46 protein-coding genes (2 of these 46 cut by a window edge) are annotated in these 57,671 nt (G+C 42.6%); 18 read left to right on the plus strand and 28 right to left on the minus strand.

Annotated elements, in window-relative coordinates; all coding sequences use genetic code 11:
• Positions 1-1,373 carry the 5' portion of an LTA synthase family protein gene (locus AACS90_RS17780; RefSeq protein WP_099120976.1) on the minus strand. The gene continues 277 nt to the left of window position 1, outside the view, so 1,373 of the gene's 1,650 nt are visible here — the first part of the coding sequence; it begins with the start codon at positions 1,371-1,373; its stop codon lies beyond the left edge, outside the window.
• A 396-nt stretch (positions 1,374-1,769) separates the two neighbouring features.
• Here AACS90_RS17780 and AACS90_RS17785 point away from each other — a divergent pair, with 396 nt between their 5' ends.
• Positions 1,770-3,869: a plasmid pRiA4b ORF-3 family protein gene (locus AACS90_RS17785; RefSeq protein ID WP_099120978.1), complete on the plus strand. Its 2,100-nt coding sequence runs from the start codon at positions 1,770-1,772 to the stop codon at positions 3,867-3,869.
• Positions 3,870-3,918: 49 nt separating this feature from the next.
• Here AACS90_RS17785 and AACS90_RS17790 read toward each other — a convergent pair whose 3' ends face one another.
• From AACS90_RS17790 to AACS90_RS17805, 4 genes are all read right to left on the minus strand, one after another.
• Positions 3,919-4,827 carry an ATP-grasp domain-containing protein gene (locus tag AACS90_RS17790; RefSeq protein ID WP_099120980.1) on the minus strand — a complete coding sequence of 303 codons (909 nt, stop codon included), beginning with the start codon at positions 4,825-4,827 and terminating at the stop codon, positions 3,919-3,921.
• A 38-nt stretch (positions 4,828-4,865) separates the two neighbouring features.
• The gene (cysK, locus tag AACS90_RS17795) at positions 4,866-5,822 is read right to left on the minus strand and encodes a cysteine synthase A (protein ID WP_099120982.1); all 957 of its coding nucleotides are present in this window, start codon (positions 5,820-5,822) and stop codon (positions 4,866-4,868) included.
• Between the two features lie 17 nt (positions 5,823-5,839).
• The gene (locus AACS90_RS17800) at positions 5,840-6,661 is read right to left on the minus strand and encodes an arginase family protein (protein ID WP_099120984.1); all 822 of its coding nucleotides are present in this window, start codon (positions 6,659-6,661) and stop codon (positions 5,840-5,842) included.
• An 80-nt stretch (positions 6,662-6,741) separates the two neighbouring features.
• Positions 6,742-7,500, minus strand: coding sequence for a YqcI/YcgG family protein (locus AACS90_RS17805; RefSeq protein ID WP_206601833.1), 759 nt, complete (start codon positions 7,498-7,500; stop codon positions 6,742-6,744).
• Positions 7,501-8,003: 503 nt separating this feature from the next.
• Between AACS90_RS17805 and fdhD the strand changes: the two genes are divergently transcribed.
• From fdhD to AACS90_RS17830, 5 genes are all read left to right on the plus strand, one after another.
• The gene (gene fdhD, locus AACS90_RS17810; protein ID WP_099120985.1) at positions 8,004-8,825 is read left to right on the plus strand and encodes a formate dehydrogenase accessory sulfurtransferase FdhD; all 822 of its coding nucleotides are present in this window, start codon (positions 8,004-8,006) and stop codon (positions 8,823-8,825) included.
• Between the two features lie 396 nt (positions 8,826-9,221).
• Positions 9,222-9,965 carry a Slam-dependent surface lipoprotein gene (locus AACS90_RS17815; RefSeq protein ID WP_241538188.1) on the plus strand — a complete coding sequence of 248 codons (744 nt, stop codon included), beginning with the start codon at positions 9,222-9,224 and terminating at the stop codon, positions 9,963-9,965.
• 90 nt (positions 9,966-10,055) lie between these two features.
• Positions 10,056-11,528: a porin family protein gene (locus AACS90_RS17820; RefSeq protein WP_099120989.1), complete on the plus strand. Its 1,473-nt coding sequence runs from the start codon at positions 10,056-10,058 to the stop codon at positions 11,526-11,528.
• Between the two features lie 54 nt (positions 11,529-11,582).
• On the plus strand, positions 11,583-14,546 hold the full coding sequence (locus AACS90_RS17825) for a TonB-dependent receptor domain-containing protein (RefSeq protein ID WP_099120990.1): 2,964 nt from the start codon (positions 11,583-11,585) through the stop codon (positions 14,544-14,546).
• 8 nt (positions 14,547-14,554) lie between these two features.
• Positions 14,555-15,379 carry an energy transducer TonB gene (locus AACS90_RS17830; protein WP_099120992.1) on the plus strand — a complete coding sequence of 275 codons (825 nt, stop codon included), beginning with the start codon at positions 14,555-14,557 and terminating at the stop codon, positions 15,377-15,379.
• 182 nt (positions 15,380-15,561) lie between these two features.
• Here the strand turns inward: AACS90_RS17830 and mnmE are convergent, their stop codons facing one another.
• From mnmE to rpmH, 5 genes are all read right to left on the minus strand, one after another.
• On the minus strand, positions 15,562-16,926 hold the full coding sequence (mnmE, locus tag AACS90_RS17835) for a tRNA uridine-5-carboxymethylaminomethyl(34) synthesis GTPase MnmE (RefSeq protein ID WP_099110049.1): 1,365 nt from the start codon (positions 16,924-16,926) through the stop codon (positions 15,562-15,564).
• Positions 16,927-17,025: 99 nt separating this feature from the next.
• Positions 17,026-18,675: a membrane protein insertase YidC gene (yidC, locus tag AACS90_RS17840; RefSeq protein ID WP_099120993.1), complete on the minus strand. Its 1,650-nt coding sequence runs from the start codon at positions 18,673-18,675 to the stop codon at positions 17,026-17,028.
• Between the two features lie 2 nt (positions 18,676-18,677).
• Positions 18,678-18,938, minus strand: coding sequence for a membrane protein insertion efficiency factor YidD (gene yidD / locus AACS90_RS17845; RefSeq protein WP_086954857.1), 261 nt, complete (start codon positions 18,936-18,938; stop codon positions 18,678-18,680).
• Complete coding sequence (gene rnpA / locus AACS90_RS17850; protein ID WP_099110051.1) at positions 18,902-19,261, minus strand: ribonuclease P protein component; 360 nt, start codon at positions 19,259-19,261, stop codon at positions 18,902-18,904. Before rnpA ends, yidD begins: the two co-directional genes overlap by 37 nt.
• 18 nt (positions 19,262-19,279) lie before the next feature.
• Positions 19,280-19,420 (minus strand): 50S ribosomal protein L34, encoded by a 141-nt coding sequence (gene rpmH, locus AACS90_RS17855; protein WP_038267117.1) that lies wholly within the window; start codon positions 19,418-19,420, stop codon positions 19,280-19,282.
• Positions 19,421-20,180: 760 nt separating this feature from the next.
• Between rpmH and dnaA the strand changes: the two genes are divergently transcribed.
• Genes dnaA through gyrB form a run of 4 tightly spaced genes read left to right on the plus strand, consistent with a single transcriptional unit; the run spans position 20,181 to position 26,289 of the window.
• Entirely contained in the window at positions 20,181-21,569 is a 1,389-nt protein-coding gene (gene dnaA / locus AACS90_RS17860) for a chromosomal replication initiator protein DnaA (RefSeq protein ID WP_099110102.1), read from the plus strand.
• 4 nt (positions 21,570-21,573) lie between these two features.
• Positions 21,574-22,674, plus strand: coding sequence for a DNA polymerase III subunit beta (dnaN, locus tag AACS90_RS17865; RefSeq protein ID WP_099120995.1), 1,101 nt, complete (start codon positions 21,574-21,576; stop codon positions 22,672-22,674).
• Positions 22,675-22,704: 30 nt separating this feature from the next.
• Positions 22,705-23,835, plus strand: coding sequence for a DNA replication/repair protein RecF (recF, locus tag AACS90_RS17870; protein WP_099120996.1), 1,131 nt, complete (start codon positions 22,705-22,707; stop codon positions 23,833-23,835).
• A 39-nt stretch (positions 23,836-23,874) separates the two neighbouring features.
• Positions 23,875-26,289 (plus strand): DNA topoisomerase (ATP-hydrolyzing) subunit B, encoded by a 2,415-nt coding sequence (gene gyrB, locus AACS90_RS17875; protein ID WP_099120998.1) that lies wholly within the window; start codon positions 23,875-23,877, stop codon positions 26,287-26,289.
• A 467-nt stretch (positions 26,290-26,756) separates the two neighbouring features.
• On the opposite strand, the gene asd is transcribed toward gyrB, so the two are convergent.
• Positions 26,757-27,863 (minus strand): aspartate-semialdehyde dehydrogenase, encoded by a 1,107-nt coding sequence (asd, locus tag AACS90_RS17880; RefSeq protein WP_099120999.1) that lies wholly within the window; start codon positions 27,861-27,863, stop codon positions 26,757-26,759.
• Between the two features lie 531 nt (positions 27,864-28,394).
• Here asd and AACS90_RS17885 point away from each other — a divergent pair.
• The 4 genes from AACS90_RS17885 (at position 28,395) to AACS90_RS17900 (ending at position 37,318) form a co-directional block, all read left to right on the plus strand.
• The gene (locus AACS90_RS17885; protein WP_099121001.1) at positions 28,395-29,030 is read left to right on the plus strand and encodes an OB-fold-containig protein; all 636 of its coding nucleotides are present in this window, start codon (positions 28,395-28,397) and stop codon (positions 29,028-29,030) included.
• A gap of 186 nt (positions 29,031-29,216) precedes the next feature.
• Positions 29,217-31,439 carry a flotillin family protein gene (locus tag AACS90_RS17890; RefSeq protein WP_099121075.1) on the plus strand — a complete coding sequence of 741 codons (2,223 nt, stop codon included), beginning with the start codon at positions 29,217-29,219 and terminating at the stop codon, positions 31,437-31,439.
• A gap of 96 nt (positions 31,440-31,535) precedes the next feature.
• A complete protein-coding gene (locus AACS90_RS17895) occupies positions 31,536-36,506 on the plus strand; it encodes a DNA repair ATPase (protein ID WP_099121003.1) in 4,971 nt (1,656 codons plus the stop codon).
• 227 nt (positions 36,507-36,733) lie between these two features.
• Entirely contained in the window at positions 36,734-37,318 is a 585-nt protein-coding gene (locus tag AACS90_RS17900) for a rhomboid family intramembrane serine protease (protein WP_099121004.1), read from the plus strand.
• Between the two features lie 30 nt (positions 37,319-37,348).
• Here AACS90_RS17900 and AACS90_RS17905 read toward each other — a convergent pair whose 3' ends face one another.
• The 9 genes from AACS90_RS17905 to AACS90_RS17945 all read right to left on the minus strand — a co-directional run bounded on the left by AACS90_RS17905 (position 37,349) and on the right by AACS90_RS17945 (position 49,004).
• Positions 37,349-38,797, minus strand: coding sequence for a flavin-containing monooxygenase (locus AACS90_RS17905; protein ID WP_099121006.1), 1,449 nt, complete (start codon positions 38,795-38,797; stop codon positions 37,349-37,351).
• 236 nt (positions 38,798-39,033) lie between these two features.
• On the minus strand, positions 39,034-39,999 hold the full coding sequence (locus AACS90_RS17910) for a PDR/VanB family oxidoreductase (RefSeq protein ID WP_099121008.1): 966 nt from the start codon (positions 39,997-39,999) through the stop codon (positions 39,034-39,036).
• Positions 40,000-40,009: 10 nt separating this feature from the next.
• Entirely contained in the window at positions 40,010-41,131 is a 1,122-nt protein-coding gene (locus tag AACS90_RS17915) for an aromatic ring-hydroxylating oxygenase subunit alpha (protein WP_099121009.1), read from the minus strand.
• Positions 41,132-41,173: 42 nt separating this feature from the next.
• On the minus strand, positions 41,174-42,787 hold the full coding sequence (locus AACS90_RS17920) for a BCCT family transporter (protein WP_099121010.1): 1,614 nt from the start codon (positions 42,785-42,787) through the stop codon (positions 41,174-41,176).
• Between the two features lie 269 nt (positions 42,788-43,056).
• On the minus strand, positions 43,057-44,295 hold the full coding sequence (locus AACS90_RS17925) for an MFS transporter (protein WP_099121012.1): 1,239 nt from the start codon (positions 44,293-44,295) through the stop codon (positions 43,057-43,059).
• 86 nt (positions 44,296-44,381) lie between these two features.
• On the minus strand, positions 44,382-45,131 hold the full coding sequence (locus tag AACS90_RS17930; RefSeq protein WP_099121014.1) for a hypothetical protein: 750 nt from the start codon (positions 45,129-45,131) through the stop codon (positions 44,382-44,384).
• 161 nt (positions 45,132-45,292) lie between these two features.
• Positions 45,293-46,285 carry a hypothetical protein gene (locus AACS90_RS17935; RefSeq protein ID WP_099121016.1) on the minus strand — a complete coding sequence of 331 codons (993 nt, stop codon included), beginning with the start codon at positions 46,283-46,285 and terminating at the stop codon, positions 45,293-45,295.
• Between the two features lie 52 nt (positions 46,286-46,337).
• Positions 46,338-47,555, minus strand: coding sequence for a hypothetical protein (locus AACS90_RS17940; protein ID WP_099121018.1), 1,218 nt, complete (start codon positions 47,553-47,555; stop codon positions 46,338-46,340).
• Between the two features lie 363 nt (positions 47,556-47,918).
• On the minus strand, positions 47,919-49,004 hold the full coding sequence (locus AACS90_RS17945; protein ID WP_099121019.1) for a tartrate dehydrogenase: 1,086 nt from the start codon (positions 49,002-49,004) through the stop codon (positions 47,919-47,921).
• Positions 49,005-49,108: 104 nt separating this feature from the next.
• Between AACS90_RS17945 and AACS90_RS17950 the strand changes: the two genes are divergently transcribed.
• The gene (locus AACS90_RS17950; protein WP_099121021.1) at positions 49,109-50,014 is read left to right on the plus strand and encodes a LysR substrate-binding domain-containing protein; all 906 of its coding nucleotides are present in this window, start codon (positions 49,109-49,111) and stop codon (positions 50,012-50,014) included.
• A 29-nt stretch (positions 50,015-50,043) separates the two neighbouring features.
• Here AACS90_RS17950 and AACS90_RS17955 read toward each other — a convergent pair whose 3' ends face one another.
• Both AACS90_RS17955 and AACS90_RS17960 read right to left on the minus strand, forming a co-directional pair.
• Positions 50,044-50,586, minus strand: a complete 543-nt coding sequence (locus AACS90_RS17955; RefSeq protein ID WP_099121023.1) for a GNAT family N-acetyltransferase — start codon at positions 50,584-50,586, stop codon at positions 50,044-50,046.
• The gene (locus tag AACS90_RS17960) at positions 50,567-50,872 is read right to left on the minus strand and encodes a type II toxin-antitoxin system TacA family antitoxin (protein WP_099121024.1); all 306 of its coding nucleotides are present in this window, start codon (positions 50,870-50,872) and stop codon (positions 50,567-50,569) included. The genes AACS90_RS17955 and AACS90_RS17960 overlap by 20 nt, the downstream gene beginning before the upstream one ends.
• A gap of 218 nt (positions 50,873-51,090) precedes the next feature.
• Here AACS90_RS17960 and AACS90_RS17965 point away from each other — a divergent pair, with 218 nt between their 5' ends.
• Together AACS90_RS17965 and AACS90_RS17970 are read left to right on the plus strand one after the other, a co-directional pair.
• A complete protein-coding gene (locus AACS90_RS17965; RefSeq protein ID WP_099121026.1) occupies positions 51,091-52,026 on the plus strand; it encodes a LysR family transcriptional regulator in 936 nt (311 codons plus the stop codon).
• A 66-nt stretch (positions 52,027-52,092) separates the two neighbouring features.
• Positions 52,093-52,725, plus strand: coding sequence for a LysE family translocator (locus AACS90_RS17970; RefSeq protein WP_099121028.1), 633 nt, complete (start codon positions 52,093-52,095; stop codon positions 52,723-52,725).
• Between the two features lie 49 nt (positions 52,726-52,774).
• Here the strand turns inward: AACS90_RS17970 and AACS90_RS17975 are convergent, their stop codons facing one another.
• The 3 genes from AACS90_RS17975 to AACS90_RS17985 form a co-directional block, all read right to left on the minus strand.
• The gene (locus tag AACS90_RS17975) at positions 52,775-52,984 is read right to left on the minus strand and encodes a hypothetical protein (RefSeq protein ID WP_099121030.1); all 210 of its coding nucleotides are present in this window, start codon (positions 52,982-52,984) and stop codon (positions 52,775-52,777) included.
• A gap of 99 nt (positions 52,985-53,083) precedes the next feature.
• Positions 53,084-53,725, minus strand: a complete 642-nt coding sequence (locus tag AACS90_RS17980) for a CPBP family intramembrane glutamic endopeptidase (RefSeq protein ID WP_099121032.1) — start codon at positions 53,723-53,725, stop codon at positions 53,084-53,086.
• Positions 53,726-53,870: 145 nt separating this feature from the next.
• On the minus strand, positions 53,871-54,383 hold the full coding sequence (locus AACS90_RS17985) for a Fic family protein (protein WP_241538189.1): 513 nt from the start codon (positions 54,381-54,383) through the stop codon (positions 53,871-53,873).
• A 32-nt stretch (positions 54,384-54,415) separates the two neighbouring features.
• Between AACS90_RS17985 and AACS90_RS17990 the strand changes: the two genes are divergently transcribed.
• Positions 54,416-54,742, plus strand: coding sequence for a hypothetical protein (locus tag AACS90_RS17990; RefSeq protein ID WP_153043644.1), 327 nt, complete (start codon positions 54,416-54,418; stop codon positions 54,740-54,742).
• 61 nt (positions 54,743-54,803) lie between these two features.
• Here the strand turns inward: AACS90_RS17990 and AACS90_RS17995 are convergent, their stop codons facing one another.
• The 3 genes from AACS90_RS17995 to glmS form a co-directional block, all read right to left on the minus strand.
• Positions 54,804-55,370, minus strand: a complete 567-nt coding sequence (locus tag AACS90_RS17995) for a 3'-5' exonuclease (protein ID WP_099121035.1) — start codon at positions 55,368-55,370, stop codon at positions 54,804-54,806.
• A gap of 94 nt (positions 55,371-55,464) precedes the next feature.
• Positions 55,465-55,761 (minus strand): hypothetical protein, encoded by a 297-nt coding sequence (locus AACS90_RS18000; protein ID WP_099121036.1) that lies wholly within the window; start codon positions 55,759-55,761, stop codon positions 55,465-55,467.
• 432 nt (positions 55,762-56,193) lie between these two features.
• Positions 56,194-57,671, minus strand: the 3' portion of a protein-coding gene (gene glmS, locus AACS90_RS18005) for a glutamine--fructose-6-phosphate transaminase (isomerizing) (RefSeq protein ID WP_099121038.1). The gene runs 352 nt beyond the window's last position; only the last 1,478 of its 1,830 coding nucleotides appear in the window; the start codon falls outside the window, past its right edge — the gene reads right to left on this strand; it ends in the stop codon at positions 56,194-56,196.

The following is a 57,671-nucleotide window of genomic DNA, read 5'->3' on the forward strand; positions in this document are numbered from 1 at the left end:
GCGTAATCGTTAAAATGGATATTTGGCTGATGATCACCGAATGTGAGAAAAATGGTCGGTTTGTCACGTTTAGCCACAAACTCACTGAATTCTCTGATCGATGGGTCTGATGCTATGATTTTTTCCATATAATGACTGAATTTTCCGACAGCGGATGAATTATCCAATTTGCCTGCCAGCCCATAATCATCGCTATGGCTCTCTTCATAAGGCCCGTGTTCATACATGGTCAGAGAATAAATAAAGATGGGTTTATCCGTTTCCTTAGCCAGAATAGTTTTCACATAAGACAACATATCCTGTGTGCTGATTTTCCACAAATTCTCATCCATACTTGCCGGATAACCCAGCTCTTGTGGCTGAATAATGCGGTCAACACCCAGTGTCTGGTAAGCATGCCCGGCATGATAAGCCGATTTATTGAATGGAGTCAGTACAACGGTGTAATAACCATTATCTTTCATCGTACGGAACAGGCTGTTTTGCAAATGATCAACCACAAAATAAAACACGCCATTTTTACGTGAGCCAAAATCATCTGTATCCAGTCCCGTCAGAACAGAGAATTCTGATAACCACGTTCCACCCCCAAAAGTTTGCACCCGCAGCAAACCTTGCGCGCTCACATCGGCATCATGCCCGAACATAAAGAGATTAGGTAATCGGGTACCTGTTGGTAATTGATAAATATGTGGGTCGACCGTAGATTCCTGTAATAACACCACCACATCAGGTTTTATTTCTGACTGTGCTTCAAGCAGGGAGACATTTTTTGCCTGCTGCAAAAAATAATCAGCTGATACTCCAAATTGGGGAGGCTGATATTGTGCATCCCGGGCTGACATGACCATATTAGTCATCGTTCCGCGCCCTTTTGGCAACTCTGCCTGCCATTCATTATGGTAAGCACTGACGGTCATATTGACATCCCAGACCCCGACAGCAACCAGTACCACGCTTAATCCACGCCACTTGATACCCGGAACTGGCTTTGCACTTTTCCAGCTCAGGAACATATTGAAGATTAGCCAGACCAGCATAGCTGCAACAGCCAGACCTGCCAGCCAATAATGATGTAATGTTTCCTGATTTGAAGGATCAAGCATAATATTCAAATCAGAAAACATCAGTTGATCTTTGTAGTAATGAACTTTTATCTGGTTGAGGAATTTGATGATAATGAAAAGAGTTCCGGTAAACACCACGGAAAATAACCAGCGCGCTGAAAGCAGAAATGTCAGGCCAAAAAGAATGCTGAATACCCCAACAGAAATCAGTGCAGGATAGATATCACTGCTTTTTTCAAACACTAACAGCAAGGATGCAACCAACAATAGTCCAAAATAGCATCCTGAAATTATTTTTTTATTCATACTCTTGAGTTCCATGTATGAGTGTATAAGACCGGTTTAACATCAGTAGATGAAAGTAGCACAAGTTTTTCAACATACTACAAATAAAATGAAGCCACTCACTCCAGAGTGAATTTATCGTTCAGATGATAAGACTGAGTTTTGGTGAGAATTTACATCTGCCATTTTATCTTTAGTAAATTGATCAATAAGTTAATAATAATCAGCTACCAGCTTATCCATTCACTGAATAAATGCGCGATTAAGACAACAATAACAGGTATCATCAGCATGAAATCCCGCTAATTCTGAGTTTACAATCTAGATTATTCATGTTCATAAAAAACAGAAGGGTGGATTTGACAGTAATCATGATCACTCTTTTAGTTCACCCCTCAATAGTTAAAGAGCTTAGTGATGAAAATAACACCTGAAACATTATCCTCTGCAATAGAAGAATACGCCAAAAAGCCTGAGCAGAAACAGCAGCTAACCCCTCAGCAAACACGTTGGTTTTCCGAGCCAGAGAATGTCTTTATGTTGATCACTCTGGTGATAACACTCCCTGAAGAAACGATGGATGATATCAGGGGTGCCGTTAAAGACTGGCTTGATGTTGCCATCGCAGAACTAGAGTTAGTCGCGATTCATTCCCCGAAGGGAACCAAAGAACAATTTGAGCAGGCTGTTGGATTAGTTTTGGAGTATTGCAAAGAAAACTTCGAGCTTAATCACAAGAATGTCCTGTTATGTATCTCAATCCTGAAGCGATATCAGTTTCATATCAGGACGGATCTTGCACAGCTGATGGAAAAGTCTGAGTATCCTGATGAGACTAATGTTACCCCTTTCCCGCAAAAACCGCAGAAAATCAGGCAACTGATTAATGAGTTTAACCTGAAATCCAGTATCGAATTCATTGAGGTTTTTGAAAGTGGTTTTTCTGTCGCACCACCTGAAGTACTGCCTTATATTCTGACGGAAGTCGTTCAATATCCATGGGGTATTGATGCTTTGCTTCTGCTGACGCAATATTTTGAAGAATCTATTGCGCTTGCCAGTGCTGAAATGCTGGATCAATGCCCTTCTTCGGCCTGGAAAAATTTATCCTATTTGCAGCTTGTGAACCTGTGTGCCCATTTCAACCGACATCCTTCAGTGAAGTCTTATATGAAGCGATGGAAAAAACGCGCTATGGCACACCATAAAGCACGGGCAGCCGCTGAAATATATGAAATATACGCTTCTGAGGTGGATGGCAATGACTGTGCCAGTATGATGATGAAAGTCATGCTGAATAATCAGGAATATCAGCTAAGTATGATGCTCGATTTTAAATCAGGCATCAGAGAGAGCATGCTGAATATCGATCCTGACCAACCCATTCCTGAGTTGTTAGAACAGTTAAGCAGCGATATCAACTTCACTCCGGTTTCTCCGGACTGGCTAAAACAGATATTGCCCTGGATCCTTTCCGTTCAGCAAAATAAGAACACACCACTCGACCTCTATTCACTGTATTGGATAGCCCAACTTCCCATCGACTGGACGCAGCCAGAAGCGTTTGATCTTGAGCAATGGAGCCAGAAACTGAGTTATGAGGTCAATCCTAAGCGACAGGAAAATAGCCGTCTCGGTTACGCCAATTACGGTCACAATGTGCAATCATCGCTCATGATGACTTGGCTGCCACCTGAAGAGTATCTACTGAAAGCGAAAAAACCCAGAGATTTACTGAAACTCTACTATTATGCCAACAAAGACATCTTTGCCGGACGACTGACCTACTCGGCTGCTATCGAGAAATATAAGCTCTCATCAGAAGAGCGCTGCCTGACCAATGAATATCTGGATTTGGCTCACGCGCTTTACGACCCTGCCATCAATCGTAAAAGGTTTGGCTTATTCGACAACCTGTCAGAAGCCAGTTTCCAGCTCTTTGCTATGGGGCTGACTGATACCTCAGACTCAATACTTCCTCAGGGGCTGGTGGTTAAAATCAGCTTAGATGAAGCAAGCCCAGCAGTCTGGCGCCGGGTTCATCTCAGTAACCAGATGACGCTGAGTGAAGTGCATGATGTGATACAGGCTGCTATGGGATGGGAAGATGCACACCTGTTCTGTTTTGAGGTCGGCGGAATAATGATCCCGGAAGAAAATTATGATCAGGTCTGTCTCGGTCTATTTTTACGTGATGTCGGGAGTGAGCTTCACTACCAATATGACTTTGGTGACTGCTGGGATCATCAGATCACAGTAGAAAAAGTTCTGGAAAAAGACATCATTCAACCTAAAGTCACCGCAGGAAACGGGACATGCCCGATTGAAGACTCCGGCGGTATCTGGCAGTGGAACAATGTACTCAAGTTGAGAAAAAAGAAACTGCTGACGGAAGAAGAAGCAGAATACCTAGAATTACTGGGACTGGATCCGCATCAGCCACTAGAGCCTTTTGATAAACAAGAGGCCAACCATAAACTTGGAGCCTTATTCAGTTATCTGGATTATCAGGGCTAAATTTGTCCCCCTGAGAAGCAAACTTTTACTTCTCAGGGGTATTATTCCGTTAAGCAGAATATTTTATCAGTCGATCAGCCAGAGCCTGTGCAAATCGCATCGCCCCACCCTCAGCAAAGGGCAGGTTCAGCGAAGGCTCACATATTTCTATTTCCAGTACAATCGGCTTACCACCTTTATCCCGCACAAGATCCACACGTCCGTAAAGCAAAGCATGATCAAGCCCCATATGCCGAACAGCGGTATCAAGGGCAAGTGAAGCAACTGCACGTTCATCTTCATCTGCCACTCGCGCCTTGCGAAATTCCTGTAATGGGAAATTCACTGTGCCATCGGACATAAGCAAAGCACCTTTACGGATAGCATGGCTATAAACACCGTCGAAGTAGGTCAGGTCAGTCTCGCCCTCACTATCGATTGAAGCCAGATAGGGCTGCAATATTACGTGACAACCTTTTTCTATCAGATAAGTGATGTGCTCGACAGCCTTATCCTCCTGCTGTCGTGTATAGCGCTGAATATCCTTCGAATAAGCTCCTACAGTAGGCTTTATCACAATTTCGTCAGCTTCCGTATGCTCAGCAAGAAATGCCCGCAGGTTCCGTAAGATATTCATACCGGGGCTAATAAACCTGCTAGGTACAACCGGCACACCGTGCGCCGCGAGATCAGCCAGATAAAACTTATCAAGATTCCAGCGCACTACTGGCAAGGGATTCAGCAGTTCTGTTAAAACACTAATACGTTCACACCAGACCAGAAATTCAGGTAAATGATCGACGTAGCTCCACGGAGAACGCAAAAGCACCGCATCAAAACGTGACCAATCAATAGTCTGGTCCTGCCATGAACATATCTCAGTGCTCAGCCCGATAGTGCGACAAGCATCGAGTAACAACGGCATATCATAATCTTCTGGCAAGCTGGCTTCATCAGTAATCAATGCAACTGTATTCATTAAACAATTTCCATCAGATCAAATGTCCTCAAAAATGATTACAGAGATGCCAGCCACTCATCATCTGATCCTTCATTCATCCCTTCGAACAAAAACGTGGAAAGATAACGTTCCCCCGTATCAGGCAGCATTGCGAGTAATACCGAATTTTCTGGTGCACTTTCAGCAACACGAAGTGCTGTTGCCAAAGTCGCCCCTGCGGAAATACCCACAAATATGCCTTCTTCCCTAGCGAGGCGACGGGCTGTATCACGCGCCGATATCTCATCCACGGTCAGTAGCTTATCAATAACGCTTTTATCGAGTATGTCAGGGATAAAATCCGGTGCCAGACCCTGAATTTGATGTAAATTCCAAGAATTACCCGCCAGCACAGCGGCATTTTCAGGTTCAGTAGCAATAATATTTACGTCAGGCCGCGCCAGTTTTAACATCTGACCGACTCCGGTCAGAGTACCGCTGGTACCAAAACCCGTGACAAAATAATCCAGCCGTTTTCCGGCAAAATCACTGAGAATTTCTGCTGCTGTTGTTTCACGGTGATAAGCCGGATTGGCAGGGTTTTGGAATTGGTTAGCACGAAACCAGCCATGTTTTGCCGCAAGCTTATCGGCTAGACGGTTTCCACCACTACTCCCTTCATGACCGGGGAAGAGAATAACTTTCCCGCCATACATACGTATTAATTTACGGCGTTCTACCGAATAACAATCCGACATCACCGCCACGAATTTGTAGCCACGGGCAGCCGCCACCATTGCTAAAGCAATGCCAACATTACCGGAAGTACATTCACAAATTGTATCGCCGGGTTTCAGTAGCCCTTTTGCTTCTGCATCAAGGATAACGGAAAGAGCAAGCCTGTCCTTTACCGATCCGCCGGGATTGAAAGACTCCACCTTCACATATACCGTGGCATGGCCGGGAGCCATACGATTTAATTTAACGATAGGCGTACGGCCAATTGTCTCAAGAATACTGTTGTAGAGAGGCATAAGAAAATCGTCTCCTGTTATTTCACTTTTGCTGCGGTTTCAAATACAGGAGCAACAATATCGAGAATAATTGAAAGCGCTTTTTCGTTCTTTTCTTCATCAGTCGAAGCATTAAATTCTGCCAGTTCGACTCCCAAAAGCTGTTCCAAAGGCATTGCTTCAAATATTGCCTGAATTTGCGATGGCAACATGCCATCCGGCACTGAATAATCCGCAGGTAAAAAGCCGGGTTCAAGAACATCCCAGTCGATATGGATCCAGACCGGCGCGCCATTAATGGCTTTCAGAACATTTTCAGGTGTTGCCTCTGCTGGTGGAATTATCCGAACACCCTGCTTTTGCAAAATTTCACGCTCAGGTGGATCTATATCACGGGCACCAACCAGAATAATTTGTTCAGGACGTAAACCAGAACCGTGCCCGCTATCCCAGAGGCCGCAGGCAGCAGCAAGTACCATACCACCGAGGTAACCTGACTCTGTTGTCTCCGGTGTGTTGAAATCACCATGTGCATCAATCCAAAGCACTACCGCTTCCGGATGCTCCCGCGCGACAATAGGTAATGAAGCAAGACTCGCAGAACAGGTATTAGCGAGCATAAACGTCCGGTTTTTTCCCTTAATACTCGCTTCAATTGCCTGACGCAATTCAACAAGCGTTTCACGGGCTTGAGGAAGACTAACACTCCAGTCATCGTTCTCAGGAGGCGCGCTCTTTCCAATAAAATACCCCTGAATACCATAGTGTTTTTTTAACGCCTCAGCGGTACGAGCAGCGCCTTCTATCATGCGTGCTGCCCTATCAGCTATGCGACCCTGAGAAACGATAAGATCAATCATGGAACAGTTTCCTTTTCATTATTATCAATAAAAAATTTCAGGTTAACCTTCGGTCATAACTCATAAAAAATATACTGACTTCATTTTTTCCTGAACATAAACGGGCACTTACCTTCTCTCTTCACATTTTCATCCAGAAGGCCATACTGCTGCCATTCAAGTGCTTCTGTACCATAAGAACCAAGCTGCAATGAACGGGGAACATCATCATATTTATCAATGCGATTACGGATATTTTCACGGATCTTACGACCACCCGGAGTATTACCGGCAACGATATCGAATCGCTCACGTGGGTTGATGACCATAATAAAATGCTCACCAAGATTCCTGCTTCTACGTGACTGGTTCGCCGGGCTGCTCATATTGCAGAATAGCTGCATACCGTTAAAACACATGCACCAGGCTGAAGAATCGGGATTTTTATTAATACTTTCCGGCCAGGGTTCGGGATCTATTTCATGTAATTTCTGCAAAACGTCCCAGCCAAAAGCGTGATAATCACTAATAGACTGAACTCTTATTGCTTCTTGTGAGAACGCAACAATCAGCGGGTATGCTGTATTTAAATCGCCATTCCAATTCTGCGAAAGTTCAACATAATCTTTAAGCCCTTCAGCTAAATGCTGAATGCCACTCTTCTCTGCATTCTCTACGAAGATAAATTTTAATAACTTTTTTTTGAATGCTCTCTTTGAGAAGACACAAGGAAAATCAACATGATCAAGTCGAACCCCTATATCACTGAGAACAGTATGATGCCAGTCTTTTTCACTTTCATTCACTTGAGGTTGTGAGATTAATTTTGTAATACCTAGATTTTTATCTAATATATTCACTTAAATCACCTTTCATTAATAGAAAGAAGACGTGTCTGACACGGCGACAACTACCCTTTAAACGAATATTTAATGTGATAACTGAAAGATAAAATAATTTATTATTAAGGAGGGTAATTTAAATTTCATTCATTAATAAAAAACATCAAATATAAACAATAAAAACATTCTAGACTGTATCATCACGACCTAAAAGCATATATAACAATTATCAAAAGAAACAATATAATTATTATAAAAACAATCAGAAACAACACATTAAAAACACACAAAAAAATAATAAAAGGAAAAATAAAAGACAAAATATTTAAATCAACATTTATAACTCAAATAAGAATATAATTTATGTCAATGAAGATTATTTTCTAATATAGATAGATATCAAATAAAATATAAAAAACCTGTATTTATTTTAATCACTGGAACATGCTTTTTTTATTTACGGATAAATAATGTAAACTTGGCAATGAAATGAAAAGTGAAGCCGATTGAGAATTAGCCAGATGGATAAAAAAAAGCCAGAAAATCAGCAAGCTGTCAGTGGCACTACCCGCATCTATGTACAACAAAAAAATCACTTACACACCCCTAAGCTGGACTGGGTAGCTGAAGAAGTACCGGTTGCCTTAGTCTACAACGGCATTTCCCATGTCGTCATGATGGCAAGTCCAAAAGACCTCGAACATTTCGCAATTGGCTTCTCCCTATCTGAAGGGATTATCACTTCTCCACAGGAAATTCGCGGGATTGATATAGCTTCCGGCTGCCACGGCGGTATTGAAGTCAATATCGAACTCTCCAGCCGCCGTTTCGCTGAACTGAAAGAACGCCGACGCAGTATGGCAGGCCGAACCGGTTGCGGTATTTGTGGCACTGAGCAAATATCAGAAATCTTCCGCCCCATCACTCCACTGCCTTTTACACAAACTTTTTCATTGGCTTATCTGGATCAGGCGCTTGCACAATTGCCTCTCCTGCAAGACATCGGTTCATTGACTGGCTGTACCCATGCAGCTGGCTGGATTGACTCGGAAGGAAATTTACTTGGTGGATGTGAAGACGTTGGCCGCCATGTTGCTTTAGATAAGCTATTGGGAATGCGTTCAAAAACAGACTGGCAACAAGGCGCTGTTTTGGTTTCCAGCCGTGCCAGTTATGAAATGGTGCAGAAATCTGCCAATTGTGGCGTGGAAATATTATTTGCCGTTTCTGCTGCTACTTCACTCGCAATCGAAGTAGCAGAAAAATGTAATCTGACGCTAGTCGGTTTCTGTAAACCGGGGCGTGCAACGGTGTATACGCATTCTCAGCGGTTAATGGATTAATTAAAACAATTTGTTCCAGTGAAAGTACTTTTCATTTAAATAATTATTACAATCAAAATAATACATACAAAAAATTAATAGATTGACTGAGTGAAATAAATGCCTTTTCCTCAGTCAAAACGCACTGTTAATAACACAATAACAGTAGACCATTAGGTTTAATCCCATCACATTTTCAGAAAAATCACAGAATTCCACTTCTTCTTAACAAAAATTAAAATCATTAAAATACAAATAATTGAGTTAATTACTGATTAAAACCCCAACAAAATCAACATCAAATAAAAATAATTATCATTTACATTACCATTTGAAGAATGTACATTCCTCCCGCGCAATAAATCAGGCCATTTTTATGATTGGGTAACGAGGGATCCCCCACTCTAAATGAGGATAATGATGAAAAAAGTTAAGGTATTAGTCGCCGCTTTAGGCGTTTTGGGATTTATGGCACAGGCTCACGCAGCAGTAGGATTTGGTCAGAGTCAGGTAAGTTCACCAACATACGTTGAGGTTGGCCCAACTCAACCCGGTAAAGGTCCACACGGTGGCAAAGGTGGTGAACCGGGTATCGGCATTAGTTCCGTTTATGGTGGTCAAATCACTGGCTTTGCTGGCCTGACCCGCATGGCACCTGCTGACAGTAATGGAATTCACAATATCTCAATGGCTGGTGCTCCGGGCACTCACGGTGGAATGGGAGTATTCCATTTCAGTAAAGTTGCCAATGAAGAAGTTTACTTTGGTGAATGGTCTCAGACTGGTAACGCTGATGACCCAACTCATACCGTCTATTATGCAGGCAAGGATATTACCACCAATATTCCAACCGATGGCACAGCAACCTATACGGTGACCGGTATTAACCAATACAGCGGAAATAATGCGCTGTCCGGTACGTTTACCGCAGACTTTGGTGAGAAAACACTGGTTGGTTCAATGGCAAACAACACAATGGAAATTGGCATTGATGCTCAAATCAAATCCGATGCGCAATTTGTAGGTCTTGCTACAACAGGAAGCCTTGAAGGTGAAACTCACGGTCACTTCTTTGGTGACAATGCATCAAGTCTGGCTGGTTATGCAAAATTTGATGGTGACAGCTCCAAAGATACCTCTTTTGGCGGCTCTAAACAGTAATTACTAATTTTTCAGAGAACAGTGCCAACTTTTTAGCACTGTTCTCTGTTTTTATTTCTAATAACATGGATTTTGTGAGCTGATTTTTCGATGTCTGATAATAGAAAAACACCGATATTATTAATGGTATTGATAGTTTTTTTCATCTCATTACCAATATATGCCAATGAAGATACTTCACACGAAATCTGGCAAGCAGCACAACATCATCAACAGGAAAATGAAAAAAAGCTGATTACACCTGACCCTATTTTTGCTGAGAATAATGCTGCGTTGATTGTCATTGATGGGAAAAAATTTCAGGTAGAGAATAATCTGGACAATGTTAGTTTGGCGCTATTTCTTGCAATAAATCACCAGCAATGGCCAGATGTAAGACGTTTTCTCACAGCTTATAAAAAATTATCAGAGCATGATGTCTTATTAGTGAATTTCGCTCAGGGCGGACTCGCTCGCTTTGATGGTAATTTAGCTCTGGCCACTTATCATTACCAACAAATTCTTAGCCAACAGCCGGATTTTCCACGCGTTCAAGTAGAACTGGCCCGAGTCTATTTTGAAGATTATAAAAATCGGGAAGCTGAACGTCTTTTTTCAGAACTGAGTGAAAAAAAACAAGTACCAAAATCAGTTTTGAAGAACATCAACAGTTATCTTGCAGCAATAGAGCTGAGAAATAGCTGGCGGGGCTCATTCTCTGTGAGTTACTCCTACAACGATAATGTGAACCTGTCCCCTGATCAGGAGCCTGTTTGTCTACGATTCAAAGCAAATAAATGCATTAACCAGCGTCAAGTATCAAAAGCTGTCAAAGCATGGGGCATGTTCTATGACGCCACATTAAGTCAAAGACATCAACTTTATGGTCATCACGGCATTGCTATCCGTGGGCTGATTTATGGTGAAAACTACCGTAATTATCAGGATGGGAATGAAAATACTCTCCAGCTATCCAGTGGCTACAGCTATAAAAACAGAAACCACGATATTTCCTTTAGCCCGTTGTTTGAATATAAACAACTTGCTGGTGATCGCTTCTACCATGCCGCTGGGATCAAAACAGAATGGCAATGGGGAATGACTAATCAAACTGCCCTCAATATTGAACTTGAGCATAAACTGTTGCGCCATCAACACAATTACCGCAGAAAAGACGGTGAATTGACCTCTTCTTTTCTTAGTATATCCCACGCCATCAGCAAAGAATTTACTCTGTTTGGTGGTGGAGACTGGACTTATCGCGGTAACAACCAATACTCCGTTGACCGCTATCAGCAATGGGGAGTCCGGGCAGGAGTCGGCACACAGATCTATCACGGTATTAACGGCTCACTATCCGCCATTTTACGTGATCGGCGCTTTGGCGCTTATAGCCCGATGCTGAATGCTAAGCGTCATGATATGGAGCAAATCTACACGGCAACTATCAAAATTCCTGCCGCTGAAATATTAGGTATGACTCCTTCAATGACTTTCCGCCACCGACGCAATCACAGCAATGTGGATTGGATGTACAGCTATAACAAAAACGAAGTACTGCTCAGGCTGGAAAAGTTTTTTTAATCAAAATCTGATGATTTTTTATTTGTGCGATGATAACTGAGGCAAGAAATATCAATGGCATATCAAATTAAAACCGGACTAACTCCCATCACAATGGCTCTGTCACTGGCATTTTCACTGGCAGCCCCTCCTTTGTTTGCTGAATCCAAACCGGCCACAACGACGTCAGATGGCAAAGCTGATTTAGGTAAAATCCGGGTGACAGATAACAGAGATAAAGATGAAGCCGGTTATGATGCGGTTTATGACAAAGATATCTCCAATATTTATATCGGCAAAAAGGAGATAGAGCGCTACAAAGGCGCATCCCCTGCTGATGTCATTAAAGGGGCAGTTGGTGTTTACAGCGGTGATGCCCGCAATAGCGGTGCTCTGGATATCAATATTCGTGGCATTCAGGGGCAGGGACGTATTCCCGTCACAATTGATGGAACGGAACAGGCGATTACCGTTGGACGTGGCTATAACGGTGCTAATAATCGCAATTATATTGATCCTAACTTAATCAGCAGCATTGAAATTGAGAAAGGGCCTTCCCTGAATCGCAGGGTGAAAGGCTCTGTTGGTGGTGCTGTCTCCATCAAAACACTCAATATTGATGATGTCGTGCCGGAAGGTGAAACATTTGGCATTAATACCAAACTGGAAACCAGCAGTAATTCAGTTAGGGAAAGAAAACCGTCACTGTCATTAGGGCAGGACTATCGTGATATTCCCAATTTTATCCAAAATGACGTTGAAACCGATTCGGCATTAAGAATCACTCCGCATTCCTCAAAAGACAATAAACTGTTTGGGTTCAAAGATAATGCCTTCCGTATTGCGGTAGGTACACGGCAAGAATATTTTGACTTGATGCTAGCTTATGCTTATCGCCGGCAAGGTAACTATTTTGCCGGTAAGGGGGGGGCACATCGTTATGATGCTTCAATTACCGAAGCCGATAAGAAACTGATGACCGGAGCACGTACAAGTTTAGATCCTTACCTCCCTTTTGCAGCACGCATTTATCGCCCCGGTAATGAAGTTCCCAATACTTCCAGCGAGATGCAATCAGTGTTAATCAAAAACACCTGGTACTTTACCGATGACCAGGCACTGCAACTCGCTTTCCGCAATACTCATATGGAGTTCGGCGATATTATGCCTTCAAGGCTGGCAATGGTGCTTGCTGACGAAAATAGTGTTCCTCAATGGCCACTGGCTAATGTTCGCCAACAAGCAGCCAACCTGACTTATAAATGGCATCCTGCCGAAAAATCCTATATCGATTTCGATATGAATTTATGGACAACGCGTACAACAAGTAATACCAATACTGCAGGTGGATATCCCCGCAGCCCTATTGCCAGAGACTATCTTTGGGAGAACGGAAAAAGTGGTAAAAACGCCTATATTGATGGAACCTTAATCAATACAGCTCTCACCAATTCTCAAAATAATCGTTGGGGTGTAGATATCTCCAATAAATTTGAGCTAACCCGTAATCTGGACCTGACTCTCATGGGAAATTTCCAGCATGAGCATCTGGATTCCAATGATAAATACAATTCCCAAAATATGTACCTTTTCCAGTCTCCAGCAAGAAAAGGACAGCGACAGGAAATTAATCTCGCTTTTAACTTTGACTGGCGCCCTGCTTCATGGCTGGCACTCAGTGCCGGAGCTAAACGTGTTTCCTATTGGTCCAAAGATGATTTCCTCACTGAACGACGCGCTGCAAAAGATGGACTTTATCAAGAAGGGGGAGAAATAATCGGACATGCAATGAGTTATTGGAGAACACCTACCGAAAAAGAAGCTTACATAATCCAGAAAATGCATGAAAAGCGGAACTTTCCAATGAGTAAAGAAGAGAGACAAGAACGCCGCAAGTTATTCCATGAATACTTTAAAATAAACCCACAAAAAATCCTAACACGTAATGGGCAAAGGCATTGGATGGCTCAGGAAAAATTCACTTGGCTTTACGATTCGAATAACGGCAAGCTCAATAAAGATGATAATCCTTACTTCAATGGACAACTGGATATGAATGAAAAGGTTATTAATCCAACCAGTGGTCAAGAAACCTATAAATATGAATACGGAATGGGCGTTAACGCCAATAGCATAAGAACCCCCTATGTTGACGATCTCTGGGAACCAGCCCCAAAACGTAAATCTCACGCATGGGCTCCGACACTCTCTGCTACTGCTTTTATCACTGACAATCTCCGCGTCTATACCCGTTATGCCGAAGCAGTCAAAATGCCCAGTATTTTTGAAGATACAGTCGGTTTTTCTGGCGTTAAAGAAAATTACATCGGTTTGAAATTTAAACCCGAGCGAGCTAAAACCATAGAAACAGGTTTAGTTTATGATTTCAGTCAGTTAGTGAATGCTGAGCGTAATGCTGATGTCAAACTCTCCTATTACAATACTGTTATTGAAAATGTGTTCGACAGGGATAATACCTATAATTTCGCCCAATTAGATAAACAAAAACTGGCAGGTTTAGAATTGCAGGCTCGCTACGACAACGGCAGCTTCTTTACCGATATGGGTTTAGTCTACAACATGAAAAACAAGGTTTGCGACCATAACTCCGTTGCAAGAATGGATTCCCAGAATCGTTATGGCATTCCTGAATGTATTGATGGTGGTTTTCCGGGCGGTTACTTGCGTACTTCCATTCAGCCGAAATATACCGCTAATCTGAATATCGGTGGACGCCTGTTTGATGAAAAACTGGAGCTGGGTAGCAGGATGCTCTATCACAGTGGTGCAGAAAACAAAGATGAAAAATGGTTGATGAATGCCTTACCGGATATTTACAAAGGGCAATCCAACAACCCGATGCGCTGGAACTCCGTCTTTACCGTTGATGCTTATGTCAGCTACCAGATCACCCCAGCGATATCAATGGAACTGACTGGCACAAACTTAACTAACCGCTATTATCTTGATCCACTCACGCGCTCAATGATACCGGCACCGGGCAGAACCTTTAAGCTCAGCCTTACCAGTCAGTTTTAGAGGATAGTATGTTCAATACAGTCATATCAGACAACGCAGTGATCAACACGCAGAAAACACTCAGTAAACGTTTTCTGGTTGGTATTATTATCGCTGTTTCATTGCATATCAGTCTGATATGGCTGTTAAACCGACATACAGAGCCGAACGATGACAGTGCCCATTATCTTAATCAGAATTCTCCTTTGACAAGTTTTTCAATCACAATGGTGGCGGCCTCAGCATTAGCAGAAGAGCCGGAACCGGTTGAATTATTTCAGCCAGTTCTGACTGTTGCTGAATCACCGACAGCTCCGGTAATTGCACTGGATAAAATCGTTCAAACAGAAAAAAAGAACGATACTCCGGCTGAACCGGTTAAAACTCAAAAACCTAAAAAACAGCCAAAAGAAAAACCGAAAGAAAATAGAGAAAAGAAATCTGTTCCGTCATCTCAGGCATCCCAAAATACCCCAGAGGAATTTGAAACGGATGGCACTGATCAGGCCAACTCACAAAGTGGAATGAGTCAGGCGACAACTTCTCAACCTTTAGTGGGTCAGGGTAATAGTGAGTCAGATAATTACTATGCGAGGCTCCGGCAGGAAATTGAGAGCCATAAGCGTTATCCCCGCAAAGCAAAACGAATGAAGCAGGAAGGTACAGTCACCGTCAACTTTATACTTCAAGATGATGGTTCAATCACTGCCGCCAAAATCATTCAATCCTCGGGCCATAGTGCAATGGATAATGAAGCACTAAAAGCGCTCAGTCTTGCTAAATCTATTGGCCCGAAACCAACAACACTGGCAGCTGATATGACACTACAAATCAGCTTTGAGCTGGTTCGATAATATACATGCCATAACCGACCTACTGAGCGAGTATCAGACAAGTGTCACTGATTAGAAAAATCAACACACTATCTTAAGAAGCAATGATAAGTAGTGCTCCGAAATATAAAAATCGGAGCACATACGAAGCAGAAAATTTCAGATTTGCTCAATGAAATTTACTTTTCTGATTTATCAGAACATCACTTCCCGATACAAAAACTTGAAAAAATCCGCCCAAGTAAATCATCAGACGTAAATTCTCCGGTGATTTCAGTCAATGCCTGTTGTGCCAGCCGGAGTTCTTCCGCTAATAACTCCCCGGAACGAGCGAATACCAATTGTTGGTGCCCTTCCTGCAAATGTTCTGCTGCGGTATTTAGTGCCTGCAAATGACGGCGGCGTGCGAGAAACCCGCCTTCAGTATTACTGTTAAAGCCCATCGCTTCTTTGAGGTGATCACGCAGCAGATTAATCCCTTCATCTGCAAGAGCAGAAAGACGAATTAACGTGTAGCCATTAATTTCTGATATGCCGCTGGCTTCACCTGTCATATCTGTTTTATTACGGATAATCGTTACAGGCAGGGATTCTGGTAGCTTAGCCATAAATTCCGGCCAGATTTTTTCGGGTTCGATAGCATCAGTCGTCGTACTGTCTACCATAAACAACACGCGATCCGCCTGCTCGATTTCCTGCCATGCCCGCTCAATACCAATGCGTTCCACTTCATCACTGGCTTCGCGCAGACCAGCAGTATCAATCACATGCAGGGGCATTCCATCAATATGAATATGCTCGCGTAAAACATCACGAGTTGTACCTGCAATATCCGTCACAATCGCTGCTTCACGCCCCGCCAGCGCATTCAGCAGGCTGGATTTGCCTGCATTCGGGCGGCCTGCAATGACAACTTTCATCCCTTCACGCAACAGGCTACCCTGACGAGCCTGCGAACGAACCTGCTCAAGCTCCGCGATCACTTCATCCAGCTTGGCTTCTATCTTGCCATCAGAAAGAAAATCAATTTCTTCATCAGGGAAATCAATCGCTGCTTCAACATAGATGCGCAGGTTAGTCAGTTCTTCCACCATTTGGTGAACCTGATTGGAAAATGTTCCCTGTAGGGAATTCATTGCAGAGCGCGCTGCCTGTTCAGAACTGGCATCAATCAGATCAGCAATCGCCTCAGCCTGAGCCAAATCAAGTTTATCGTTGAGGAAAGCACGTTCAGAAAATTCACCGGGATTAGCGATTCGCACACCGGAAATAGTCAGAATACGTTTCAGCAGTAAATCAAGAATAACCGGGCCGCCGTGCCCCTGAAGTTCCAGTACATCTTCACCCGTAAAGGAATTAGGGCCGGGGAAATAAAGGGCGATGCCCTGATCTAAAACTGAGCTATCTACATCACGAAATGGCAGATAATCGGCATAGCGGGGTTTCGGGAGTTTCCCTAATACCACTTCAGCAACTGCCGCAGCTTTAGGACCAGAAATACGCAGGATACCAACACCACCTCGTCCCGGAGGGGTGGCCTGAGCAACTATCGTATCGGTGGTATTCATGGAATTCTCTCTTTTACCAATTTGCCAATGAATGGAAATAATAAAGGCGGCCAATGACCGCCTTCTACTTATTTTTTAAAAGACCCGTTTCTCAAGAAATTATTTCTTGGTCAGATCGATTTGCTTTTCTTTCTTCTCTTTCTTTTCGCGGGTATGCAGACCGCGTTTTTCCAGACTGCGGAAAATAACCTGCTGCTGGATAATGGTTACCAGGTTACTGACGATGTAGTACAGCACCAGACCAGATGGGAACCACAAGAAGAAAACAGTGAACACGACAGGCATGTAAGTCATGATCTTCTGCTGCATTGGGTCAGTGACCGTCGTTGGCGACAGTTTCTGGATCACAAACATAGTCACACCCATCAGTAATGGCAGAATGTAGTATGGATCCTGTGCAGACAGGTCATTAATCCAGCCGATAAATGGTGCATGACGCAGTTCAACAGAGCCCATCAGCATGTAATACAATGCAAGGAAGATTGGCATCTGAATAACCAGAGGTAAACAGCCGCCCAGCGGGTTCACTTTCTCTGTTTTGTACAACGCCATCATTTCCTGACTCATTCGCTGACGGTCGTCGCCATATTTCTCACGCATTGCAGTGATTTTCGGCTGCAACAGGCGCATCTTCGCCATAGAAGTGTATTGCGCTTTAGTCAGCGGGTACATGATACCACGCACGATAAAGGTAATAGCGATGATGGAGAAGCCCCAGTTACCAATGAATTCGTACAGGAATTTCAGTAACTTGAACAGAGGCTGGGAAATAAACCACAACCAGCCGTAATCAACAGTCAGATCCAGATGTGGTGCAACAGCAGCCATTTTGTCCTGAATTTCAGGACCGACCCACAGAGTAGAAGCGATGTTCTGCTTGCTGTTCGGTGCGATATTGATGGTGTCACCTTTGTACCCGATAATCGCCATTTTCTGGTTTTTCAGGTCAATGGTGTAGAAATTGCTGGTTTTACCTTCTCCCGGAACCCACGCAGTGGCGAAATATTGCTGAAGCATCGCTACCCAGCCGCCCTGTGTGGTTACGGAAAGTGGTTTACTTTCAATTTCATCAAATTTGTATTTTTCGTATTTTTCGTGATCAGATGAGTAAGCCGCACCACGATAAGTATGCAGGGCAAAATTGCTGCTGCCGGTATCGCGATGTTTCGGCAGATCAACACTCTGCTTCAACTGACCGAAAAATGCCATCTGCAATGGCTTGTCAGTCACGTTATCAATGCTGTAATCAACAGAGACAGCATAGTTACCGCGTTTTAATACGAAAGTTTTGACGTACACAACACCATCCGGCGCGGTATAAGTCATAGGAATACGCAACTCATCCTGACCTTCAGCCAAAACGTAGTTGTTCTGAGCAGCAGTATAAAGAGGACGTTCAGCCTGATTATCCGGGCCATTAGTGCCTGTTAAGCCACTTTGAGCCTGATAAGTAAACTCTGGGGTTGTTTCCAGAAGCTTGAACGGCATCTTGGAACCGAGGGAATCCGGATAGGCCAGCAAGTCAGCCTCTTCGATATCACCACCACGGGTATTGATGTGCAACGAAAGCACATCCGTTTTCACGGTGATCAGTTTACCTTGCCCACTGACTGCTTCATTACTCAGCGTATTGGTTTGCTGCGAGACCTGTACTGTTGGTTGTGGGTTTTGATCTTTTTCCCACTCCTGCCAGACCAGGAACGAAACAAACAGCAGAGCGATGAGAAGAAGATTGCGTTGCGAATCCATCGTTAATGTTCTCTGTTATCTTCGTTTTTTTTAGGTGGGACAGGATCATCACCACCTTCGTGTAAAGGGTGGCATTTTAATATGCGTTTCACCGTTAACCAACTGCCTTTCATCATGCCAAACCTACGCAGTGCCTCAATGCCATATTGGGAACAGGTAGGATTGAAACGACAACGAGGCCCCAGCAGTGGACTAATCACTAACTGATAACCTCTGATTAAAGCAATCAAGAGGCGCGAGCCAAGCGACAGTGACGACGCCATAATTTGCCCAACGTTTCCGTTAGCTCACGGTTATCAAGCTCAGCGACCCCTTTCCTCACCAAAATCACAAAATCCATTGACGGTAATTTATGCTGGTTTAAACGAAAACTTTCCCGGGCTAATCGCTTAATACGATTTCGCTCATGGGCGCGTTTAACATTTTTTTTGGCGACGGTTAGACCGATACGGGGATGCCCCAGCTGATTAAGGCGTCCAAGGATGGTTATCTCTGCGGAACTTGCCCGTTGTGGCTGCTGGAAAACATAAGTGAAATGCTCGGGAGTTAACAAACGTAACTCCCTCGGAAAAGCGAGCTTAACCACGTGGAATGGTTAGCTTTATTACTTAGAAACAGTCAGACGAGCACGGCCTTTCGCACGACGGCGAGCCAGAACCTGACGACCATTTTTAGTGGCCATACGTGCGCGGAAGCCGTGTGTACGGTTACGCTTCAGTACGGATGGTTGAAAAGTGCGTTTCATAGCGATTTCTACCTAACTTAAAATTTGTAACTGATTCAGCAAATGCGTTGGCGACCAGTGGAAATAAGTAGACACCGATGCCTCAATCGCAACATCAATATATAGAAAGAGGCAGGATTGTAATAAAATGTACTACCCTTAGTCAATTCCAAGATGACGCGAGCCTGACCGCGTTTCAGCTGATGCCAGACTTGTTGCTACCCAAAGTTTTTGCTATCTAAGGTGTTAATCCTGACTTCCACCAGCCACAGCCGGAAAAAATCGTTTGGCATCACACACAGGGTGCAAGATTATACGGACTGTGCAATAAAGCGCAAGGATCCTACACGGATCCTGCTATTTGCATAGTAATTATACTATTGCTTTCCCTTTGAATTTTAAACGATAGCTAAATGGAATTTGCTATATACCATGATTCCACTACAGTATCTTCTATGGGCTTTATCTTCTCCGCGTACCAAAGCGTGGTGATCTCCCTGTGGATAAAAAGCATCAAAGCTGTGTAAAAGAATGAGGATTTATGTCGTCTTTTGCGTTATGATCACTGGTCACGATTCCGATCTCGCTGTACGGATCGTTGGGAGAGCGATGAAACTAGAAATCGCCACAAGGTACTGCGAGTCCTCTCATCGAGAAATGTTCTTATCGGTAATATTCTTATCGAGAGCATCTTTATCGATAAAGAGTAATGCCTTGTGCCCAGTATAACGTATCTATTATTCCAGTTTCTTTTATTGGTCTTGTTTTAGGGGAGTTCGCCGTGTCACTTTCGCTTTGGCAGCAATGTCTTGCCCGATTGCAGGATGAGTTACCTGCCACAGAATTCAGTATGTGGATACGACCCCTTCAGGCAGAACTAAGTGATAACACTTTGGCTCTTTATGCACCCAACCGCTTCGTGCTGGATTGGGTCAGAGAGAAATATATAAATAATATCAATTTGTTATTAAATGATTTCTGTGGTCCTGAAGTACCGTTACTGCGTTTTGAAGTAGGTAATAAGCCTGTTTCAGCAAGCCAGTCTACATCTCAGAAAATCATTGCTGATATGCCGGTGGTTGCTGCTCCATCCAGTTTATCTGTACGCCCTAGCTGGGATAATGCAAAAGCGCAGCCTGAGTTATCTTATCGTTCGAATGTTAATCCAAAGCATACATTCGATAACTTTGTCGAAGGTAAATCCAACCAACTCGCCAGAGCCGCTGCCAGGCAAGTTGCCGATAATCCGGGCGGAGCTTATAACCCTCTGTTCCTGTATGGCGGCACTGGTTTAGGTAAAACCCACCTTTTACATGCTGTCGGTAACAGCATCATGGCACGCAAAGCCAATGCAAAAGTGGTATACATGCATTCTGAACGGTTTGTTCAGGATATGGTTAAAGCTTTGCAGAACAATGCGATAGAAGAATTTAAACGCTATTATCGCTCAGTAGATGCCCTGCTTATCGATGATATTCAATTTTTCGCTAATAAAGAGCGATCCCAAGAAGAATTCTTTCATACGTTCAATGCCCTGCTGGAAGGTAATCAACAGATTATTCTGACATCAGATCGCTATCCGAAAGAGATTAATGGCGTTGAAGATCGGTTAAAATCCCGTTTTGGCTGGGGTCTGACCGTTGCCATAGAACCACCGGAGCTGGAAACCCGTGTTGCGATTCTGATGAAAAAAGCAGACGAAAACCAGATTCAGTTGCCGGGAGAAGTGGCCTTCTTTATAGCTAAACGCCTGCGATCCAACGTTCGTGAACTCGAAGGCGCTTTGAATCGGGTTATCGCCAATGCTAATTTTACTGGTCGGGCGATTACTATTGATTTTGTACGCGAAGCATTACGTGACTTATTGGCTCTACAGGAAAAACTGGTAACGATTGATAATATTCAGAAAACGGTTGCTGAATATTACAAAATCAAAGTTGCCGATCTGCTTTCCAAGCGCCGTTCACGCTCCGTTGCCCGTCCAAGACAGATGGCAATGGCGCTGGCAAAAGAGCTGACAAACCACAGCTTGCCTGAAATCGGGGATGCCTTTGGTGGTCGTGACCATACTACGGTACTTCACGCATGTCGTAAAATCGAACAGCTACGTGAAGAGAGTCATGATATCAAAGAAGATTTTTCTAACTTAATCAGAACATTGTCTTCCTAGCGCTATGAAATTTATCATTGAACGTGAGCAATTATTAAAACCCCTGCAACAGGTCAGCAGCCCATTAGGTGGCCGCCCTACCCTGCCTATTTTAGGTAATTTATTGTTGCAGGTGACAGAAGGCTCCCTGTTACTGACAGGTACAGATTTAGAAATGGAAATGAAGGCTCGGGTGACTCTCACTCAGCCACATGAACAGGGTGCAACCACCATTCCCGCGCGTAAATTCTTTGATATCTGGCGCGGGTTGCCTGACGGTGCCGAAATCAGCGTTGAGCTGGATGGTGACCGCATTCTGGTTCGATCCGGCCGTAGCCGCTTTTCGCTCTCTACTCTGCCTGCTTCCGATTTCCCCAATCTGGATGACTGGCAAAGTGAAGTTGAATTCTCACTTCCACAGGCAACACTGAAACGTCTGATTGAGTCTACTCAGTTCTCAATGGCGCATCAGGATGTTCGCTATTATCTGAACGGGATGCTGTTCGAAACCGAAGGGGAAGAACTGCGCACTGTTTCCACAGATGGTCACCGTCTGGCGGTCTGCTCCATGAATATCGGCCAGAGCCTGCCTTCGCATTCAGTGATTGTTCCACGTAAAGGCGTGATTGAATTGATGCGCTTACTGGATGGCGGAGATAACCCGCTTCAATTGCAAATCGGCAGCAACAATATCCGCGCCCACGTTGGTGACTTCATATTTACATCAAAACTGGTTGACGGGCGTTTTCCTGACTACCGCCGTGTCCTGCCGAAAAATCCGGATAAGACACTGATAGCAAACTGTGACACGCTTAAGCAGGCATTTTCACGGGCAGCGATTTTATCCAACGAAAAATTTCGCGGTGTCCGTATCTACCTGAGCGAAAATCAGCTCAGAATTACTGCCAATAACCCGGAGCAGGAAGAAGCAGAAGAGATTGTTGATGTCAGCTATCAGGGCACGGAAATGGAAATCGGCTTTAATGTCAGCTACGTACTGGATGTTCTCAATGCACTGAAATGCGAGCAGGTAAGTTTGCTGCTGACGGATGCCACATCCAGTGTAAAAATAGAGAATTCAGCCAGCCAGGCCGCGACGTATGTCGTGATGCCGATGCGCCTGTAAATAATACGCCTGTATATTAACTCATTGAACATGATTCTCTCGCGTTTATTGATCCGCGATTTTCGTAATATCGCCAATGCCGACCTGCCATTGGCGACGGGCTTCAATTTTCTGGTCGGGCCGAATGGCAGCGGAAAAACGAGCGTACTGGAATCCATTTACACATTAGGTCACGGGCGCGCTTTTCGCAGTATTCAGGCGGGAAGAGTTATCCGCCATGATAGTGAAGAGTTTATTCTTCATGGAAGACTGGAACAGCAATCCCACGAGCGAACGTTATCAGTTGGGCTGAGCAAAAACCGTCAGGGTGACAGTAAAGTCAGAATAGATGGCAGTGATGGGCATAAAATTGCAGAGCTGGCGAAAATGCTGCCGATGCAGCTTATCACTCCGGAAGGTTTTACGTTGTTAAATGGCGGCCCGAAATATCGTCGCGCTTTTATCGACTGGGGTTGCTTTCATAATGAACCGCGTTTTTTTGCTGGCTGGGTCAATCTGAAAAGGTTGCTCAAACAACGGAATGCGGCATTACGGCAAGTCACCCGCTATAGCCAGATCCAGCATTGGGATCATGAGCTTGCGCCACTGGCAACTCAGATAAGCCAGTGGCGGGCTGAATATATTGCAGGTATTGCGGAAGATATTGAGAAAACCTGTAAACAGTTTTTACCTGAATTCACTCTCAATATCTCTTTTCAGCAGGGCTGGGACAAAGAGAGTGAATATGCAGAACTACTCGCGCGGCAATTTGAGCGCGATAAAGCATTAACCTATACCGCATCCGGCCCCCACAAGGCCGATCTGCGGATCAGGGCAGACGGCACATCTGTAGAGGATATGCTCTCTCGTGGTCAGCTTAAGTTACTGATGTGTGCTCTTAGGTTAGCGCAGGGTGAATATTTCACCCGACAGAGCGGGCAAAAATGCCTGTATCTGCTTGATGATTTTGCCTCTGAATTGGATGCCGGCCGTCGTAAGTTATTAGCCGAGCGTCTGAAATCTACGCAGGCTCAGGTGTTCGTCAGTGCAATTACACCCGAGCAGGTTGCAGACATGATTGACGTAAATAGCAGGATGTTTAGCGTAGAACATGGCAAAATATGCCCTATGGATTTCGAATTCAGCCAGCATAGTAAAGGTGATTCGAAAGACGAAGGGTAAGAGGTTCAACCACAGGATTAAGATAAGCGAGAAACGTTGATGTCGAATACATATGACTCCTCAAGTATCAAGGTATTAAAAGGGCTGGATGCTGTTCGTAAACGTCCAGGCATGTATATCGGCGATACCGATGATGGTACTGGCCTGCACCACATGGTCTTCGAGGTTGTTGACAACGCTATCGACGAAGCCCTCGCAGGTCATTGTGACAAAATAGTTGTTACTATCCATGCAGATAACTCTGTTTCTGTACAGGATGATGGCCGCGGTATTCCTACCGGCATACACGAAGAAGAAGGTGTTTCAGCAGCGGAAGTCATCATGACTGTGCTGCATGCGGGGGGTAAGTTCGATGACAACTCCTATAAAGTTTCCGGCGGTCTGCATGGCGTAGGGGTTTCTGTTGTTAACGCCTTATCTGAAAAACTGGAACTGACTATCCGTCGTGACGGCAAAGTGCACGAACAGACTTACCAGCATGGGGTTCCACAATCACCACTGAAAGTAGTCGGTGATACAGAACAAACGGGAACAACCGTGCGTTTCTGGCCTAGTATGGATACGTTCAAAATTAACACCGAGTTCGAATACGATATTCTGGCAAAACGTCTGCGCGAATTGTCATTCCTGAACTCCGGTGTTTCCATCCGTTTAGTTGATAAACGTACCAATGCTGAAGATCTCTTCCATTACGAAGGTGGAATCAAAGCATTTGTTGAATACCTGAGCCGCAATAAAAACCCGATTCACCAGAATGTCTTCTATTTCTCTACCGAAAAAGACGGTATCGGTGTTGAAATTTCCATGCAATGGAATGACGGTTTTCAGGAAAATATTTACTGCTTCACCAACAACATTCCTCAGCGCGATGGGGGAACTCACTTGGTGGGCTTCCGTACCGCGATGACCCGTACCCTCAACAGTTACATGGATAAAGAGGGTTACAACAAAAAATCCAAAGTCAGCGCGACCGGTGATGATGCCCGTGAAGGCCTGATTGCCGTTATCTCCGTTAAGGTTCCGGATCCGAAGTTCTCTTCCCAGACCAAAGACAAGCTGGTTTCCTCTGAAGTGAAAACCGCCGTTGAAACGCTGATGAATGAGAAGCTAGTGGAGTATCTGCTGGAAAACCCGAACGATGCCAAAACCGTTGTCGGCAAAATCATTGATGCAGCCCGTGCCCGTGAAGCAGCACGTAAAGCACGTGAAATGACCCGCCGTAAAGGTGCTCTGGATTTGGCAGGTCTGCCGGGCAAACTGGCTGACTGTCAGGAACGTGATCCGGCCCACTCTGAACTTTACTTAGTGGAGGGTGATTCTGCGGGTGGTTCTGCAAAACAGGGGCGTAACCGTAAGAATCAGGCAATCCTGCCACTGAAAGGTAAGATCCTGAACGTTGAAAAAGCGCGTTTTGACAAAATGCTCTCTTCACAGGAAGTAGCAACCCTGATTACCGCACTGGGCTGTGGTATCGGCCGTGATGAGTACAACCCGGACAAACTGCGTTATCACAGCATTATCATCATGACCGATGCCGATGTTGATGGTTCCCACATCCGTACTCTGTTGCTGACATTCTTCTATCGCCAGATGCCTGAGATCATTGAGCGTGGTTATGTCTATATTGCCCAGCCACCACTGTACAAAGTGAAGAAAGGCAAACAAGAACAATACATCAAAGATGATGATGCAATGGAAGCGTATCAGATGTCCATCGCACTGGATGGCGCATCACTGTATACCAATCCACATGCTCCGGCGCTGAAAGGTGAAGCACTGGAACAGCTGGTCACTGAATTCAATGCCGCGCAAAAAATCATCAAACGTATGGAGCGTTTGTATCCTCAGGCGTTACTGAGCAATCTGGTCTATCATCCGAAGCTGACAGAAGATACCTTAACCGATCAGACCAGAGTTGAAGAGTGGGTCAGTGCCCTGACTATTCGCCTGAATGATAAAGAGCAGCATGGCAGCACTTACAGCTATCAGATCCATGAAAACCGCGAACGTCAGGTTTATGAGCCGGTTCTGTGTATCCGTACCCACGGTGTTGATACCAACTACAATCTGGATTTCGATTTCATCCACGGTGGCGAATACCGTCGTATCAGCAAACTGGGTGAACTGATCAGTAATCTGATTGAAGAAGGTGCCTACATTGAACGTGGTGAGCGCCGTCAGCCTGTAAGCAGCTTTGAACAAGCGCTGGAGTGGCTGAGCAAAGAATCACGCCGTGGCCTTTCTATTCAGCGTTATAAAGGTCTGGGAGAAATGAACCCAGAACAGTTGTGGGAAACCACAATGAACCCGGAAACCCGCCGTATGATGCGTGTTACTGTGAAAGATGCCATTGCAACGGATCAACTGTTCACCACCCTGATGGGCGATGCGGTTGAACCTCGCCGTGCATTTATCGAAGAGAATGCGCTGAAAGCAGCGAATATTGATATTTAATATTCATCTATTAACCCAGATAACAACCGTTATCTGGGTTATATGGTATAAAAACCCCTACCAGTCTATTATTTCCAGTAAAATTAAAAAACATCAGAATAGATAAACACCTTCTCAATAAAAACAAAACTGATAATAATGGGTTTTATTTATCCACTATAAAATGAAATCATAATGGATGAAGCAATTTAAGCATTCATTGATAATTATGATATTAATTAATATTCTTCCAATTTTTATTTTTGGAAGATTTGTATTTAGTAGTCACCGCCAATATTATCATTCATCGATTCTATTGACGGGTTACTCCAATTATCACATTGGCTATACACTTCGTCTTTCAAGTTGCCTCTTTGTTGGCTAAGCTCGCTCACCCTAGTCACATAGTTATCTATGCTCCCGGGGATGAACTCCCTTGCCGCCGCGACGCATCTTGAAATTCGTTGTGTATAATAATCAAATCACTTCTACAACAAAATACGCAACATACGGCGAAGTGGCTCCGCCGCTCCCCACAATAGCTGATCACCAACCGTAAAGGCTGACAGATATTCAGGCCCCATATTCAGCTTACGCAAACGTCCCACAGGTGTATTCAAAGTCCCTGTCACCGCAGCCGGTGTTAATTCACGCATTGTTAGTTCTCGATCATTCGGAATCACGCGAACCCACTCATTATGGGAAGCCAGCAGCGTTTCAATTTCGTGGATCGGGATATCTCGTTTCAGTTTCAGGGTAAATGACTGACTATGGCAGCGCAATGCGCCAACGCGGACACACAGACCATCAACCGGAATAACATTGTTACCTGTGTTCAGGATCTTGTTGGTTTCCGCCTGCCCTTTCCACTCTTCGCGGCTCTGGCCATTTTCCAGCTGCTTATCAATCCACGGGATCAAACTTCCCGCCAGCGGAACACCAAATTGATCTGTCGGCAACGTGCCACTGCGGGTAAAGTCTGTGACACGCTTTTCAATATCCAAAATAGCAGAAGCCGGATTTTGAAGTTCATCCGCAACCTGATTGTGCAGCATGCCCATTTGCGTCAATAGTTCGCGCATATGACGAGCACCACCGCCGGAAGCAGCCTGATAAGTTGAAACTGATGCCCACTCAATCAAGTTATTAGCAAACAAACCACCCAGTGACATCAACATCAGGCTGACGGTACAGTTACCACCAACAAACGTTTTAATGCCATTATTCAGGCTGTCCTGAATGTGCTGATGGTTAACAGGATCAAGGATAATGACAGCATCATCATTCATACGCAGTGCAGAAGCTGCATCAATCCAATACCCTTGCCAGCCCGTTGCTCTCAGTTTAGGGTAAATGTTATTGGTATAATCTCCCCCCTGACAGCTGATAATAATATCCAGTGCTTTGAGTGCTTCAATATCAGAAGCATCCTGCAATACACCTGATTTACCTGTAAATTCCGGCGCTGCTTGCCCGTGTTGGGAAGTAGTAAAGAAGACGGGGTTAATCTCATTAAAATCCCCTTCTTCGATCATCCTCTGCATCAATACTGAACCAACCATGCCACGCCAGCCGATAAAACCTACATTTTTCATCATCTTTACCCTGTCTTAAAAAAGTCGTTGTCAGCACCCCTGACATCACTAAAGCTGACAAAATATGTGAAAAGGTGCAAGTAAATTTATGCACTACAGAGCTAACAACGTTGTGGTGTCAGCGCCCCATTTTTTCAGCTTATCTTAGTCCTTTCTCAGCTATACACTTCGTCTTTCAAGTTGCCTCTTTAGTTGGTTGCGACGCATCTTGAAATTCATTGTGTATCGTATAATTAGCCACAGAAAAATAATTAATTAACTTATAATTTATATTATGAATTATATCAAATGATATTCCGCTCTGAATTTATATCTTAAATACCCTTACACTTATTTTTATTTCCATACAGAATAACAACCAATCAAGAAAATAAATTATTTTATCCTTCATTATAAAAACATAAATAAACAACAATTTTCAATTATTGCATTAGGATTCAAAAAAACCATCTCTTCCTCTATTCAGTTATTTTGAAAACTGATTTAATTGAGTATTATTAAAAATTATTATCATCCAGAGATAGCATTCCAATGGAGCTTTTTTTACAAAACTGCTTAGCTTTCCCGGTGGTTATTTTCAGCGGGCTATTACTTATTGTTTTATTTTATTGGATTTGTGCTGCTTTTGGCTTATTAGACATTGATATTCTTAATATCGATGTAGATGGTTTCGATGCCTCTGATGCTTCTGTTCTGGCTGGATGGTTAACAAAACTTGGCCTGAGCGGAATTCCCGTCACCATTATTATCACTCTGATTACTCTGATCGGCTGGCCGCTGGGCTATTTCAGCGAACATTTAATGCTGCGTTTTATTGAAACTGATTTAATCCGTTACTTACTTGGTACAGTGGCGCTGTTTATCGTCGGTTTTATTGCCCTATTACTGACAACCATGCTCCTGCGCCCGTTACAACCGAAACTCGCCAAACTCAATCGTTCCAACAGTGTTGATAATTTAATCGGGAAAATCGCTGAAGTCCGCTCTCCCATTGTCACCGAACAACGGGGTGAAGCTCTGATGAATAACAATGGAGCCAGCCTTATCTTGCAGATTCGTGCACCAGAAAGTGATGGCATTGCCCGCGGGGATCGTGTCGTCCTTATTAGCTACGACGCCACAACGAACAGCTATACCGTCGTCAGTGAAGATGAATTCAGATTGTGACAACGTTCTTGCTACTAAACCCAGTACCGTAAATTTTGCTATCTGACATGCCTCACTCTACATTCCGGTCATGGATGAATAGCAGCTTAAGCTTAAACTGCAGGGGAAATGACGTTAACCCCGAACAGGTTTGCTCGACAATGTTTGCCCTAAAACAAAATGGAGAAACACATACACATGTCAGATATTAACTTGGCTGATTTCATGCCTTTCCTGATAATTATTGCGACAATTATTATCGTCATTCTGGGTTTCTTTGGGCTTTTCAAAGCGTTTTATATCAAAGTCCCACAGGGAACCGCCCTGATCGTTAACGATATGTCAGCTCAGCCCAAAGTGCATTTTACTGGTGCACTGGTCTATCCCGTTATTTATAAGAAAGAATTTATGCGCATCTCCCTGCTGACGCTGGAAGTAGATCGTCGGGGTAAAGATGGTCTGATCTGTAAAGATAACCTGCGTGCAGACATTACGGTTGCTTTCTATCTGCGCGTCAATGAAACCACTGAAGATGTTCTGAAAGTGGCAAAATCTATCGGTGTTGAGCGCGCATCTGACCATAATGCAGTCAATGCCCTGTTCAGCGCAAAATTCTCAGAAGCCCTGAAAACCGTTGGTAAACAATTCGAACTATCAAAACTGTTTGAAGACCGCCAGAATTTCCGCGACCGTATTGTTGATGTGATCGGCAAAGATTTAAATGGTTATGCGCTGGAAGACGTTGCCATCGATTATCTGGAACAAACGCCAAAAAACTCGCTGGATCCGAACAATATTTTCGATGCCGAAGGTATCCGTAAGATCACTGAAATCACAGCAATTCATAATATAGAAACCAACCAGAAAGAACGGGATCAGGAACTGGCTATCCAGAAGAAAAACGTGGAAACCCGCGAAGCCAGCCTTGCTTTAGAGCGCCAACAGGCTGATGCCGAAGCCCGCCAGAAACGTGAAATTGAAAGCATTCGTGCCCGTGAAACAGCCGAAACCCTGAAAGTCAAAGAAGAAGAGCGCCTGAAAGCAGAACAGGCCCGCATTCAAACCCAACAGGAAATTGAAATTCGCGAAGAGAACCGCCTACGTGAAGTGGAGGTGGCGCAACAAAACCGCGAACGGGCCGTGATCATTGAGATGGAAAAGGTCACTCGCGCACAGGAGCTGGAAATTGTCTCCCGCGAGCGTGAAGTCGAACTCCAGCGCATCGAAAAAGAGAAAGCACTGGAAGAAGAGCGCAAAAATATCTCCAACGTCATTCGTGAACGTGTCGCGGTAGAAAAAACCGTTGCGCAGGAAGAAGAGCGTATTAAAGAAGTGCGCATGGTTTCTGAGGCTGATCGCAAGAAACAAATCACCATTATTGATGCTCAGGCCAAAGCAGAGCAAGAGCTGGTTCGGCAGGTGAAACAGGCCGAAGCGGATGAGAACAGTGCAAAATATAAAGCACTGGAAATCAGCACCATGGCACAGGCAGAACTCGAAGCCGCCGCTAAACAGTCTGAAGCGAAAAAACGGATGGCTGAAGGTGTTGAAGCGGAAGAAGCGGCTCTGGGTCTGGCTGAAGCCCGTATTCGTCAGGCTAAAGCTGAAGCGGAAGAGAAAGAAGGTCTGGTGCAGGCCAATATCATTGCCGAGAAATTACTGGCAGAAGCTCGTGGTACACAGGAAAAAGGTCTGGCTGAAGCGCGGGTCATGGAAGCTCAGGCTGATGCCTCTGAAAAACAAGGGCTGGCAGAAGCCAAAGTTCTGGAAGAGAAACTGTCAGCTCAGGCCCGTGGTGACGAGCAACAAGCTCACGCCAAAGAGAAGCTGGGTCTGGTGGATGCCAAAGTACTGGAAGAAAAACTGACAGCACAGGCTCGCGGTGAAGGCCAGCTGGGTACAGCACAGGCTGAAGTTATCCGCCAGCGCCTGAAAGCAGAAGCTGATGGTCTGACCGATAAATTCACTGCTATGGGCAACCTTAACGATACTGCCCGTGATCACGAAGAGTTCCGTATGCGTCTTGAGAAAGACTTTGAGCAGGCGATGTCTGCCATTGCCGCCAATAAAGAGATCGCCAAGGAACAGGCAGAAGTGCTGGCAGCGGCGCTCAGCAAAACCAACATTGATATCGTGGGTGGCGACGGTAGTTTCTTCAATACCTTCTCCAAAGCGCTTACTGTCGGCAAAGCCATTAATGGCGTGGTGGACAAAAGTCCATTAGTCAAATCAGCCGTCGATAAGCTGCTGACTGGTAAAGGTGATAAGGGCATTGTAGAAAAATTTGTGGAAAAAGAAGTGGGGGAGAAGAAACTTGATTTCAACTCTCTGCTGCAAAATCCGGAAGTCCAGTCTCTGGTCAATATGTTCAGTGGCAGTCAAAAAGATCAGACGCCAAAAAGCCCGAATAAAGATAATTCCGAAGAGTAATCAGTCATACCCACCGCCACGGCAACCGTGCCGGTGGGCAATCCACATGCCCTGAAACCCGAATTAATCTCATAAAAGCAAGGAAACACTTACGCCATGTCAGATAGCCAACTGAATGATAATCAAGTAAACACCCGCGAACAGGAATTGTTGGATAACGCCGTCGCTGAAGGTGGAGCCTATGATATCTTACGCAATCGTCTGTCTGAACAGGGCCAACAGCTCCACGAAAAAGTCAGCCTGCTAAATAGCCGTCGTCTGGAAGAATTTGGCAAAAACCAGACAGATATTATTGGTCGTATCCGTATCCGCACAGAAAATAACTGCGTTGCCCGGGATATTGTCCGCGTCGGTGACTGGCTGCTGCTTGGCTATAATGTTTTCCTTGGCCTGAAAAAAGAAACGCGGGTCGAAGATGTTTTCTCCCTGTACAAACTGAAAAAAGAAAATGATGAATATGATGTTGAATCCGTCCCGCTGACAGGAACGTTTCTTAATATCACCAGCTTTGTGCAGGATTTCCACGAACTCTATACCTACTATAAAAACACGCAATTACTGGAACTGGTTGAACGGGATGGCAAACTCCTTGCCAGTTTCCAGATCGGTGAGCGGATCACCGATATCCGTGTATTCCGTTGGGCAATCTCCAGCGATAAAACCGAAATCAGGTACATCGATAATCGCGGTGAACGAGATATCGCCCTGCCTCCGGCCTATGATTTTGAATGGCAGCGAACAACACGGGAAAATACCGTTCATGGTCGCTATCCACATATGAACATTCTCGATACGGTGTTTGTGGAAACGATTGGTGGCGATCTGACCATCAAATGTGAAAATAATACCGAAGATGGGCTGGGTATTTATCGGGAAGCGGTGTTGGATAAAACCCAATCACTGGATGATGCACAAATTGAATATGCTCAGACCGGCAGTCTGGTTTTGCTGAAAATTCTGCCTTATCGCGAGGATACATGGCGTTATCTGGTTTACAACACGCTGACTCAGACGGTACAACGCATTGATGCCATTGGGCTGGCTTGTATTCAGCTACCGGAAGATCACGGCATTATTTTCCCCGGCGGCTATTATCTGCAAAACGGCGAGTACAAAACTTTCGATCAGCCCATGGACGGAATGCGTTTCAGGCGGGTTCGCCGCTCCCCGAATGGCGAAGATGTTATGTATATCTTCTATGAGCCAAAACTCGGTCGGCTGGCACTGTTCAATTACAACCTGATCGAACGTAAACTGCAAAACCCGCTGTTCGGGCACGGTTATGCCATGCTGGAAGATGGTCAGATGGTGCTGTTCGAAGGCCAATCAGATGAACCAACACGCATCCACCCGATGCAAATCTGGCAAACCCCTTTCTATTCTGACGAATATGCCGCCCGCCAACCGGCAAAAAACAGCTTTCTGGGGCGTATCGGCAATGCGGAACTGGTGCGGGGAATTTCCGATCTTTACCATATCGCTAAGGAAATTGAACAACAGCATATTTCTTCTCAGCTTTATGAAAAACTCTGTCAGGATACCCGCCGTCTGGTGGATATCTACTATTGGTTAAGTGACGAAAAGTGGCTGAATGACGAACAGAGCCTGCATATTGCAGCACTTCTCAAAGAGATCGCCAACACCGGCGAGCGCGTATTGGATGAATACGAAAAAGTCGAGAGTATTCGTCGTCAATCCGTCCGGGCGATGAATGAGGCCACATCGCATCAAAAAGAGCTGCTGACTGCCATGCTGCCGGAAAGCTGGACAGAAACTCAGCAATATATTGATGCCTTAAACAAGCTGAGTATCCAGCGTGGCCACTTAATTACCCTGCGTGACCACCGTTATATTGACCTCGTCCGCCTTGATGAAATGGAAGCACAACTGGCTGACAGTCAACAACGTATTTCACTGGCAACCGCAGATTTCCTCGCCAGCGACAAAGCATTACAGCCTTTCACTCAACAGTTACAAATACTGGATAAGCAAATACAAGAAGCGGCCAACAGCGCCCAATTGACAGAACCATTGGCGGGCATGGAGAAAATGTCAGCCGATCTGGATATGCTGTCAAACCTGATGGCCTCACTGAAATTTGAAGATACAACCCAGCAAACGCATATTATTGAATCCATCTCTGAAATTTATGCTCTGCTGAATCAGGCCAAAGCCAGACTACAACAGCGCCGCAAAGAAAAAGGCGCGGTTGAATCCGTCGCACAATTTAGTGCGCAATTTAAATTGTTCAGTCAGGGGATCACTAACGCCCTGACACTTTCCACTGACCCCGAACGCTGTGAGGAACAACTCTCACGCCTGTTAGTTCAGCTGGAAGAACTTGAAAGCCAGTTCAGTGACCACGATGAATTCCTGAATGACATTCTGGATAAACGCGAAGAGTTACTGGAAACATTTGAAACGCATAAACAATCGCTGCTGGATGAGCGCCAGCGCAAGACTCAGAATTTACAGGTTGCGGCAGAACGCTTACTGGACAGCATCAACCGCAGAACAGCCAAATTTTCTTCTCTTGATGAACTGAACGCCTTCTTTGCTGCTGATACCCTGTCGCTGAAGGCCCGTGAAATTATCGGGCGCCTGCGTGAACTGAAAGACAGTGTTAAAGCGGATGATATTGATGCCAAATTCAGGGCCGCACGCGATCAGGCGATCCGCAGCCTGCGGGATAAAAAGGATATCTACGAAGATGGCGGCAACATTATCAAACTCGGGCCTCGTCACCGTTTCAGTGTTAATACACAGGAACTGGATCTGACCATCCTGCCACGAGGCGACAAATTATACCTGCATTTAACCGGTACCGATTATCAGGAGCCGATAAACAGCCCGGAACTTGAGTCTTTAAAACCCTACTGGGCGATTTCCCTTGAATCTGAATCCCCCTCAGTCTACCGGGCTGAATACCTTGCTTACTCACTCATTTACTCAGCCAGCAAAGAGCAGGCCGGATTAACACTGGATGGGCTAAAATCCCTGATTAGCCAGCCGGATATGCTGGAAAAAACCGTGCGTGATTTTGCCGCTCCCCGTTATAAAGAAGGGTATGAAAAAGGGATTCATGATCATGATGCCATTGCCATTCTGCGCAAACTCATTCCTGTCGGGGAAAGTGCCGATCTTCTGCGTTTCAACCCCCATGCCAGAGCAATTGCCTTTCTGTTCTGGGAGCAAGTTCAGCAAGAAGAGCAACCATCTTTATGGCCGGAACGTGCACGCACCTGCACCAATATTTATCAGCTGTTCCGTAATGATGCTGGCTTACGGGATCTGGAAGCTGAAATAGAAGCAGAAATAAGCCTGTTCCTTGAACGCAACCCAATCAGGTGTGAACCCTATCAGAAAACACAGGCCGCTGAATATCTGTGTCTTGCGCTGAGTCGCATGACAGTAGAATTTACTTTCAGTAAATATGCCCGAGCCTTGCTGGAAGGTCTGCAATCTGCGCTGGAAAAAGCGCATATGTGGGGTGATTTCATTCACTCACAGCAGAATCTCGGCCAGCGCTTTGCTCAACGCTGGACGCTGGTGGAGAACTGGCTGAACGGGCTTTGCTCCTTAGCCGAATTTGCACCACTAAAAGATTATATTTCGGAAGCTGTCGCCCTGACCGTACTGGATAAATCGCTGAACGCCCGCTTCAGTGAAGTTGATCTGCACTTTACTGTCACCGATTTAATTGGCGAACATCCTTCCATCATTAACCAGACGCTGACGCTCAGTCTTGATGACTATTTCTGCCGCATGAGAAAACAGCGCAAGGTATTTATCCCCGCTTATCATCATTATCAGGAATTACGTCAGGGTGTCCTGAATCAGCAGCGCCAATCCCTAAAACTGCATGAATTCAAGGCTCGACCACTGAGCTCATTTGTCCGCAACAAACTAATCAACGATGTTTATCTGCCATTAATCGGCGATAATCTTGCCAAACAAATGGGTGCTGTCGGAGAAGGTAAAAGAACAGACCTGATGGGAATGCTGTTGATGATCTCTCCGCCGGGCTACGGTAAAACCACCTTAATGGAATACATCGCCAACCGTCTTGGCCTGATCTTCATGAAGATTAACGCCCCCGCATTAGGGCATGATGTACTGTCACTCGATCCGGCTCAGGCTCCGAATGCAACAGCCCGTCAGGAGCTGGAAAAGCTGAATCAGGCACTGGAAATGGGCAATAACGTGATGCTGTATATTGATGATATTCAGCATACCAACCCTGAATTTCTGCAAAAATTTATTTCCCTGTGTGACGGAACACGGCGTATAGAAGGTGTCTGGAAAGGCAAAACCAAAACTTACGATATGCGCGGTAAAAAATTCTGCGTCGTTATGTCCGGTAACCCCTATACCGAATCCGGTGAGCTATTCAAAATCCCTGATATGCTGGCAAACCGTGCCGATATTTATAACCTCGGTGAAGTGCTGGGCGGTATGGAAGAGGCTTTCACACTGAGCTATATCGAAAACAGCCTGACTTCAAACCCGGTATTGGCTCCGCTGGCATTACGCGATATGAACGATCTTTACCTATTTATCGATAAAGCAATGGGCAAACCCTTCTCCGGCAATGCCTTAAGTTACCCATATAGTGATGCTGAAATTACCGAAATCATCGCGATCCTTGAAAGGCTGTTAAGCATGAGGAGTGTCGTTTTCAAAGTTAACCAGCAATATATTGCCAGTGCCGCCCAGTCAGACAAATACCGGACAGAACCACCGTTCAAACTACAGGGCAGTTACCGCAATATGAATAAACTCAGTGAAAAAGTTTCTGCGGTCATGAATGAAGCCGAAATACAGCGCATTCTGGATGATCACTATTTGGGAGAAGCACAACTACTGACCAGTGGAGCAGAAGAAAACTTACTTAAACTAGCCGAACTTCGTGGCACCCTGACACCAGAAGAAGAACTGCGCTGGCAGCAGATAAAACGTGATTTTATGCGCAATAAAGCATTAGGTGGCGATAACGCCGATGTAGGCGATCGGGTTGTAGCGCAGCTTGCTGATTTGGTTGAGAGTGTTCAGGCATTAGGGAATTGATCTATAAATAAAAAAATAGAGGCACAAAAATTAGGAATGAGACACGAATGAGATATTATTAAAATAAGATTTGGTTAAAACGACCAAAATACTGTCTAACTACAAAGACACTATCTGAATTATAAAAACGAATTATTTGAGTAGGTGATACTTTTTCTTAACTCAAAAGTCATCTGGTATCAAATAATAAAATTTGATTCAGTTAATAAGATTGAGGAAACAGCATAGTGAAACTATGGTTACAAAAACGGTTTTATATCCTGATAGGGCTAACCTCACTGCTTATCCTCCTCCAATTACTTAATACCTTAACCGATGGAGCATTAAGTAATTTTGGTATTATCCCCCGATACATTCAGGGGTTGATTGGCATTCCTCTGTCTCCGTTTCTGCATGGTAGCTGGTCACATCTGTTCAGTAATCTGCCTGCTTTATTAATCCTGAGTGCATTACTGATGGCTCACTCCATCCGATATTACATTCTGGCCAGTCTGTTCATTATTTTTACGGAAGGAATGTTAGTCTGGCTATTCGGACGTAGTGCCATTCATGTTGGTGCCAGCGGCTGGATTTTTGGTCTGTGGGGTTTATTACTGGCTAATGCCTTTTTTCTCAAACGAGCCAAAGATTTCTTTTTCGCGATTGTTGTCTTTATCTACTACGGCGGAATCGCAATTAATCTGTTCCCCTGGCATGCCTACGTTTCAACAGAAAGTCATTTTTTTGGTGCTGTATCCGGGATCGCCTTCTCCTGGCTTTCGAAAAAACAGTTAATTAAAAAGCACAAAGATAACCTGATTACCCGCAGATGACAGCCCGTTACAATAACGGACTGTTGATAATTATGTCCACTCCAAAGCTGGATCATCTACTGGTTGACGTAAAACCTGTTTATCTTTTTGATAATCATGTGACACACGCCAGTTTTCGCTGCGTCCCTGACGGGGAAGAGCATCACCGCTTCGTTTTACATAACTGGATTTCAGCGCCCCGAAAATATTCTCATCCACCACAATCTCATCCGGCTGCGCATGTGGAGTCACAACCGTAGCCTGACGGCGATCCATTTCATGGAACAGACGACATATATAATCCGCTGAAAGATCAATTTTTAATGTCCAGGCATTATTAATGTACCCAAACAGATAAGCAAAATTAGGAATATCCCGAATCAATGTTCCCTTATAAAACATAAGGGTACTAGGGTCTATCGGTTGCCCATCAATGGAAACCCCAACCCCCCCCATAAGCTGTAATTGTAAACCTGTCGCTGTTACGATGATATCTGCCGGTAACTCCTTACCAGACTGCAACAAAATGCCATTCTCAGTAATATGCTTAATATGATCAGTAACAATCGATGCTTTTCCTTCTCTTATTATCTTAAAAAAATTACTGTCGGGCACAAAACACAATCGTTCATCCCACGGCATGTACTCAGGCGTAAGATTTTTCATGTCAAAATCAGGGCCAACTTTCCTTTGGGCTAGTCCCAGCAAAAATGCTCTCAACATATTGGGAAAATATCGGCTTATCTTATATAGATAACTGAAAAATAATATATTACGCTCTCTGCTCAGGGCGTAAATCCAACGCTGAGGAATAATGCCTTTAAAAAATTCAGCGAATTTATCCCTGCCCGGTATTGAAAAAATATAACTGGGAGAACGCTGTAGCATAGTAATATGCTCTGTATCATTAGCCATTGCCGGTAATAAAGTTACCGCTGTCGCACCACTTCCAATCACTACAACCCGTTTCCGTTTGTAATCTAAAGTCTCAGGCCAATGTTGCGGATGAACCACCGGACCCTTGAAATCTTCAAGTCCGGGAAGTTTGGGGGAATGAGGCTCATCATGGTTAAAGTAACCTGTCGCACCGATCAGAAAATTGCAGGTAAACTGCCGGGTTTCACCGCTGGCCTCATCAATTGCTGTAATCTCCCATTGACGGCTTTTATTTGACCAATTAATTAGGATTATTTTTATCCCAAACTGAATTTTTTTATCAATTTTATACTCTTCCATCGCTGAACGGAGATAACGTTTGATTGAAGGCCCATCAGCAAAAATACTGGTTTCTGTCCAGGGACTAAATTTATAGCCATAACTCATCATATCCGAATCAGTACGAATACCCGGATAACGGAATAAATCCCATGTTCCACCAATTGCACGACGACGCTCTAATATCCACACTTTTTTATCAGGGCATTCTCTGGCCAGATGGCATGCCATACCGATACCAGAAACACCAGCCCCCATAATCAAAACATCGTAATGATTATTCATATTCCCCCCTATAAGGTATTTTCTGATGAGGACATTTTCCCACCATCGCAACATGTTATTTTTTATTCAATAAAACAACCATTTGTATTTATGAGGGGGGACTAACATTAATCGAGGCCGGAGGATGGATAGCATTTGTACAGCGATGATTGTGACAAAAATAAGCCAGCGCGGTCAGCAACAATGTGGAGTATAGAGCTACAGAATATTCCGCGTAGCCCTAGAAATGACTTTCATTATAAATCAATCACCAGTCGTTTACCTTTCGCTCTGGAACAGCAAATCAGCAGAGATGTCTGGCTCTCTCTTTCTTCATCACTAAAATAGTGATCACGATGATCAGCCTCACCTTCTAAAATCGCCGTTTCACAAGTTCCGCAGATACCTTCGCGACATAAACTTTCAACCACGGCGGCGTTATTTTTTTCAATAACTTGCAGAATTGTCGATTCGCTATCGACCTCCAGTTCAATGCCTGATCTGGCAAGCACAAGGGTAAAGGTATCCCCGGTTTTATCTTCAACCGCAAACTGCTCAAAATGTAACTGACGTTGAGGAAAGCCGGCTTTTTGTGCCGCTTGTTTGACACCTTCACTTAATGAATTTGAACCGCATGTATAAATGTGGCTTCCTTCAGGCAATTGAGCAATGAAAGTCTCCAGTTCAATACGGGAACCTTCGGATGAAACATGACAAACAACTTTATCTTTAAATTCAGATGTCATTAATTCCTGCCAGAATGCGTTTTCATTGGCATTCCTGTAACAATAATGCAGTTCATAATCTGCATTTTGCTGTTCCAGCTGATGCAGATGAGACATAAATGGCGTGATCCCGATTCCACCCGCAATTAAGATATGTTTTTTGGCTTCAGGCACGATTGAGAATAAGTTATTTGGCTCAGAAACAACGAGTTTATCCCCAATAGTGACTTTTTCATGCATAAATGCCGAACCACCGCGAGAACGTGCTTCCCGCTTAATTGCAATTTGATAACGTTGTTCATCAAAGGGGGAGTTGAGCAACGAATAGGCATTACTATAATTGCTGCTACCATCCTTCATTTGCACAAAAATATGACTGCCAGCAGTAAACGAGGGTAAATGCGTGTTTTGATCAGGTATTAACGTGAAACGCTTAATGGTTGGCGTTATCGTTTCAATATCGCTGACAATAACACCAACCATTTGATAAGTAGCCATAAACTACACCTCATTCTTCATGGTAGATTTGCGCGATAAGATTATGAAAATAAGCGATACCATGCTCACTCATCCCACTTCCTGTGCTATCTGCCATGATGCGCCCCTGACCACGATAGCCACGGGATTTCAGTCCCTTTTGTACGCTTTCAACCAAACGAAGATCTTCCGGACGAAAAACATCGCGATACCATTCGATCAAATCGTTTTGCTCCTGCGTCAGATCCTCATTGGTAAAGTAAATATCGTAGTGTTGTAGCGTTGTTTCCGCATCAACCGGAAATTCATAAATAACCGTCATCATGCCTTTAATAGGCGTAACGTTGTACATAGTACAAGGCCATAACCAAAAACCATGGAATGAAGATTCACCTTCAAATTTGAAAGATTGCTCTGAGGGAACGGCATAACCAAATTGTAATGACCAGTTATCACGCATAGTATGCCAGTAGCGATCAACCTGAACAGAAGTAGAAAAACCCGGATGGGCCGGAGCACAGTGATAACATTCCAGATAGTTATCAACAATACTTTTCCAGTTAGCAGGAGTTGATGTCGTGAAACGGGCAGCCAGTTTTAAATCGTAAACTTCAGGGCAGGCTTCCAATACTTTGGCTCCTAATCCCGGCAACTGTTGTTCAACTGTACCGGCATTTACATCCATATTAATAAAGACAAAACCAGCGTATTCCTCCAGTTTAACAGGGGTCAGAGTCGCTAAGTCTTTATCAAAATTGGCCACATTTTCGCAATTACGCGCGTGTGCTAAGGTGCCATCAAGTTTAAAGGCCCACGCATGATAAGGGCAGGTAATCACATTTTTTGCCTTACCTTCCCCTTTTAATAACTGGTGCCCACGATGAGGACAAACGTTAAAAAATGCCCGTAATACTTTGTCACGCCCACGCACGATGACAATGTTTTCACCAATAATTTCACGCGTAATGTAATCATTCGGGTTAGCCAATTCGCTGATGTGTGCAACACAGAGCCAACTCTTAGCGAAAATCGCTTCTTTCTCATAATCAAATACACTCTGAGAAGTATAGAAACGGGCTGGCATGGTATAAGCTTCTGTCGGGTTTGCACAAAAATCTCTTGGCAATGTGAAATCAGGATGTTGAATGCTCATATCAATTCCTTAATCTTCTTATGACGTTCATTGACTGTTTTGTTAGTTATTGCTGTCGTGGATGAAGGTATTGTTAGTATTTTTTACTTTTATCGGCACCGGAATAACAACATTTTCCTGCTGTTCAGATGTATCAATAAGATGGGCAGGAACATGCGCGTAATCTTGTTTTATCCAGCGAATAAAACCATAGACCTTAAATAATAGGATCACCAGAAAGGGGAGTGCAGTCAGCACTACCGTTGTTTTCATTGTTTCCAGAGAAGCCTGTGTAAACAAAATCGAAAGGGGAATGAGTGTAATCACCACGCACCAGAAAAGACGTAAATTCCGGCTGGGGTCCTGACCTTCGCTTAAATTACGGGTACTGGTTGCTGCCATCGTATAGGCCACTGCATCCATATGTGAGGCCAGAAAAATAATCATAATGCAAAGATAGGCAATAAGGAAAAACTGGCCGAATGGCAACGCATTCAATAGCTGATGAACTGCCGTTTCACCACCTAACGTATTTAATATTTCAGGGACATTAATGGCTCCGGTAATAAATTGGTTCATCGCATAGCTTTCCAGAACACCAAAGAAAAACCAACAGCCAAACGTACTACCTAATAACAATGCCCAAATCACTTCTTTAATTTTTCGCCCGTGAGAAACCCTCGTCACAAACATAGCAACACCGGGGGTATATGAAATCCACCACAACCAATAGAAAACAGTCCAGCTACGGGTAAATTGGCCATCCCCCATTGGATCGGTAAACAAGCTCATCTGTAGGAAATTCTGCGTCGTCAGACCAATGGTATGAATAATATTATTAATGATAAATTCTGTCGGCCCTGCCATCAGAACCAGAAACGCAAACCCCAGTGCTCCCCAGCCCACCATCTGGCTTAATCGCCGCATACCATTATCAATACCAATATAAGAACTTAAGCTGAAAATTAATGCGGCTAATAATGTGATTCCGGCCTGAACCATAAAATTGTTCGGTATGCCGGTTAACACCGAAAGCCCACCACTTAATGTCGATGCAGTCACCACTAACGAAATCGTTAATGCGCCTACCGTCGCAATTAAGAATGTCATATCCACCAGACGACCCCAAAAACCCTGAGGATTGATTTTGATAATGGCAGAGATGATCCCTGACAGGCTCAGGCCTTTATTTTTTCTGACATGAAAATGGTAAGCCATGACCAACGAAGCCAGAGCATAAGTAGCCCAGGCACTGACTCCCCAATGGAAAAAAGAGTAGCTAATACTGTACTCGAGAGCTTTAGGTGTATGAGGAACAATATTCAGACCGGGCGTTTTATAATAATAGGCCCACTCCATCACCCCCCAATATAACGTCGATGAACCAAGGCCCGCACAAATAAACATGCATAACCACGGTGCTGTAGCATATTTTGGCTTTCCTTCTCCAAGACGAATATTGCCGTATTTACTCAGTGCCAAATAAAGGACAAACATCAAAGCGACAAGCACTAAAATCTGAATGGTTGACCCAAGCAAACGAGTCAGACCATTAAAAATTGCATTAGCAATAACACTTGTTTTTTCAGGAAACGCGCCGAGTGTTATTGCTATCACAATAATACAGACCAGACTGATGACAATTAACGGAATATCTTTCTTTGGGTTGCTCAGCATAAAACCTCCGCTTTACCATTTTGTATATCTCCTTATTTTTTATGGATACACAAAATTGCCTGTTATCGTTGTTATGGACAGGACAAAAGGAAAACGTGCAACTAAGTAAGAACAAAACTTATCGCTTCTTTTTGTTAACAATAAAAATATAGTGTCGCTACACTATTTAAACAATTAGCCAAACAGTAAATAGATAAAACACATATCGTAATTAATGTTTTGTGAAGCAGATTGAAAATCTAAGGTATCCGTTGGTAGCTAACGCGATACTAATCTATTGAGCTTATGGCGGTACGAAGATGAGGCAGGTAGTAACAATATATGAACGCAGCTAGCACACCGAACCCGCCAGCCATTATCAAAGTTAGGTATAGACCAAGATAAGTTGAAATAAATCCAATTCCAGAAGCACCTAATGGATAAACCCCTACACTAATCATGACAAATAAACTCATCACTCGACCTCGTTTATCATCCTCTACCAAAATCTGTAACAAGCTGTTACTGGCTACTATATTGGTAATGATCCCTGCTCCCAGTATTGGCGATAAGAGCAACCCAACCCAATAAACATGAGTGCTGGATAACACTATTAACGCAATGCTGGCAGAAAGTATGGCAATGAAAATGGTTTTTTCTAGCCCCTTCGCGCTTTGGTGATAAGCTAAATAGCCCACTGCAATGATAGCTCCAAGCCCAAATCCACCGTAAATATTCCCCGCCATGATCGAATCACCATCATATAACTGGCGAATAATAGCAGGAACCAGTGTTGAAAAAGGCGCAAGAGTCAGACCACTCAAGCACAAAGTCAGTAATAAAGACCTAATAGGTACAAACAAAAACGCATACTGAATACCATCACGCAAGTTTTGCCAGAAGTTATGTTTTTCAGTAAATGGTATTTTGGGCAAAGATGGCCAGCGAAGACAGGATAATGAGAACATAATCATCAGAAAACTGAAAGCATTAAGGATAAAGCAGGCAGATTCAGAAACATTAGCAAGTAAATACCCCCCGATTGCCGGGCCAATGATGCGAGATAAATTGAATGAAAGTGAATTAAGAGCGACAGCATTAGATAATAACTCTTTTTCATTAACTAACTCAGCGACTAATGTCTGACGTAATGGCATATCAAAAGCAGCAACAACTGACATAATTAAGGAAAGTGTAATCAAATGCCAGAATTGTATACTTCCTGTCGCAGAAAGCACAGCAAGTACCAATGCTTCTAAAAGAAACAGCGCCTGAGTATAATAAATAAGTTTGTGCTTATTCAGTTTATCGATCCATACACCGGCAAATGGCGCAAGAATTAAGACGCCAATATTGTTACAGAGGCTGAGTAAGCCAAGAGCTCCCGCTGATTCAGTTAATCGATAGGCAACCCAGCCAATGGCTATTTGTTGCACCCAATTTCCTATTTGCGAAGCACTCATACCTAACCAATAAATTCTAAAATTACGGCTTTTCAGGGCTCGGAAGATACTATTACGCAATTGCATAAGTTTCCTATATTTAATTTAAATCAACTATATTTTCCCTGATTCTGACTCATTTCATTACAGTGTTTATTAAACTAAAAGTAAATTTAAAATTGGATAATATTACAAAATTTACTCTTATTTTTCCGTAATATATCGTTTTTTTTCATCACACCAATAATGCGGGAAGTGACTTCAGAGTACTGCTGTTCTGCCTGCTCTGACCAGCCATAATAAGGTCTTTCAAATTCAATAATCAGAGTGCTTGGCAAAAGATTCGTAAGGTCTTTATTCTTTGATATATCTATAACGCGATTTATTTTATCAACAGTAATTCTTAGTGAAGAACCTTGCTGATGGTTATCAATCGTGTGAAGCTCCTCAAATAAAGTATATTTGGATCTCTGTTTATCAATCACAAATGAACTTTCCACTTTAAAATTTTTATAAATGATATTTTTTATTCTCTCATAAAGTTCATTGACAACCTTATCTTCTCGGAAAATAAAGACAATCACTTCCCTGATTAAATTATCATTAATAATATTATCAGGAAGCTTAACTATCATAAATATTCTATTTTCCTCCTCATTATTAATGTATCGACGTAACCTGATGCTTTCTATTTTTTGATCAAAAAACTCAGGAATATAAAAATATTCATCCAGAACATGATCAACTGACATTCTTAAATAATCCACATTACTTTCAATAAAATCAGTATAATAATTAGATTGATTATCACCACACTCATAATAACTTTCATCTCTATGACGAAAATATACCCACATATCAAAATGAATGTCTTTTAATATATCACTAATATAAGAGAAAATATTCATTATTCTTGTTTTCATATATTACCCCTTGAATAAAAAAGAATATACTTTAAGATAATAATATTATTTATTACACTTAACTATCGCGGCAGAGTTATGTAAATCCAGTACTGATAATTTACCGGAAAGCCCCTGTAAAGATTGAACCGTTTTATGTGCATCAGGTGTTATTATACTGATCAATGGTCCACCTGATGAAACAAAGAAACAACATTCCTTATCACTAAAAAGACTAAATATTCGATTACTAATAAACGATAAAATCTCTTCAAATCGTAACCCTGAAGTAGCCCATCTATTAGAGAAATATTCTGGAATATTGCCATATCGCCCCAGCGTATATTGATTAATATAAAAAAAAGATCAGCATAATCCCCTGATTTCAAGGATGGAATAATGATTTCCTCCAAAATATTTTTACGTATTTCTCCATATTCCAATCCCATATTTTTTAGCCGGGAGTAGCCAATCACTGTTAACTGATAATCATCATATCCAGAAGGTAAATTCTGTAACTCAGGAAAAAAAGTTACAATCTTATAAGATGAATGAAGATTGAAAGAAAGAGGCTCACCGCTATCAATCTGCATAATAATAATATCACCGGGTAATAGAGACGCAGCAAAACCACCGCCAATGCTTGCTGCCGGATGGAGTACATATTCATCCTCTTCACTTTCCTCTCCATAATTCCGAGAAAGAAATGTAATTAACTCAGTTGAAGATAATGGACAACCATAAAGTTCATTAATCGCAATAGCAATGGCGCTGACCAGTGATACTGTCGAACCCAATCCACCATGAATAATATTGTGTTGATTTTCAGCTTTAATTATCAACTCTTCTTTAAAATTTAATACTTTTTTTATTATCTGATAAAAATGAGAAATAATTTTATTTCTGCTGGAATAAATTTTGCTGCCCGAATTCTGAGTATTTATTTCTACTGAAGCGGTAGTATATTGATTAACGACGAAATTTATTGATCCTATAGGATAAAACTGACTCAGTGGGGGATCGACGAAATATTGAGTTTTGCAAAGAAAGGTATCAACTCTCGCTGGAGCGATAACAGTACATTTTTTGGCAACCGGAATAGTAGTTGAATATGTTCTTAGTGGAGGATTAATAATCCTACCTATTTTTATAAATTCATTCATCTTTTTTCCCATTATGTAAACCTAAATATACAAAGATAATTGGCTAATTTAAGCCCATCAGTTATCAGGGAATATCAACACAGAGAAATGAGTTATCGGTTTCAAGCTCCAGAATAGCTTGAGTATCACTATCTATTTCGTCAGCACAGTTGCTAAAGAGCAGGACAAAACAGACCGTTGTTAGATCACCAAACAAAGATTTAAATGTTCTAGAACCTGGCTGAAAAAGAAAGTGTATTTCTTTTACAGACTTAAATTTTTTTAGCGTCTCTGTAGGATCTTTCAATATTCCATCATCATATTTGTGCAAAGAAATAGTTCTGGAATAACCTTTTGGTACAGTTGGAAGCGCCCTAAGTACAGGTAAGCCATCCTTCAAAAAACAGCTCAGTAGATCGGGCTGTGATTTAAGACCAACATAGGTTGCCATTTTATTTGGCATTCCTGAAGCACCACTGATCCTATTATTTATTTCAATTAGTTTGAATCCCTCCTGAGTCAAAAATACTTCAGTATGAGAAAAACCATTTTTTAAGCCGCATGCATCTAGGCATTGAGTAACATAAGCTATACATTCTTGGTAAAGGATAGGATCAGTAACTATTTCATTATATTGAGGAATAGGAGTATTGTTTTTTATCGTTTTCTTATACTGCTGTACAGAACTTATAAAATGCTCTCCGAATACAGAAAAAGTATCGACAAACAATTCTCTACCGACTAAAATTTCTTGAATAAGATAGCCCGAGTATTGTGTATTGACTTTTTCTTTAAACTCATCATTACTTGTAGCTATAAAGGCCCCAATAGATCCTGCTGCATTTACAGGCTTGCAAAAGCGGGGCCATAATATATTAAAATCGTCAATGTTATCATCCTGGATATTAATCTTAATTGTCTCTATATAATTAAGATAACTCTCTTTTATTTTTTGTTGCATCAAATACTTATCACTTCTAAAACAAGAAGTCGCACTGTTATTAGAATAAGTAGAATTTATATTTTCTGCAATAACATCTGTAATATAGCTACTGGCATCAGATCCACATAAAACATAATCAATTTTAAGAGAAAAAAGAACGCTTTTTATCTCACTGAGATCATCCTGCTCAATATAAAATATTGAATCAAATAAGTTATTATCAACAGGAATTAGTTTAGGAACATTGAGAAAAGGTTTGGTATAAACAGCATAACAATTTATATTGTTATCTTTAATTTTTTCATATAGATACTGCCTTGATGGCGCAGGATTTATAACAACCACATTTATTTTATTCATTATAAAAATACCTATATTTCAATTTTTATTAAAAATACACTTATGTAGTTGATATATAAAATATATATGATATTTTTTATACCTTAATATTTTACACATACTATTATGAAATTAATAAATTTACTTCCAAAAGCAGAAGCTACGGATTTAATATAGCAAGTCACTCAATATCTAAACTATCACAAGGATCTCAAAAAACAAAAAATGATGTTAAACTCCAATGTTACATTTATATTATTAATGTTTTTATTATGTCTTTAGCCAGTTTAATATACCTTATCTTCTTAAGCTGGCTAAAGACATAAATAATAAAAAACCGCTCTTTGAATAGTGAACGGTTTTTTTAAAAAAAGATGATAAATTTTAATAATTCAAACAATCAATAATCGCTTTCCCGACCTGCTGTGTTGATGACTTTCCTTTCATATCCGGGGTCACAATGCCTTGCGCAATTACCGTTTCAATCGCCGCTAAGATATCATCATGAGCATCCTGATAACGTTTATCTCCGTCACCTAAAAACTGTAACATCATGGCTCCGGCCCAGATCATAGCAATCGGGTTAGCAATATTTTTGCCATAAATATCCGGCGCAGAGCCGTGAACAGGTTCAAACAAAGAAGGGAAATTCCTTTCCGGATTTAAATTAGCAGAAGGGGAAATTCCAATAGTTCCGGTACATGCCGGCCCTAGATCGGAAAGAATATCGCCAAATAAATTGGAAGCGACAACAACATCAAACCGCTCTGGATTCAACACAAAGCGGGCACAAAGAATATCAATATGTTGTTTATCCCATTTAATATCAGGGTACTGTTTTGCCATCTCTTCAACCCGCTCATCCCAGTAAGGCATACTGATGGATAACCCATTGGATTTCGTCGCGGAAGTTAATAATTTGCGCGGGCGGCTCTGGGCTAATTCAAACGCATATTTCAGGATGCGATCAACACCACGGCGGGTAAAAACCGACTCCTGAATCACTACTTCATGCTCTGTACCTTCATTGAAGCTACCCCCAATAGCGGAATATTCCCCTTCAGTATTTTCCCGGACGACATAGAAATCGATATCTTCCGGTTTCTTATTCGCTAATGGACAAGGCACTCCCGGTAACAAACGCACAGGACGCAGATTAACATACTGCTGAAAATCACGGCGAAACTTAAGTAATGATCCCCAAAGTGAGATATGATCAGGCACGGTTTCAGGCCAGCCTACCGCGCCAAAATAAATAGCATCAAACTGCATTAATTGATTAAACCAGTCATCCGGCATCATTTTGCCGTGCCTGAGATAATAATCGCAGCTGGCCCATTCAAAATATTCAAACGATAAATGAAGATCCCATTTTTCAGCCACCACCTGCAAAACCCGAATGCCTTCAGGAAGTACTTCATGACCAATTCCATCACCCGGAATTGCCGCAATTTTAAACGTTTTTTTCATCGAGTATATCTCATTTATCAGGGTACAGAATTGACTTTCTGGATATCTTATAATTGACTGATTTGTATTCAATACTAAAAATGTAGAAACATAATTTACAATCTATGAATAATCTTCCCTTTTTACAGGATCTGCGCGTTTTTCTCTTAGTGGCGAAAAGAGCCAGTTTTGCAGCCGCTGCGGAAGAGATTGGTGCCTCTCCCGCTTTTATCAGTAAGCGCATTGCGATATTAGAGAATGTATTGAATGTCAGTCTGTTACACCGAACCACACGCCGGGTATCTATTACAGAAGATGGTGAGCGGATTTATGAATGGGCGCAGCATATTCTGAACGATGTTAACCAGATGATGGATGAACTCTGCGAACTTCGGCAAGAACCGCAGGGAAAGATCAGAATTACCAGCAGCTTTGGCTTTGGTCGGAAATTCGTTGCTCCGGCATTATCAGCATTGATCCAGACTTATCCACAGCTCGATCTTCGTTTTGATGTGGAAGATCGTCTTGTTGATCTGGCGACTGAAGGGATTGATCTCGATATTCGTATTGGTGATGAGATTGATGATAATCTTATTGCCCGTAAACTTGCATCCAACCGCCGGATCCTGTGTGCATCACCGGCTTACCTTGCCCGTCATTCAGCGCCAAAATCAATTAATGAACTCCCTTCTCATGCCTGTCTGGTGATCAAAGAGCGGGATCATCCGTTCGGGATCTGGAAACTACAAAGCAGCACAGGAGTTCAATCAATAAAAGTCACCGGGCCGATGTCATCCAATCATGGTGAGATCATTCATCAATGGTGTCTGGATGGACACGGTATTATCCTGCGATCATATTGGGATGTTAGAGAAAGTATTAAATCAGGGGCTTTGGTACACATTCTGCCGGAATATTACCAGTCAGCGAATATCTGGGCGGTTTACGTTACACGCTTGGCTATGTCCGCCCGTATCAGAGTGACAGTTGAGTTTTTAGAGCGTTATTTTCAGAAGCATTATTTGGAGTAAAGCCAACTTCATAATGACTATGTCTAAAGCTACCTTATAGCCGCCAATAAATCCTGGATCTTTAAAAACATAGGAGTTGTTCCATTGGATGCAGGAACACCTAGTTCAACAAACCCAAGAAGGGTATAAAACGCGACAGCATCAGGGTCTGCATCCAAAAATATCCCCTTAATCGGCATCACATTATGAACTTTAATGGCATGCTCTAAAAACTCCTGCATTAAAATATGACCATATCCCTTCTTTTGATGCTTAACGGATACACCCAACATCACCAAGCGAACGACGGAAAGGTCGCTTGGCATTGAACCAGTTATTACACCACTCAGTCTGGATTTTGCTAGCGAATAACCTGTAAAACTGCACACACCAAGTAATTCGCCTGTTTTGGTATCAATTAAGGCCTTAGCAACACAATTCCCGTTAGTGACATTACTTTTAAGACTGCTGCGAACGTAACGATTAATAATATGATTACCGCAATCAAAAGCTTTTTGGCCCGGATATATCATATCGCTCTGGTAGTTCACACAAATGTATTCAACCGCAATTTCATTTAGTGGCTTTTCCATCTTTGTTCTTCCTCATCAGAGCGCGTAAAGCAAGTGTTGGGGACTCAGGTTCAGCAATCAACATATTCAAAGTACGCCAGTTTTCTTCATCTAATTCACGACGCTTTTGGTTTTCCAGTACTTCTTCTGCTCGTTCAAAAGCCGCATTCAGGATAAATACACTTAAATCAACACCAGCAATCTGTGCTGCCCGACGCAAAGTTTCTTTCAATTCAGTGCTGGTCTTTAACTCTACACGGGCATTTTTAACCTCTTTGTGAGGCTTTGTTACCGATATCGTTGCCATTTTAGTTACTCCAGTTAGTTGATAAAATTATATTTTATTAATTTAATTGTAGAATTATGCACCTATGGATGTTTATTTATCGTACTGACGGAAGATAGCATCTGATGAGATAATAAGCAAATTTATACGGCTAATAGCCGTACATATAACATATGAAAGTTAGCTAACTATTTTACGATATTATTACATTTACCCATTGCTCATATGGAAATCACATCTTGAATAATTACAAATTACTCCCTGCACTGGAATCTATACTAAAAACACTTAACCTGACCGAATCTGCAAAACAGTTAAATGTTACCCAGTCTGCAATGAGTAAAACATTAAATCAGCTACGTGAAGATTTTCATGACAGAATTATTGTGCGGGAAGCCAATCAGTTCATCCTGACGAAAAAAGGAGAAAAACTGAAAGCACAACTTCCGGCCTTACTTCAACAGTTAAATAATCTATATTCACCCGAATTAATGGAACCAAGTCTTTGCAACAGAAAGTTTACTTTAGCTTCCAGCGATTATGTTGCTCAGGCTATTTTACCCTCTATATTGAGCCATATTGAAAAAGAAGCTCCTAATGTAAGTATTGAATATAAACAGTGGCATAAGGATAACCTGTATAACTTAGCTGAGCAGGATGTGGATTTAGTAGCAACAATTGCTGATTCAGTACCCGATAATTTATACGGGAATTTAATGGCGGAAGACCCGCTTGTAGTGGTATTCAGGAACGACCATCCTCATTCTGATAACAATATGACGGTCAGCAACTATATTAATGGCCGACATATTCTCATCAGTGGCGGCGGAGATAAAAACAGCCCAATTGATCAACAATTAGCAATAATAAACCGGAAACGTCGTATTTTCGCAACAGTTCCTTTTTTCCAGTCAGCCATTGAATTATTATTAAAAACGGACACAATGCTGGCCATGCCATTGCATATCGCGTCTGATTTTGCTCAGCGATATGATTTAAAAATAAAAACTTTACCTATTGATATCAAACCACAACAATACTATTTACTCTGGCATGCTAAACACCATGAAGACCTCGAACATAAATGGTTCAGAGAACTTTGCTTACCTTTAATCAAAAATCACCTTGAAAGGACGATAAAATACGGTATGAAATTAATTCATACCCACAAGTAGATTTATTATATTTACAAGAAGATTAATGGCACTAATATACTATCCAGCCAACCCAGGAAAAATATAATGCCATCAATAGAAACACTCATTCCATTTATTGGAATATCAACATTTTTATGCTTTTTACCGGGGCCGGATAATATTTTAGTTTTAAGTCAATCAGCCCTGAATGGACGAAAAACAGGTATATCCATTACCATTGGATTATGTATCGGGTTAATCATACAGACATCTTTAGTCTCATTAGGTATTGCCGCAATAATACGGGAAAATGCTATCGCTTTTGAGATTATTAGAGGGCTTGGTGTACTTTACTTAACCTATCTGGCATGGGGAGCTTTCAATTCCAAACCAGTTTATTTAAAGGATAACTCAGAGATTCTATGTGATAGCAAGAAATTCATTAAAAAAGGAATGATAATGAATTTATCAAACCCAAAAGTGATTATTTTCTTTTTGGCTTTCTTGCCACAGTTTATCAGTAACCATGAAGAAGCAATGCCTGTTTCACTACAATTATTATACTTGGGATTGATATTTGTCGGCGTGGCTTTTATTTCATTTGCGATTATATCTTACGTGTCTGGTTTTTTGCATGAATTTATCGCTAATAACTCATTAGTGCAAATTATTTTAAATAAAGTGACAAGTGTTATTTTTATTGGTTTAGCAATTAATTTATTAATGAGTCAGATTTGAACAGTTATAGCTCACATGACTCATTAAATATGATTAAAAATAGGTTTATTTATGTAAACAGAAAAAACAAAATAACACATATAATTATAAAAATCGCTAAAACCGCAGTAACCCCAACAATAACATTTAAAACATAAGCAACTATAGCAGTAATTACAAAAAAAATTATAATAGCAATAATATTACCAACAACAAATTCTTTTAAAAAATCTAAAGTGAAATCTTTAAACCAATTTTTTTCTTTATTTTGGTTACTCATACGTTAGTTTCCTTATTTATAATAATGTTTGATTATTAGATTTAGTCACCGAAACTTAAAATATCAAATGGGTATGAAATTTCCATACCCTGAAACGAGTTAAAACTCATATAAAACAGCAAAAATATTATTAAGTGCATGTAGCACCATCGGAATAATAAGAGAACGAGTATGTATCCTTACATGGCATAGGATAACGGAAAATACGAATAACACGATAAAAGTACTGGGTGATGAATATTGCATATGCCCGGCAGAAAATAACAACGATGTCGTTATAATGGCTACCTGCTTTCCTCTTTCACCGTATCCCATTCCTGCATTTAGTAAAAAACCACGGAATATAATTTCTTCACTAATGGGGGCTGCAATACAAATAGCAATCACATGTAGGAAAAAAGTAAAAGTAGGTAGATAAACAAGATTTGAAGTCCAGGATTCTTCAATCCCAAGAATGCCATTTATCCAAATCAGAGCAATAATTGCCAGCACGGGTAGTACAAGATCCGTTAAACGTAACTTACCCATCGGCATTAAGTTAAATTTTTTCTGATAACTGCGCCAACAAATTATTGAATAAGGAAACCAGATCAGAAGACTTAACACAGGGAGAGCTAATTCAGAACGATATAGTTCTACCGCATTAGGAAAGAAAATCAGCAGGAAAGACAAAGCAAACCAGCCGATATAAACTGCTATGCAAATTAATGAATGGGTAACTCTATCTGTGTATTGCATCATGCTTTAGGATAACTTCCGTTTAAATGATGATGTTATACCATGAAAATAGCTAATTTATAGTCGTAAAATCCTATTAGGATTGGGCTAATTGTTCGAATTCACAGGGAGCTAAAAGTGATCTAACGAAAATTAAAAACAGCCAATTTTATCTAACCCGCCAATATCCCCCTTTTTTCGCACCAACACGAATTAAATACCCATATTCCTGCAATACTTTGATATTTCGTTCTATTATTCTAGGAGTGACGCCTAAATCATCAGCTAGTTGAGATATTGTTATAGCTGGGTGATTGACAATAATAGACAGGATTTTTTTCGCAGTCGCGTTCAGTTGTTGTGTATTTTCTTCCGACATTTGTACCGACATTTGTACCGACTCTAAGATAGTATCCTGCTGTGCTGTATCAATACTTTCCTTAAGTGCTTCAGCTAATTTTTCCAGTATAAAATCAATAAATACCGTGCAATCACTGGTCTTATCACATTCTCTAAGCGCCTGATAATATGCCTGCTGCTGATAATGAATAATGGTTTCAACCGGCAACCATGCCAACTCCGAGCGCCATTCACTCAAAATTAACGTTTGCCATAAACGGCCCATGCGACCATTACCATCAGCAAATGGATGATTATCAATATTGTCTGAATCCTTCCTCACTTCATACTTATTGGCAGGCTGCGAATGAGGAAATGGAACGAGAACGCTTGCTGGCTGAAGAAAGAAAGCGCGAACAAGAGCGGCTTGCAACATTAAAACGGCTCAATGCGGTCTTTGCCGCAAAAGAAATTCACTGGAAAAATGCGAAGACATACAGTGAACAAGGCCATGCCAGCGCTTACGATAAAGCGGTAAGAGAAATAAAAGATCTGTATGCGGCTTATCAGATTAATAATGCATTAGCCGAATTTGTGACAATTTATCAGGTATTTGCTAAGGGTATAGAAAGAAGAAGAACATTAGTTCAACGACTGGAATTACTCAATCAGGAAATTAATAAGTATCAGGGTAGTATGTAATTTAATTCCCCGTCCTTTTGTGGCTGTTTTGGACAGGGAATACAATGAGCAGGATAATTTCCTACTTTAGCTGAGAATATAAATCCGCAATGGAACGAACCACTGCGGCAGTCGTCTGGCAATCCACTACTGCCGTATGCGCCTTTCCCTTCACCGACACTCCCGCAGCACGTGCTGCATTGGCCAGTGAAATAGTACCATATCGGTTTGTTTCGCCATAAAACTGAGCAGCTAATTCCATTGCACATTGAGACTGCAACTGCTTTATCCAACGCGTATCCATCGCAAATGCCTTCGCAGTCTGAGCTATAAGCCTGAGATCAAACTTTTCATTAAAAATAATCAAAGGACGGCTGGTCAAAAGCGGGATAAGTTCATCAGCAATCTGCGGCCATTGAGGTTCATTACTCAAAGCTCTCAGGGTTATACCGTGGACAGCTTGAGCTTCAGGATCAATCAGTACAGAAGGGTGGAGATAGCGCTGAAAAATAACCTGCCCATCGATATCTGTAACGGCTATCTCAACAACCTGTGCCTGTTTATCTAAACCTGTGGTTTCAGTATCCAGAATATATGCACGTTCCGTGATCCATTGATGGGCCTGTGTAATAATTCTTTCTCGGAACATCTTTTTTCCTTAATAATTTTAAGGATAGTTGCTTTATCGGGATACTTTTCTGGATCGAACACTATTATTATCCTTTCTTATTTATCGTATTAATTCAAATAGGATCTTTAAGCATTAAACCAAATAAAGGATTATCAACAACCGGGACAGCCGCGGTTTCAAATTTGTCTGGCTCCGGCAAAAAATCAATATCCATTAATGCAGCAAACCGTGACGGTGCTAAATAGGCTTCTTCGATATCGTCAGCGTACATCACCATGCCAAACTCATTGTCATCTAACGTAACAAATCGACGATTACGTGTGTTAAACAGTACATAACCGACCACATCAGGATCTTTTTCCATTAACTTTAACGCATCGAGCTCTTTCTTAAGTTTTTTTAGTTTCATAATAAATTCCCACTCGTTATCGCAATCTATTCGGTTACGAATTGAAGTTCGATAATCCGTTATTTTCTATATTGAAAAAATTCCTGACCGAATACTGATCGGTACTATGCACATAAGTGATGAGTGTAATCGAGATTAGAATGGCCGTCTTCTGAAAATGGCAGGTACTAAATGCATTTTGACTGTTTTCTTCTCAGTAAACTACTTTATGACTGACAATAATTTCTGAATCTTAAAAATATTTTTCTTGAGTAACAGTCAAATATGTATGGCTTTTAGCCATACAATGGCGTGTTTGGCAACGTCTTTGTTGTAATTGTAAAAACTCTGCGAATAATAGGATCATTAACAGGGTAATGAAAAAATCCGGTCAGTTTTCACATAACCGGATTTAGAAAGAATTAACTTTTATTGTATGTGGTGATTAAACCATCACTCCACTGTCACCGATTTCGCCAAGTTCCTTGGCTGATCCACATCTGTACCTTTGATCAATGCAACGTGGTAAGACAGTAATTGCAGTGGCACGGTATAGAAGATCGGGGCGATCAGTTCTTCTACGTGTGGCAGGGAGATGATCTTCATGTTTTCACTGTCGGTGAAACCGGCATCCTGATCGGCGAAGACATACAACTGACCACCACGGGCGCGGACTTCTTCGATATTGGATTTCAGTTTTTCCAGCAGTTCGTTGTTTGGTGCAACGATGATAACCGGCATATCAGCATCGATCAGTGCCAGCGGGCCGTGTTTCAATTCACCCGCTGCGTACGCTTCTGCGTGGATGTAGGAGATCTCTTTCAGTTTCAGCGCACCTTCAACCGCGATCGGATATTGATCGCCGCGGCCGAGGAATAATGCGTGGTGTTTTTCAGAGAAATCTTCTGCCAGTGCTTCGATCACTTTGTCTTTCGACAACATGCTTTCAATGCGGCTTGGCAGGGCATGCAAGGCATGAACGATATTCTGCTCCAGAGAATCATCAGCACCTTTCAGGCGCCCCATGTAAGCCACCAGCATCAGCAATACGGTTAGCTGAGTGGTAAACGCTTTGGTGGATGCTACGCCGATTTCTGCGCCCGCTTTGGTCATCAGGGCAAAGTCTGATTCGCGTACCAGAGATGAACCCGCAACGTTACAGATGGTCAGGGAAGTCAGGTAACCCAGTTCTTTGGATAAACGCAGTGCTGCCAGTGTGTCCGCTGTTTCACCAGATTGAGACAGGGTGATCAGCAGGCTGCCTTTACGGCGGGCAGGTTTACGGTAGCGGAATTCAGAGGCGATTTCTACATCACATGGGATGCCCGCCAGTGATTCAAACCAGTAGCGGGAAACCATACCGGCATTGAAAGACGTTCCACAGGCAACGATCTGGATATGTTCAACCTGAGACAGTAATTCTGCTGCGTTAGCGCCCAGCTCTGAAAGATTAATTTCACCGTGGCTCACACGACCTTCCAGTGTGTTTTTAATCGCCATTGGCTGTTCGTAAATCTCTTTTTGCATATAGTGACGGTAAACACCTTTGTCACCTGCATCGTACTGAACGTTAGATTCAATCTGTTCGCGCTCAACGGCTTCGCCCTGCACATCAAAAATACGAACTGTGCGGCGGGTGATTTCAGCAACGTCGCCTTCTTCCAGATAGATAAAGCGGCGAGTCACCGGCAGTAATGCCAGCTGGTCAGATGCCAGGAAGTTTTCACCAACACCCAGACCAATCACTAATGGGCTACCGGAACGCGCAGCCACCAGCACGTCTGGCTGACGGCTATCCATAATGACGGTGCCATAAGCGCCGCGCAATTGTGGGATAACACGCTGTACGATTTCCAGCAATGAGCCCCCCTGTTGCTGTTCCCAGTGAACAAGGTGAGCAATGGTTTCAGTATCGGTATCTGAAGAGAAAC

This window comes from Xenorhabdus sp. KK7.4 (genome assembly GCF_963876465.1).
GTDB classification, from domain to species: domain Bacteria; phylum Pseudomonadota; class Gammaproteobacteria; order Enterobacterales; family Enterobacteriaceae; genus Xenorhabdus; species Xenorhabdus stockiae.

Coding starts and splice junctions, on each gene's coding strand:
- AACS90_RS17785 (WP_099120978.1), top strand. CDS start 1,770: ATGAAAATAACACCTGAAACATTATCCTCTGCAATAGAAGAATACGCC.
- AACS90_RS17790 (WP_099120980.1), bottom strand. CDS start 4,827: ATGAATACAGTTGCATTGATTACTGATGAAGCCAGCTTGCCAGAAGAT.
- cysK (WP_099120982.1), bottom strand. CDS start 5,822: ATGCCTCTCTACAACAGTATTCTTGAGACAATTGGCCGTACGCCTATC.
- AACS90_RS17800 (WP_099120984.1), bottom strand. CDS start 6,661: ATGATTGATCTTATCGTTTCTCAGGGTCGCATAGCTGATAGGGCAGCA.
- fdhD (WP_099120985.1), top strand. CDS start 8,004: ATGGATAAAAAAAAGCCAGAAAATCAGCAAGCTGTCAGTGGCACTACC.
- AACS90_RS17815 (WP_241538188.1), top strand. CDS start 9,222: ATGATGAAAAAAGTTAAGGTATTAGTCGCCGCTTTAGGCGTTTTGGGA.
- AACS90_RS17820 (WP_099120989.1), top strand. CDS start 10,056: ATGTCTGATAATAGAAAAACACCGATATTATTAATGGTATTGATAGTT.
- AACS90_RS17825 (WP_099120990.1), top strand. CDS start 11,583: ATGGCATATCAAATTAAAACCGGACTAACTCCCATCACAATGGCTCTG.
- AACS90_RS17830 (WP_099120992.1), top strand. CDS start 14,555: ATGTTCAATACAGTCATATCAGACAACGCAGTGATCAACACGCAGAAA.
- mnmE (WP_099110049.1), bottom strand. CDS start 16,926: ATGAATACCACCGATACGATAGTTGCTCAGGCCACCCCTCCGGGACGA.
- yidC (WP_099120993.1), bottom strand. CDS start 18,675: ATGGATTCGCAACGCAATCTTCTTCTCATCGCTCTGCTGTTTGTTTCG.
- yidD (WP_086954857.1), bottom strand. CDS start 18,938: ATGGCGTCGTCACTGTCGCTTGGCTCGCGCCTCTTGATTGCTTTAATC.
- rpmH (WP_038267117.1), bottom strand. CDS start 19,420: ATGAAACGCACTTTTCAACCATCCGTACTGAAGCGTAACCGTACACAC.
- dnaN (WP_099120995.1), top strand. CDS start 21,574: ATGAAATTTATCATTGAACGTGAGCAATTATTAAAACCCCTGCAACAG.
- recF (WP_099120996.1), top strand. CDS start 22,705: ATGATTCTCTCGCGTTTATTGATCCGCGATTTTCGTAATATCGCCAAT.
- gyrB (WP_099120998.1), top strand. CDS start 23,875: ATGTCGAATACATATGACTCCTCAAGTATCAAGGTATTAAAAGGGCTG.
- asd (WP_099120999.1), bottom strand. CDS start 27,863: ATGAAAAATGTAGGTTTTATCGGCTGGCGTGGCATGGTTGGTTCAGTA.
- AACS90_RS17885 (WP_099121001.1), top strand. CDS start 28,395: ATGGAGCTTTTTTTACAAAACTGCTTAGCTTTCCCGGTGGTTATTTTC.
- AACS90_RS17895 (WP_099121003.1), top strand. CDS start 31,536: ATGTCAGATAGCCAACTGAATGATAATCAAGTAAACACCCGCGAACAG.
- AACS90_RS17905 (WP_099121006.1), bottom strand. CDS start 38,797: ATGAATAATCATTACGATGTTTTGATTATGGGGGCTGGTGTTTCTGGT.
- AACS90_RS17910 (WP_099121008.1), bottom strand. CDS start 39,999: ATGGCTACTTATCAAATGGTTGGTGTTATTGTCAGCGATATTGAAACG.
- AACS90_RS17915 (WP_099121009.1), bottom strand. CDS start 41,131: ATGAGCATTCAACATCCTGATTTCACATTGCCAAGAGATTTTTGTGCA.
- AACS90_RS17920 (WP_099121010.1), bottom strand. CDS start 42,787: ATGCTGAGCAACCCAAAGAAAGATATTCCGTTAATTGTCATCAGTCTG.
- AACS90_RS17925 (WP_099121012.1), bottom strand. CDS start 44,295: ATGCAATTGCGTAATAGTATCTTCCGAGCCCTGAAAAGCCGTAATTTT.
- AACS90_RS17930 (WP_099121014.1), bottom strand. CDS start 45,131: ATGAAAACAAGAATAATGAATATTTTCTCTTATATTAGTGATATATTA.
- AACS90_RS17935 (WP_099121016.1), bottom strand. CDS start 46,285: ATGGGAAAAAAGATGAATGAATTTATAAAAATAGGTAGGATTATTAAT.
- AACS90_RS17940 (WP_099121018.1), bottom strand. CDS start 47,555: ATGAATAAAATAAATGTGGTTGTTATAAATCCTGCGCCATCAAGGCAG.
- AACS90_RS17945 (WP_099121019.1), bottom strand. CDS start 49,004: ATGAAAAAAACGTTTAAAATTGCGGCAATTCCGGGTGATGGAATTGGT.
- AACS90_RS17950 (WP_099121021.1), top strand. CDS start 49,109: ATGAATAATCTTCCCTTTTTACAGGATCTGCGCGTTTTTCTCTTAGTG.
- AACS90_RS17955 (WP_099121023.1), bottom strand. CDS start 50,586: ATGGAAAAGCCACTAAATGAAATTGCGGTTGAATACATTTGTGTGAAC.
- AACS90_RS17960 (WP_099121024.1), bottom strand. CDS start 50,872: ATGGCAACGATATCGGTAACAAAGCCTCACAAAGAGGTTAAAAATGCC.
- AACS90_RS17970 (WP_099121028.1), top strand. CDS start 52,093: ATGCCATCAATAGAAACACTCATTCCATTTATTGGAATATCAACATTT.
- AACS90_RS17975 (WP_099121030.1), bottom strand. CDS start 52,984: ATGAGTAACCAAAATAAAGAAAAAAATTGGTTTAAAGATTTCACTTTA.
- AACS90_RS17980 (WP_099121032.1), bottom strand. CDS start 53,725: ATGATGCAATACACAGATAGAGTTACCCATTCATTAATTTGCATAGCA.
- AACS90_RS17990 (WP_153043644.1), top strand. CDS start 54,416: ATGGAACGAGAACGCTTGCTGGCTGAAGAAAGAAAGCGCGAACAAGAG.
- AACS90_RS17995 (WP_099121035.1), bottom strand. CDS start 55,370: ATGTTCCGAGAAAGAATTATTACACAGGCCCATCAATGGATCACGGAA.
- AACS90_RS18000 (WP_099121036.1), bottom strand. CDS start 55,761: ATGAAACTAAAAAAACTTAAGAAAGAGCTCGATGCGTTAAAGTTAATG.